Origin of the sequence: Pseudomonas sp. MYb193, assembly GCF_002966775.1 — a bacterium.
GTDB lineage: Bacteria > Pseudomonadota > Gammaproteobacteria > Pseudomonadales > Pseudomonadaceae > Aquipseudomonas > Aquipseudomonas paracarnis.
Genome location: NZ_CP023269.1, coordinates 1,608,601 through 1,666,271, shown reverse-complemented (window position 1 = coordinate 1,666,271; position 57,671 = coordinate 1,608,601). Strand labels below are relative to the sequence as shown.

Annotated in this window: 51 protein-coding genes (1 of these 51 running past the window's edge); 21 read left to right on the top strand and 30 right to left on the bottom strand. The window is 60.6% G+C overall.

Features of this window, described 5'->3' with window-relative positions; all coding sequences use genetic code 11:
- Nucleotides 1-58, top strand: the 3' portion of a protein-coding gene (locus tag CLM72_RS07775; RefSeq protein WP_105226092.1) for a DMT family transporter. It extends 419 nt beyond the left edge of the window; only the last 58 of its 477 coding nucleotides appear in the window; the start codon falls outside the window, past its left edge; the stop codon is at nt 56-58.
- Here CLM72_RS07775 and CLM72_RS07770 read toward each other — a convergent pair.
- Together CLM72_RS07770 and yiaY are read right to left on the bottom strand one after the other, a co-directional pair.
- The gene (locus CLM72_RS07770) at nt 30-704 is read right to left on the bottom strand and encodes an epimerase (protein WP_105226091.1); all 675 of its coding nucleotides are present in this window, start codon (nt 702-704) and stop codon (nt 30-32) included. The genes CLM72_RS07775 and CLM72_RS07770 overlap by 29 nt on opposite strands.
- Before the next feature lie 86 nt (nt 705-790).
- Complete coding sequence (gene yiaY, locus CLM72_RS07765) at nt 791-1,939, bottom strand: L-threonine dehydrogenase (protein WP_014717338.1); 1,149 nt, start codon at nt 1,937-1,939, stop codon at nt 791-793.
- A 123-nt stretch (nt 1,940-2,062) separates the two neighbouring features.
- Between yiaY and CLM72_RS07760 the strand changes: the two genes are divergently transcribed.
- Nucleotides 2,063-3,079 (top strand): DUF4917 family protein, encoded by a 1,017-nt coding sequence (locus tag CLM72_RS07760; protein WP_105226090.1) that lies wholly within the window; start codon nt 2,063-2,065, stop codon nt 3,077-3,079.
- Between the two features lie 122 nt (nt 3,080-3,201).
- Here CLM72_RS07760 and CLM72_RS07755 read toward each other — a convergent pair whose 3' ends face one another.
- Nucleotides 3,202-3,729 (bottom strand): helix-turn-helix domain-containing protein, encoded by a 528-nt coding sequence (locus CLM72_RS07755; RefSeq protein WP_032893083.1) that lies wholly within the window; start codon nt 3,727-3,729, stop codon nt 3,202-3,204.
- A gap of 160 nt (nt 3,730-3,889) precedes the next feature.
- On the opposite strand from CLM72_RS07755, the gene CLM72_RS07750 reads away from it, so the two are divergent.
- Nucleotides 3,890-4,672 carry an aldolase gene (locus CLM72_RS07750; RefSeq protein WP_073521601.1) on the top strand — a complete coding sequence of 261 codons (783 nt, stop codon included), beginning with the start codon at nt 3,890-3,892 and terminating at the stop codon, nt 4,670-4,672.
- Between the two features lie 30 nt (nt 4,673-4,702).
- Nucleotides 4,703-5,581, top strand: a complete 879-nt coding sequence (locus tag CLM72_RS07745; RefSeq protein ID WP_105226089.1) for a dihydrodipicolinate synthase family protein — start codon at nt 4,703-4,705, stop codon at nt 5,579-5,581.
- 50 nt (nt 5,582-5,631) lie between these two features.
- Here the strand turns inward: CLM72_RS07745 and CLM72_RS07740 are convergent, their stop codons facing one another.
- Nucleotides 5,632-5,964, bottom strand: a complete 333-nt coding sequence (locus CLM72_RS07740) for a YegP family protein (RefSeq protein WP_105226088.1) — start codon at nt 5,962-5,964, stop codon at nt 5,632-5,634.
- A gap of 168 nt (nt 5,965-6,132) precedes the next feature.
- On the opposite strand from CLM72_RS07740, the gene CLM72_RS07735 reads away from it, so the two are divergent.
- From CLM72_RS07735 to CLM72_RS07725, 3 genes are all read left to right on the top strand, one after another.
- Entirely contained in the window at nt 6,133-6,672 is a 540-nt protein-coding gene (locus CLM72_RS07735) for an RNA polymerase sigma factor (RefSeq protein WP_105226087.1), read from the top strand.
- A complete protein-coding gene (locus CLM72_RS07730) occupies nt 6,669-7,637 on the top strand; it encodes a FecR domain-containing protein (RefSeq protein ID WP_105226086.1) in 969 nt (322 codons plus the stop codon). Before CLM72_RS07735 ends, CLM72_RS07730 begins: the two co-directional genes overlap by 4 nt.
- 127 nt (nt 7,638-7,764) lie before the next feature.
- Nucleotides 7,765-10,323 (top strand): TonB-dependent receptor, encoded by a 2,559-nt coding sequence (locus tag CLM72_RS07725; RefSeq protein WP_105226085.1) that lies wholly within the window; start codon nt 7,765-7,767, stop codon nt 10,321-10,323.
- Nucleotides 10,324-10,862: 539 nt separating this feature from the next.
- Here the strand turns inward: CLM72_RS07725 and CLM72_RS07720 are convergent.
- From CLM72_RS07720 to CLM72_RS07700, 4 genes are all read right to left on the bottom strand, one after another.
- Nucleotides 10,863-12,080, bottom strand: coding sequence for an SAM-dependent methyltransferase (locus CLM72_RS07720; protein WP_105226084.1), 1,218 nt, complete (start codon nt 12,078-12,080; stop codon nt 10,863-10,865).
- A 223-nt stretch (nt 12,081-12,303) separates the two neighbouring features.
- Nucleotides 12,304-12,921, bottom strand: a complete 618-nt coding sequence (locus CLM72_RS07710; RefSeq protein WP_034126537.1) for a TPM domain-containing protein — start codon at nt 12,919-12,921, stop codon at nt 12,304-12,306.
- 31 nt (nt 12,922-12,952) lie between these two features.
- Nucleotides 12,953-13,681, bottom strand: coding sequence for a YgcG family protein (locus CLM72_RS29445; protein ID WP_105226082.1), 729 nt, complete (start codon nt 13,679-13,681; stop codon nt 12,953-12,955).
- A gap of 18 nt (nt 13,682-13,699) precedes the next feature.
- Nucleotides 13,700-14,311, bottom strand: a complete 612-nt coding sequence (locus CLM72_RS07700) for a LemA family protein (RefSeq protein ID WP_014717327.1) — start codon at nt 14,309-14,311, stop codon at nt 13,700-13,702.
- A gap of 241 nt (nt 14,312-14,552) precedes the next feature.
- Between CLM72_RS07700 and bglX the strand changes: the two genes are divergently transcribed.
- Nucleotides 14,553-16,844, top strand: coding sequence for a beta-glucosidase BglX (bglX, locus tag CLM72_RS07695; RefSeq protein WP_105226081.1), 2,292 nt, complete (start codon nt 14,553-14,555; stop codon nt 16,842-16,844).
- A 146-nt stretch (nt 16,845-16,990) separates the two neighbouring features.
- On the opposite strand, the gene CLM72_RS07690 is transcribed toward bglX, so the two are convergent.
- The 8 genes from CLM72_RS07690 to CLM72_RS07650 all read right to left on the bottom strand — a co-directional run bounded on the left by CLM72_RS07690 (nt 16,991) and on the right by CLM72_RS07650 (nt 25,390).
- On the bottom strand, nt 16,991-18,148 hold the full coding sequence (locus tag CLM72_RS07690) for a phosphatidylserine/phosphatidylglycerophosphate/cardiolipin synthase family protein (RefSeq protein WP_105226080.1): 1,158 nt from the start codon (nt 18,146-18,148) through the stop codon (nt 16,991-16,993).
- A gap of 1 nt (nt 18,149) precedes the next feature.
- Nucleotides 18,150-18,731 (bottom strand): YceI family protein, encoded by a 582-nt coding sequence (locus tag CLM72_RS07685; RefSeq protein WP_105226079.1) that lies wholly within the window; start codon nt 18,729-18,731, stop codon nt 18,150-18,152.
- 212 nt (nt 18,732-18,943) lie between these two features.
- Nucleotides 18,944-19,702, bottom strand: coding sequence for a helix-turn-helix domain-containing protein (locus CLM72_RS07680; RefSeq protein WP_105226078.1), 759 nt, complete (start codon nt 19,700-19,702; stop codon nt 18,944-18,946).
- Between the two features lie 64 nt (nt 19,703-19,766).
- Nucleotides 19,767-21,209: an amidase gene (locus CLM72_RS07675; protein ID WP_105226077.1), complete on the bottom strand. Its 1,443-nt coding sequence runs from the start codon at nt 21,207-21,209 to the stop codon at nt 19,767-19,769.
- Nucleotides 21,206-22,516, bottom strand: coding sequence for a citrate-proton symporter (locus CLM72_RS07670; protein ID WP_105226076.1), 1,311 nt, complete (start codon nt 22,514-22,516; stop codon nt 21,206-21,208). Before CLM72_RS07670 ends, CLM72_RS07675 begins: the two co-directional genes overlap by 4 nt.
- A 61-nt stretch (nt 22,517-22,577) precedes the next feature.
- On the bottom strand, nt 22,578-23,753 hold the full coding sequence (locus tag CLM72_RS07665; protein WP_105226075.1) for a M20 aminoacylase family protein: 1,176 nt from the start codon (nt 23,751-23,753) through the stop codon (nt 22,578-22,580).
- Nucleotides 23,754-24,005: 252 nt separating this feature from the next.
- Nucleotides 24,006-24,320: a hypothetical protein gene (locus CLM72_RS07655; protein WP_057975645.1), complete on the bottom strand. Its 315-nt coding sequence runs from the start codon at nt 24,318-24,320 to the stop codon at nt 24,006-24,008.
- Nucleotides 24,317-25,390, bottom strand: a complete 1,074-nt coding sequence (locus CLM72_RS07650; RefSeq protein WP_105226074.1) for a serine hydrolase — start codon at nt 25,388-25,390, stop codon at nt 24,317-24,319. Before CLM72_RS07650 ends, CLM72_RS07655 begins: the two co-directional genes overlap by 4 nt.
- A gap of 184 nt (nt 25,391-25,574) precedes the next feature.
- Here CLM72_RS07650 and olsB point away from each other — a divergent pair, with 184 nt between their 5' ends.
- Entirely contained in the window at nt 25,575-26,330 is a 756-nt protein-coding gene (gene olsB / locus CLM72_RS07645; protein WP_054921975.1) for an L-ornithine N(alpha)-acyltransferase, read from the top strand.
- Nucleotides 26,330-27,121, top strand: coding sequence for a 1-acyl-sn-glycerol-3-phosphate acyltransferase (locus CLM72_RS07640; protein WP_105226073.1), 792 nt, complete (start codon nt 26,330-26,332; stop codon nt 27,119-27,121). The genes olsB and CLM72_RS07640 overlap by 1 nt, the downstream gene beginning before the upstream one ends.
- A gap of 58 nt (nt 27,122-27,179) precedes the next feature.
- Here CLM72_RS07640 and CLM72_RS07635 read toward each other — a convergent pair whose 3' ends face one another.
- On the bottom strand, nt 27,180-27,758 hold the full coding sequence (locus tag CLM72_RS07635; protein ID WP_105226072.1) for an ACP phosphodiesterase: 579 nt from the start codon (nt 27,756-27,758) through the stop codon (nt 27,180-27,182).
- Nucleotides 27,759-27,913: 155 nt separating this feature from the next.
- Here CLM72_RS07635 and CLM72_RS07630 point away from each other — a divergent pair, with 155 nt between their 5' ends.
- From CLM72_RS07630 to CLM72_RS07620, 3 genes are read left to right on the top strand one after another with little or no spacing between them, the layout of a single operon-like run.
- On the top strand, nt 27,914-28,225 hold the full coding sequence (locus tag CLM72_RS07630) for a helix-turn-helix transcriptional regulator (protein WP_003189349.1): 312 nt from the start codon (nt 27,914-27,916) through the stop codon (nt 28,223-28,225).
- Nucleotides 28,226-28,242: 17 nt separating this feature from the next.
- Nucleotides 28,243-29,409 carry an MFS transporter gene (locus CLM72_RS07625; protein ID WP_105226071.1) on the top strand — a complete coding sequence of 389 codons (1,167 nt, stop codon included), beginning with the start codon at nt 28,243-28,245 and terminating at the stop codon, nt 29,407-29,409.
- A 28-nt stretch (nt 29,410-29,437) separates the two neighbouring features.
- The gene (locus CLM72_RS07620) at nt 29,438-30,493 is read left to right on the top strand and encodes an alkene reductase (protein WP_054921969.1); all 1,056 of its coding nucleotides are present in this window, start codon (nt 29,438-29,440) and stop codon (nt 30,491-30,493) included.
- A 361-nt stretch (nt 30,494-30,854) separates the two neighbouring features.
- Here the strand turns inward: CLM72_RS07620 and CLM72_RS07615 are convergent, their stop codons facing one another.
- Nucleotides 30,855-31,487 carry a TetR family transcriptional regulator gene (locus CLM72_RS07615; protein ID WP_034125975.1) on the bottom strand — a complete coding sequence of 211 codons (633 nt, stop codon included), beginning with the start codon at nt 31,485-31,487 and terminating at the stop codon, nt 30,855-30,857.
- Nucleotides 31,488-31,752: 265 nt separating this feature from the next.
- On the opposite strand from CLM72_RS07615, the gene CLM72_RS07610 reads away from it, so the two are divergent.
- From CLM72_RS07610 to CLM72_RS07585, 6 genes are all read left to right on the top strand, one after another.
- Nucleotides 31,753-32,901 carry an efflux RND transporter periplasmic adaptor subunit gene (locus CLM72_RS07610; protein WP_034125974.1) on the top strand — a complete coding sequence of 383 codons (1,149 nt, stop codon included), beginning with the start codon at nt 31,753-31,755 and terminating at the stop codon, nt 32,899-32,901.
- A 3-nt stretch (nt 32,902-32,904) separates the two neighbouring features.
- Nucleotides 32,905-36,066 carry an efflux RND transporter permease subunit gene (locus CLM72_RS07605; protein WP_105226070.1) on the top strand — a complete coding sequence of 1,054 codons (3,162 nt, stop codon included), beginning with the start codon at nt 32,905-32,907 and terminating at the stop codon, nt 36,064-36,066.
- Nucleotides 36,063-37,520, top strand: coding sequence for an AdeC/AdeK/OprM family multidrug efflux complex outer membrane factor (adeC, locus tag CLM72_RS07600; RefSeq protein ID WP_034134942.1), 1,458 nt, complete (start codon nt 36,063-36,065; stop codon nt 37,518-37,520). Before CLM72_RS07605 ends, adeC begins: the two co-directional genes overlap by 4 nt.
- Before the next feature lie 181 nt (nt 37,521-37,701).
- On the top strand, nt 37,702-38,952 hold the full coding sequence (locus CLM72_RS07595) for an OprD family porin (RefSeq protein ID WP_105226069.1): 1,251 nt from the start codon (nt 37,702-37,704) through the stop codon (nt 38,950-38,952).
- An 82-nt stretch (nt 38,953-39,034) separates the two neighbouring features.
- Complete coding sequence (locus tag CLM72_RS07590; RefSeq protein ID WP_105226068.1) at nt 39,035-39,934, top strand: polysaccharide deacetylase family protein; 900 nt, start codon at nt 39,035-39,037, stop codon at nt 39,932-39,934.
- Nucleotides 39,935-40,405: 471 nt separating this feature from the next.
- Nucleotides 40,406-42,067, top strand: a complete 1,662-nt coding sequence (locus tag CLM72_RS07585; RefSeq protein ID WP_105226067.1) for a M91 family zinc metallopeptidase — start codon at nt 40,406-40,408, stop codon at nt 42,065-42,067.
- 18 nt (nt 42,068-42,085) lie between these two features.
- Here the strand turns inward: CLM72_RS07585 and pcaC are convergent, their stop codons facing one another.
- The 11 genes from pcaC to pcaR form a co-directional block, all read right to left on the bottom strand.
- Complete coding sequence (gene pcaC, locus CLM72_RS07580; RefSeq protein ID WP_034125971.1) at nt 42,086-42,484, bottom strand: 4-carboxymuconolactone decarboxylase; 399 nt, start codon at nt 42,482-42,484, stop codon at nt 42,086-42,088.
- A 10-nt stretch (nt 42,485-42,494) separates the two neighbouring features.
- Complete coding sequence (pcaD, locus tag CLM72_RS07575; protein WP_105226066.1) at nt 42,495-43,286, bottom strand: 3-oxoadipate enol-lactonase; 792 nt, start codon at nt 43,284-43,286, stop codon at nt 42,495-42,497.
- Nucleotides 43,287-43,296: 10 nt separating this feature from the next.
- A complete protein-coding gene (locus tag CLM72_RS07570; RefSeq protein WP_105226065.1) occupies nt 43,297-44,661 on the bottom strand; it encodes a 3-carboxy-cis,cis-muconate cycloisomerase in 1,365 nt (454 codons plus the stop codon).
- Between the two features lie 10 nt (nt 44,662-44,671).
- A complete protein-coding gene (locus CLM72_RS07565) occupies nt 44,672-45,967 on the bottom strand; it encodes an MFS family transporter (protein ID WP_032893116.1) in 1,296 nt (431 codons plus the stop codon).
- Between the two features lie 189 nt (nt 45,968-46,156).
- On the bottom strand, nt 46,157-46,723 hold the full coding sequence (pcaG, locus tag CLM72_RS07560; protein ID WP_073522586.1) for a protocatechuate 3,4-dioxygenase subunit alpha: 567 nt from the start codon (nt 46,721-46,723) through the stop codon (nt 46,157-46,159).
- Nucleotide 46,724: 1 nt separating this feature from the next.
- Nucleotides 46,725-47,429, bottom strand: coding sequence for a protocatechuate 3,4-dioxygenase subunit beta (gene pcaH, locus CLM72_RS07555; protein ID WP_105226064.1), 705 nt, complete (start codon nt 47,427-47,429; stop codon nt 46,725-46,727).
- Nucleotides 47,430-47,450: 21 nt separating this feature from the next.
- Entirely contained in the window at nt 47,451-48,653 is a 1,203-nt protein-coding gene (gene pcaF, locus CLM72_RS07550; protein ID WP_177430949.1) for a 3-oxoadipyl-CoA thiolase, read from the bottom strand.
- On the bottom strand, nt 48,650-49,429 hold the full coding sequence (locus CLM72_RS07545; RefSeq protein ID WP_034125965.1) for a CoA-transferase subunit beta: 780 nt from the start codon (nt 49,427-49,429) through the stop codon (nt 48,650-48,652). Before CLM72_RS07545 ends, pcaF begins: the two co-directional genes overlap by 4 nt.
- Entirely contained in the window at nt 49,429-50,286 is an 858-nt protein-coding gene (locus tag CLM72_RS07540) for a CoA transferase subunit A (protein ID WP_105226062.1), read from the bottom strand. The genes CLM72_RS07545 and CLM72_RS07540 overlap by 1 nt, the downstream gene beginning before the upstream one ends.
- A 798-nt stretch (nt 50,287-51,084) precedes the next feature.
- Nucleotides 51,085-52,425, bottom strand: coding sequence for an MFS transporter (locus tag CLM72_RS07525; protein WP_034125964.1), 1,341 nt, complete (start codon nt 52,423-52,425; stop codon nt 51,085-51,087).
- 145 nt (nt 52,426-52,570) lie between these two features.
- Nucleotides 52,571-53,413, bottom strand: coding sequence for a pca regulon transcriptional regulator PcaR (gene pcaR / locus CLM72_RS07520; RefSeq protein ID WP_003189296.1), 843 nt, complete (start codon nt 53,411-53,413; stop codon nt 52,571-52,573).
- Nucleotides 53,414-53,974: 561 nt separating this feature from the next.
- Between pcaR and CLM72_RS07515 the strand changes: the two genes are divergently transcribed.
- Together CLM72_RS07515 and CLM72_RS07510 are read left to right on the top strand one after the other, a co-directional pair.
- Complete coding sequence (locus CLM72_RS07515; protein WP_003189295.1) at nt 53,975-54,175, top strand: hypothetical protein; 201 nt, start codon at nt 53,975-53,977, stop codon at nt 54,173-54,175.
- A gap of 315 nt (nt 54,176-54,490) precedes the next feature.
- A complete protein-coding gene (locus CLM72_RS07510; protein ID WP_003189291.1) occupies nt 54,491-55,966 on the top strand; it encodes an inorganic phosphate transporter in 1,476 nt (491 codons plus the stop codon).
- A 285-nt stretch (nt 55,967-56,251) separates the two neighbouring features.
- On the opposite strand, the gene ltrA is transcribed toward CLM72_RS07510, so the two are convergent.
- Nucleotides 56,252-57,568 carry a group II intron reverse transcriptase/maturase gene (gene ltrA, locus CLM72_RS07505; RefSeq protein WP_218275509.1) on the bottom strand — a complete coding sequence of 439 codons (1,317 nt, stop codon included), beginning with the start codon at nt 57,566-57,568 and terminating at the stop codon, nt 56,252-56,254.
- Between the last annotated feature and the right edge of the window lie 103 nt (nt 57,569-57,671).

Genomic DNA, 57,671 nt, shown 5'->3' with positions numbered 1-57,671 from the left:
GCTGATCAGCGGCGTTGTGCTGATTCAATTCAGCGGCGCTCAGCCGCAAGGCGATTGATCTGGGCCTGCTCCACCACGGGCTGCGGCGCGCCTTGGCTGACCGCCTGCAACATCGCACGGCCGACGGTCTCGGTGCTCACCACCCAATCCGGTTTTAGTCGCCGCACAAACGAAAGCACCGGCCCAAGCATGCTATAGAAAGATTGATACAACGGCGTCTTCGAACGCACACCGTGCAACGGCTGGATGATCCCGGGGCGGAACAGATACACCGCCTTGAAAGGCAAGCGCAGCAAGGCATTTTCGGTCTTGCCCTTGACCCGCGCCCACATCGACTTGCCGGCTTCGGAACTGTCCGTGCCAGCGCCGGACACATAGATAAAGGTCATCTGCGGATTGAGCCGCGCCAGGGTGCTGGCCGCCACGAGGGTCAGGTCATAGGTGAGGTGGGTATAGCGCGCCTCCTTCATGCCCGCCGACGAAACGCCGAGGCAAAAGAAACATGCATCAAAACCCTGCAGCAGGTTTTCCAGGGGGTGGAAATCCAGCATGTCGTTGTGCAACACCTGATGCAGCTTGCCGTGTTCCTGGATCAAGGGCGTGCGGCCGACGGCCACCACTTCCTGCACATCGGCCGCCAGCAGGCACTCGCGCAGCACACCTTGGCCCACCATGCCGGTGGCGCCGAATAACAGAACTCTCATGAAGGGACCTCAGCGGCACGCCGCACGCGTGATGCTTGAATGCATTGAGCGTGTAGCTTACCGCGTGCTGCCAAAGGCTGCCCCCATCAAAAAGCGCTACGAAAGATCTCCTCAATCTGACGCTGGTCCGCCCGCCGTGGGTTGGTCAGCCCGCAGGCATCCTTCAGCGCATTGCTGGCCAGCAATGGAATGTCCTGCAACTTAGCGCCAAGCTCACGCAAGCCCGCAGGGATTTCCACGTCCTGGGACAACCGACGAATCGCCGCGATGGCAGCCTGGGCGCCCTCCTCGGCGGTGATGCCCTTGATATCTGCGCCAAGGGCCCGGCCCACGTCGCTCAGGCGTTTGGCACAGACGCTGGCATTGAAGCTTTGTACATGGGGCAATAGCACCGCGTTGCACACGCCGTGGGGCAGGTCGTACAAGCCGCCCAATTGGTGGGCCATGGCATGCACGAACCCCAGGGACGCATTATTGAAGGCCATGCCGGCGAGGAATTGCGCGTAGGCCATGTTTTCCCGTGCGGCCTTGTCAGTGCCGTCGCGGACCGCCAGGCGCAGGTTGGCGCTGATCAATTCGATGGCCTTGATCGCGCAGGCGTCGGTGATCGGTGTTGCCGCGGTGGACACGTAGGCTTCGATGGCGTGGGTCAGCGCATCCATGCCCGTGGCGGCGGTGAGGCCCTTGGGCATGCCGACCATCAGCGCCGGGTCGTTGACCGACAGCAACGGCGTGACATTGCGGTCGACGATGGCCATTTTTACGTGGCGGCTTTCGTCGGTGATGATGCAAAAACGCGTCATCTCGCTGGCCGTGCCAGCGGTGGTATTGATGGCTACCAGCGGCAGTTGCGGCTTGCTCGATCGGTCCACGCCTTCATAGTCGCCGATACGCCCACCGTTGGTGGCGCACAGGGCAATGCCCTTGGCGCAGTCATGGGGCGAACCGCCGCCCAGGGACACGACGAAATCGCAGGCACTCTGTTGCAGTAACGCCAGGCCTTTTTCGACGTTTTCCACGCTGGGGTTGGGCTTGGCGCCGTCGTAGATCACCGAGTCGATATCCTGCATTGCCAGCTTCTCGGCGATCATGCCGGCCACACCGGCTTTGGCCAGGCCGACGTCGGTGACGATCAACGCCTTGTCAAAGCCGTAGTTGCGGATGGCGGTCATCGCTTCGTCGAGGCAATCGATGCCCATGATGTTGACGGCTGGGATGAAGAACGTGCTGCTCATGATCAATCCTCAAAGGCTTTATACCGACAGAATCAACCTGTACCGCGTGGCGCATCTTGATCAGGATCAATGCCGGCTCGTGATAAAGTCACCCCCCAGCCGATTTCGAGTAGACCCGCCGCAATGAAGGATTTCCAGGATATTGACGCCCACCTTGAAGACTGGAGTGCCCTGCGCGCTGCCGTCGACTTCAGCGGGATACTGATCGGTAACGGCGCCAGCCGTACGATCTGGGAAGACTTTGCCTACGACTCGCTGTTCGAAAACGCCCGTACCGTCGAAGAAAAACCCCTGAGCCCATCCGAGCTCAGCGTGTTCGACGCCTTGCAAACCCGCAGTTTCGAGCAAGCCCTGGGCGCCTTGAAAACCACCAGCCGGGTCAACAAGGCCCTGGCGGTCAGCTCGGCGGCGCCGCGTAACCGTTACTACGCGATCAAGGAAGCACTGATCAACACCATCCATGCCGTGCACATTCCCTGGCGCCTGGTGCAACCGTCGACGCTGGCGACGATCAACGCGGAGCTGGCCACCTACGCCACCGTCTTCACCAGTAACTACGATTTGCTCAACTACTGGGCGACCCTGCACGCACCGGGTATCGACGACCTGTTTCGCAGCGCCGACTCAAGCTTCGACCTGCGCAATACGCGCACCGACATCACCCGCATCCTGTACCTGCACGGCGGCCTGCACCTGGTGCGCAACCTTGACGGCACGGCGCGTAAATTGCCGTCCACCGACAGCACCCTGCTCAGCAGTTTTGCCATCAACAACACGATCAAGACCCTCGACGATGTGCCGCTGTTTGTCAGTGAAGGCAAGGTGCAGGAGAAACTCAAAAGTATCCGCAGTTCGGATTATCTGTCGTTCTGTTATGAACAGCTGTTGAGCCATGAAGGCGCGCTGTGCATCTTCGGCCATGACTTGGGGCCGCAGGATAAACACCTTGTAGATGCTATCGGCCAGGCCAGCATCAGCACCCTGGCGATCTCGGTGTCGGGGCGCAGTGATGGGTTTATTCGTCAGCAGAAGCGGCGGTATCTGGAGTTGTTCGAGGGCTCTGCTGTGGAATTGAGGTTCTTTACAGCGCGTACACACCCACTGGGCAATCCGGCATTATCCGTCCCTGTGGAACACTGAGCAAAATGTGGGAGCTGGCTTGCCTGCGATGGCGGTGGGTCAGCGACAGATCGGGCACCGATAAACCGCTATCGCAGGCAAGCCAGCTCCCACATTGACTGCATTTCAAGTCGGGATCTGCCTCATTCCTCAGCGCTGTGCACCACCACCAGCAACTGCGCCTGCACCTCTCCCACCGAGCGAATCCGGTGGGGTTTCTGCGCGTTGAAATGCAGCGCATCGCCGCGCTCCAGCAGCACGCGCTCGTTCATGAAATCCACTTCCACCTGGCCTTCATGCACGAATAAAAACTCCTCCCCCAGGTGCTCCTTGAAGGTCTTGTCGGTGAACTCCGCCGGCGGATAAATGATGAACGGCAACAGGCTGCGCTCGCTGACTTGATGGGCAAGCACCGCATAACCCGGCGAGGTGTCGGGCCGCTCGTGGCTACGCACCAGGCTGTAGCTGTCGAGGCTGACGTTGTCTTCGCTGAACAGTTCTTCGACCTTCACGTTCAACGCCTTGGCGAGTTTCAACGCCGCAGCGATGGATGGCGTATTAAGCCCGCGTTCGACTTTCGACAGGTAACTCTTGGTCATCCCGGATTTTTCGGCCAAGGCCTCCAGGGTCACGCCAAGTTTTTTTCTTAATATTTTCAAGCGGATAGACATTTGCTGCGGTTAATCCCTGCAGAAAGCGATGAGACAGGCTTGCCAATGACACAATGTGTCATATAGCATCTTTAGTGTCATTTGCATTCACCCAACGACCTTGCGAGCAGCGGGCGACCAGCAAATCCGACGTCCATTGAACCACCCAAAGGACACCGATATGGCCAAGACATTAGCACTCCCAAAAGACCAACTGGTCAAGCAAGCACTGAGCCAGATGCAAAACAGCCTGGCAGATAATACGTGGACCGACCGGCAAAAGCTGGCGCTGACCTGCCGAATCCTGTTCGAGTACGGCCACGACTCCGGCCTGGCCGGGCAGATCACCGCCCGTGGGCCGACGCCCGGCACCTACTACACCCAGCAACTGGGCCTGGGTTTTGATGAAATTACCGCCAGCAACCTGCTGCTGGTCAACGAAGACCTCGAAGTACTGGAAGGCCATGGCATTCCCAACCCCGCCAACCGTTTTCACACCTGGGTGTACCGCGGCCGCCCGGATGTAAACTGCATCATCCACACACACCCCACGCACATTGCCGCGCTGTCGATGCTAGAAGTGCCGTTGCAGGTGTCGCACATGGACCTTTGCCCGCTGTACGAAGATTGCGCGTTCCTGGAGGCCTGGCCCGGCGTGCCGGTGGGCAACGAAGAAGGGGAAATCATCACCACGGCCCTGGGCGACAAGCGCGCCATCCTGCTCTCGCACCACGGGCAGTTATCCACCGGGGCCAGCATCGAAGAAGCCTGCGTGATTGCGCAGTTGATCGAACGGGCTGCCAAGTTGCAGTTGCTGGCGATGTCTGCAGGTACCGTCAAACCGATCCTGCCGGAGCTGGGGCGCGAGGCCCATGACTGGATCTCCAAGCCCAAACGCCACGGCGCCGCGTTCAACTACTACGCTCGGCAAAACCTGCGCAAGCACGCCGATTGCCTGAACTGATTGCCCCCCTTTTCGACCGGAGTTTTCCCCATGTCCAACCCAACCATTCACGGCATCATCGGCTACACCATCACCCCCTTCAGCGCCGACGGCCAGCGCGTTGACCTCGACGCCCTCGGGCACTCCATCGACCGCTTGATCAACAGCGGCGTCCACGCCATTGCGCCTTTGGGCAGCACGGGCGAAGGCGCTTACCTGAGCGATGCCGAGTGGGATGAAGTCAGTGCCTACAGCATCAAGAAAGTCGCCAAGCGCGTGCCGACCATTGTCAGCGTGTCCGACCTGACCACCGCCAAGGCCGTGCGCCGCGCCCGCTACGCCGAAGAGCACGGTGCCGATGTGGTCATGGTGTTGCCGGCCTCGTACTGGAAACTCAGTGAAGCGGAAATTCTCGCTCACTACGCCGCGATCGGCGACAGCATCGGCGTGCCGATCATGCTTTACAACAACCCGGCCACCAGCGGCACCGACATGTCGGTGGAGCTGATCCTGCGTATCCTCAAGCAGGTCGAGAACGTGACCATGGTCAAGGAGAGCACTGGCGACATCCAGCGCATGCACCAGTTGAAACTGCAGAGTGACGTGCCGTTCTACAACGGTTGCAACCCGCTGGCGCTGGAAGCCTTCGCGGCAGGTGCCAAAGGCTGGTGCACCGCGGCGCCGAACCTGATCCCGCAACTGAACCTGAGCTTGTATCAGGCCGTACTGGCCGATGATTTGAGCAAGGCGCGGGAGCTGTTCTACCGACAGTTGCCATTGCTGCAGTTCATCCTCAAAGGCGGGCTGCCGGCGACGATCAAGGCCGGGTTGCGCTTGACCGGGTTGGAGGTGGGTAATCCGCGCTTGCCGGTGTTCCCATTGGGTGAGGCAGGGATCGGACAGCTCAAAGCGTTGCTGTCATCGGTGTAAAAAACGCCCCGGCTCTCGCGAGCCGGGGCGCAGGTCTTCTTGCACGACTGTCAGGTCTTGTCCTTGATAGTGACACTGGGACCATTGGTCTTGACGCTGGCAATGCCATTGTCTCGTGCGGCTGTAGAGGTGTACTGCTCGCTGCTGCCGATCACTTGATGATTGGCCGCCTTGAGGTTGAAGAACGGTTGGCCGTTGCTGGCCACTTTTTTCTCATAACGTTCATCATGTGGGCTGTTGGCCTGCACTGAAGCAATGCCGGTTTCAGCAGCACCGCGGGTGGTGTACAGCTCGCTGGTCAATATGGTTTCTGCGTTCGCCGCCTTAAGCACAAAACGAAACTGCCCGTTACTGCTTTTACTCAACTCATACCATCCAGCCATGACTTTCTCCTTTGAGTGGGATATCGCTCCCAAACTTGTAGGATTAAAGGCCATGCCCCAATTTTTTCCAGCCAAACACGGGAGATCTATTTAGCTGGAGACAAATAACAATAATTCTCGATATCATTCGCGACTTTTCCACGTCGTACTTCGTCAAGAAGGGTATCCATGTCTCGTCCCCAGCCCGACCCGTCGGCGGCCGATGCCTGTCGCGGGTTTTATGCAGACATTCTGTATTTCCTGCGTAAACGCACGGACAACGCCAGCGACGCGGCGGACATGGCCCAGGATGTGTTTACCCAATGGCTGGGCTACCGCGACCGTGCCAAGGTCGAGCAGCCACGGGCGTTTCTGTTCCAGATGGCGCGCAACCTGCTGCGCGATCACTGGCGCAAACAGAAGGTACGGCAAACCGTCCACCCTGATCACGCCGAAATGGATGCCGAGCCGGTCACCGACGAGCACAACGACCCCATGGCCGCCGCCCTTCGCCTGCAACGCCTGGAACAGTTGAAAGAAGTCCTTGCCGAACTCTCGCCGCGCCGACGAGAAGCCCTTATGCTGCACCGCTTCGAAGGCTTGAGCCAGGCGCAGATAGCAACGCGCATGGGCATCTCCATCAGCATGGTGGAAAAGCACATCGCCTTTGCCCTGCTGCACTGCAAGCGACGTCTTCAACCCGACACCGGCACGGAGCAGCCAGAATGAACCGCCCGAGCGACACAGACGCGCTGGACAGCCAAGCGAGCGATTGCATCGACGCCCAAGCCGCCAGTTGGTTTGCACGCAACCGCAACGAAGCAAGCCGCGCCGACCGTAAAGCCTTTGCCGACTGGCAGGCGGTGCCCGCGCATGCGCGCGCCTATGCCGAATTCGAACAGCTGTGGGCCGATCTCGCCCAGTTGCAACAACTGAACAAACCGTTGGCAATGCCCAAGCGCAAGCCCAGCCTTTGGCGCCCTGCCCTGGCGATGGCCGCCGCCCTACTCTGCGCCTTGCTGGCGACCTCTATCGGCGCACCGCGCGAGCTGTATCACAACCAGGTTGCCACCCATGCCAAGGGCATGCGCACGCTGAATCTGCCAGATGGCAGTACCTTGTATGTGAATGCCAACACCCATATCCGCGTGGACTTCAGCGCCCATCAACGGGTGCTGCACCTGGACAAAGGCCAGTTGTACATCGAAGTGGCCGCCGACAAGGAACGCCCTCTCTACGTGCAGGCCGGCGAGTCGAGCGTACGGGTGGTGGGCACGGCTTTCGATGTGCGCCGTGGGCAGCAGCAATTGGTGGTCAGCGTTGCCCATGGCCAGGTCGCTTTCGCGCCAAATGGCAATAGCCCCGTCACCCTGCTCGGCGCCCAGCAACGGGCCTCATACAACTACGCCAAAGGCACCGTGCAGCCGCAAAGCCTCAGCGCCGAAGAGGTCGCCGATTGGCGCAGCGGGCATTTGTCGTTTCGCAATCGAGAGCTGGCCAGCCTGATCGACGAACTGAGCCTCTACCGCCCACAGGCGCCGTTGCAGGTCAGCAAGGCCGTGGCGCAACTCAAGCTATCGGGCAACCTTGATGTGAGCGACCCGGACGCCCTGCTCAACGCCTTGCCCGTGCTGTTGCCAGTAAAAACCGTGCTCTCGGCGGATGGCATCATGAGAATCGAGCCGAGCAAATAAACGGCAAACACCACACATGAGAATATTTTGCATTCGCATGTGTGGTTTTTTTTGCCTGCCCCGTCTTCCTCCTGTCTGTGTTTGATACGCACACCTTTTTGGCTATTTAGCCGCTCCGGGGGATTTCATGTTTCGCGCGCCTTGCCACGCTTCGCACCTGTTTCTTCGACCGACACTCATGGCTACGTGCCTGGCCTTGAGCCTCAGCGCCGAAGCCGAGTCGTTCAAGCTGCACCTGCCGGCCCAGTCGCTGGCCACGTCCCTGAGCCAGGTGGCCCAGCAAGCGAAAATCCAGCTGCTGTTCGATGAAACCCTGCTCAAGAACGTGCAGGCCCCGGCGCTTGACGGTGACTACACCCCGGAAGTAGCCATCCGCTCCCTACTCATAAAAGGTGAGCTCCACCTGATCAAGGTCGGCAGTACCTATGTGGTGCGCCCAGACGAGGGCAAAACCACCACCGGTGGCGCGATCCAGTTGGACACCCTGAGCGTGATCGGCACCGGCAATGAGGTAAACGCCAGCACCGTCAACCGCTCCACCCTGACCCAGGCCGACATCGACCGTTACCAGTCCAATAACATTCCCAGCCTGTTGCAGACCTTGCCCGGTGTCAGCCAGGGCGGCTCGCTGAAGCCCGGCGGCCAGACCATCAACATCCGTGGTTTCGGCGATGCCGAAGACGTGCCGCTGACCGTTGACGGTGCCACCAAGACAGGCTTTGAGCGTTACCAGCAAGGCACGGTGTTTATCGAGCCCGAGCTGATCAAGCGCATCGAAGTGGAAAAAGGCCCCAACTCGCCGTTCACCGGTAATGGGGGCTTCGGCGGCACGGTCAACATGGTCACCAAGGACGCCCCGGACCTGCTCAAGGACGGCCGCAACAGCGGTGCGATGCTCAAATATGGCTACTCCAGCAACGACCATGAACAGGTCTACAGCAGTGCCGTCTATGGCCGTACCGACGACGGCCGTTTCGATGCGCTGGCCTACCTGACCCAACGCGACGGCGGCGATATGAAGGTGGCCGCCAAATTGCCCAACGACAACAATGAGTACCCGATCAACCCCCAGCGCTTGCCCAACAGCGCCCAGGATGTGGACGGCAAGCTGTTCAAGGTCAACGCGCACTTTACCGATGAGCACAGTGTCGGGCTGTCATACTCGCGCTCCCACAGCAACCGCTGGACCCCGTTTTCCGCCGCCAGCTACCCCACGCCGCCGACCCAGTTCAACATCGACCGCTACGGCTACGAAGGCGCGTTGAAGCGCTTCCTCGCCCACCGTGACACGGTCGACACCACCTGGTCGGGCAAGTATGAATACCAGCCGCTGGACAACCCGCTGGTGGACTTGACCATCAAGTACTCCCAGTCCAACACCGAGCAGACCGATGAGCGTGACGCCACGGCGTTTTTCCAGTTGGCCACCGGCGGGCGCAAGATGGACACCGCCTACACCGACAAGCTCCTGGATATCCGTAACGTCAGCCTGTTTGACACCGGCCCCTTGCAGCATGCCGTGACGGTCGGCGGGCAAATCCGCAAGCACACCCGCGAAACCGAGATGTGGATGCCCGGCGCCACCTACAACACGCCGCGCTACAACTACGGGCACTTCCAGCCGGGCTTCATGCCCCACGGCAAAGTCGATACCAACAGCTTCTTTATCCAGGACGCGGTGACGTTGGGCGACGTGACGATCACGCCGTCGCTGCGCTATGACCATGTGCGCAACCGCGGCGAAGGCAACGATGCGCCCTACTACAACAACCCCAACCCGGCAGTGGGTCACGACTACAGCGACCGCACCTACACTGGCTGGTCACCACGCCTGGCGCTGTTCTGGACCGTGACGCCGAATGTGGGGCTGTTCGCCAACTGGAGCCAGACCTGGCGCGCGCCGGTGATCGACGAACAATACGAAGTGCAGGGCCTGGGCAGTCGCACCGCCACCAGCGTCGACCTGGACCCGGAGCGCATCACCTCGATCACCCTGGGCAACATCACCAGCTTCGATAACCTGATCGCCCAGGACGATAACCTGCAACTGCGCACTACCCTGTTCCACAACAAAGTCGAAGACGAGATCTTCAAGGCCACCGGCGTGGGCTGCCAGAACCAGGCTGTCAATGGCGGCAGCATCGCTTCAGCTTGCCCGCCTGGGCCGATGTCCAACTACCGCAATATCGGCAGCCTGACCATCAAGGGCGTTGAGCTCGAATCGATCTACAACTCCACCTACCTGTTTGGCTCGGTGTCGTTCGCCTATGCCAAGGGCCAGCACCAAGGCGCCTACACCAATCCCTGGGGCCCGGACGTAGCCGCGCGGGATATTCCGCCGACCAAATGGGTGCTGGTACTGGGTACCCACATCCCGGCCTGGGATGCACAGGTGGGCTGGATGGGCCAATTCATCGGCGCCACCGACCGCCTGCCCAGCGACAAATACTCTGGCGGCCCGGGCTCCAGCATCGGCGACGTGTTCTACGACCAGTACGGCAACAAGCGCTACAACACCCAGGGCCTGTTCGCCAAATGGACACCGCAGCAGGCATATCTCAAAGGCACCGAGGTGAACTTCACGGTGGACAACCTGTTCAACAAAAACTTCCGCCCAGCCTTGAGCGGCGACCGGGCCTACACGAAAGGGCGTGATGCGAAGATCAGCGTGACGCGGTTCTTCTAAGCACACACACATTCCAAATGTGGGAGCTGGCTTGCCTGCGATAGCCATAAGTATCTACACAACGCTGTAACGGTCGACGGTAACCACGATGCGAAGCGAGTCGCTTTTGATCTTGATCTGCTTTTGATCTTAGGCGCCCCGTTAAACCACGCTGGCCGGAATTCGCCAGTGATTTGGGGGGTAAACCGGCAGGGATGCCGGTTTAGCCGCCCCGCGCCATGGATGGCGCGTGGCGGCGGCCCCCCAAATCACTGGCGGATTACGGGTACACCGAGCCTAGGCGAGGTGCCGAGTGGTGGGGCAAGAGCCCTTTTGGTTACTTTTGGGGCTCTTTTCCAAAAGTGACCCGCTGTCAGAGCGGAACCCTAAGTGGCCGTTACCGCAGGAATAGATATGCACTCGGTATAACAGCGTAGGCTTTCCAGGCCGCCATCGCAGGCAAGCCAGCTCCCACAATTTGATCGCGGGGCGTCAGGTAGATATGCGCTGGCCGCCAGGGCCGTCACGGGAGCAAGCTCCCATAGGGAACCGCGCCCATTTCAGGCCAGGTAGCCATCCCCGCGCAAAAGGGTTTCCAGGCAGTGTTCGGTGATGTGATAAAACGCCTTGAGCTCCTGGATTTTTGCCAATAACTGCGCGTTGTCCACAGGCTCGGCACGTTTGACCGCCAGGATCATCTTGTTCTTGTTGGTGTGTTCCAGCGAGATGAACTCGAACACCTTGGTCTCATAGCCACAGGCTTCAAGGAACAATGCGCGCAGGCTGTCGGTGACCATTTCCGCCTGCTGGCCCAGGTGCAGGCCGTATTGCAGCATCGGCTTGAGCAGCACCGGGCTCTGGATCTGCAGACGGATCTGTTTGTGGCAGCACGGCGAGCACATGATGATCGACGCACCGGAACGGATGCCGGTGTGGATCGCGTAGTCGGTGGCGATGTCGCAGGCATGCAAGGCAATCATCACGTCCAGCTCACTGGGCGCCACGCTGCGCACATCGCCGCATTTGAACACCAGCCCCGGGTGCTCCAGGCGTGCGGCGGCGCTGTTGCAGAGGGTGACCATGTCTTCACGCAACTCGACACCGGTGACCTCGCCCTCGGCCTTGAGGGTATTGCGCAGGTAATCGTGAATGGCGAAGGTCAGGTAGCCCTTGCCCGAGCCGAAATCGGCGACACGCACCGGGCGGTCGAGCTGCAACGGCGACGACGTCAGCGCATGACTGAACACTTCGATGAACTTGTTGATCTGCTTCCACTTGCGCGACATCGAGGGGATCAGCGCCTGCTTGGCGTCGGTCACGCCCAGGTCGGCGAGAAACGGCCGGCTCAGGTCGAGGAAGCGATTTTTTTCACGGTTATGCTCGGCCGAAGGCGCTTCGCGCAGTTGCTGCGGTTTGCTTTTGAACAGCGAACTTTTGTTCTTCTTGCTGTATTCCAACTGGGCTTCGTCGGTCAGCGCCAGCAAGTGCGCGTTCTTGAACGAGCTGGGCAACAGCTCGCCGATCGCCGCCACGCCGTCGGCCAAGGGGAAGTTCTTGGTGATGTCGCGGGTCTTGTAGCGATAGACGAACGACAGGCATGGCTGGTCCTTGACCACCACCGGCTTGATGATCAGCCGCTGCAACTCGGCTTCCTCACCAACGTACTTGGCCATCACCAGCTTGATAAAAGCGTTCTGGGCCAAGCTTGCGCTCAACAGTTCGATGAACTGGGCATGATGATCCGGCGCAGGGCGGGCAGGTTGAGCGGTGACGGACATGAACAAAAACGCCTCGGGTAAAGAATGCCGGGCATTTTAGGCGGGATGGGGGTTCAGGGCACGGGGTTATTTGATCAACGGTAATTGAATTGGACAACCTCGAACACCCTGTGGGAGCGGGCTTGCTCGCGAAGGCGGTGTATCAGTCAAATACAACGGGGACTGAAACACCGCCTTCGCGAGCAAGCCCGCTCCCACAATTTTTCGGTTTAGGGTGTTCCAGTTATTCGAGTACGACCAGGCGATTGGGCAGTTCGTTGCGGGTTTGGGTAACGGGCACATGCACCTTGAGCAACTCGCCACAAGCTTCAACGCAGGCGATGAACCCAGCCAGCGTCTGCCCCTGTTTAACTTGCTGGGTAAACGCCTGGACAATAGCGTCCCAATTGCTGTCATCCAAGCGCTTGGAAATCCCGTCATCCACCAGGATCTCCACATAACGCTCGGCCTCGCTGACAAAAATCAGCACCCCGGTGCTGCCCACCGTGTGGTGCAGGTTCTGCTCCAGAAACTGCCGCCGCGCCAGGTTGGAGGCACGCCAGTGGCGTACCGAACGCGGAATCAGCCGGGTAGTGACCTTAGGCAAACGGAACACCAGGCACAGCACAATGAACGTCGCCCACTGCGCCACCAGCAAGGTGTACATGGTCAGGTAGCCCGACAGGTAATGCACCACGCCCGGCACCACCAACGCGATCAAGCTCGCCCACAGCAACGGAATATAGGCGTAGTCGTCGGCGCGCGCCGCCAGCACAGTGACCAACTCCGCGTCGGTGGTTTTCTCGACCCGGGCGATCGCTTCGGCGACTTGGCGCTGCTCGTGTTCCGTCAGTAATGCCATGGTTGTAGATACTCTATTCTCGTTATTGTCATTACCAACTGCCCGAAGCCCCGCCACCGCCAAAACCACCACCGCCGCCGCGGAAACCACCGCCACCGCCGCCCCCACCGCCGCCGCGCCCGCTGCTGTTGAGAATCGCCAGCAGGATAGCGCCCACCGGCAAGCCCATGCGATTGCACAGCCACAGCACGCCGATCAGCAGAATAAACAGGCCGATGGAAAACCCGGGATTATCCATGGCGAAGTTCGCATCCGCCACATGGGCCGGCACCGCCAAGGGCTCACCGCCCACCACCTGGATCATCGCGGCCACGCCGTCGCTGATGCCCTGGCTGAAATTGCCGGCCTTGAACTTGGGCAGGATCACCTGGTTGATGATCACCCAGGATTGCGCATCCGTCAGCACGTCTTCCAGGCCATACCCGACTTCGATGCGCAATTGGCGGTCATCACGGGAGACGATCAACAGCGCGCCGTTGTCCTTGCCCTTCTGGCCAATGCCCCACTGGCGGCCCAATTGATAACCGTAGTCCTCAATAGGCACGCCTTGCAGGTCGGGCACGGTGACCACCACCAACTGGTCGCCCGAGGTTTGCTCCAGCGTCTGCAATTGCTGGGTCAGTTGCTCGCGCACCGCCGGGTCGATCATCTGCGCGCTGTCCACCACCCGCCCGGTCAGCGCCGGGAAGGTCAGCGCCGCCTGGGCAACGCCCACGCAGGCCAACAGCCACAGCGCCAGGCCTATCCGTAATAAACGCATCGACACCTCAGTGCAGCCTTATTTGAACTTCACTTGCGGCGCTTTATCGGCATCGGCGCTGGTGGCTTCAAACGTGGCGCGGATCGGCAAGTCGCTGTACATCACGCTGTGCCACAGGCGGCCCGGGAAGGTGCGGATCTCAGTGTTGTAAGCCTGTACGGCCTGGATAAAGTCACGGCGAGACACAGCGATACGGTTCTCGGTGCCTTCAAGTTGCGATTGCAAGGCCAGGAAGTTCTGGTTGGCCTTCAGGTCCGGGTAACGCTCGGACACCACCATCAAACGGCTGAGTGCGCCGCTCAGGCCATCCTGGGCTTGCTGGAACTGCTTGAGTTTTTCGGGGTTGTCCAGGGTGCTGGCATCCACCTGGATCGAGGTGGCCTTGGCCCGCGCTTCAATCACCGCGGTAAGGGTTTCCTGTTCGTGGGCGGCATACGCCTTCACCGTTTCCACCAGGTTGGGGATCAGATCGGCACGGCGCTGGTACTGGTTCTGCACCTGGCCCCAGGCGGCCTTGGCCTGTTCGTCCAGGGTCGGGATGTTGTTGATGCCGCAACCGCTCAGCACGCTGCTGATCAGTAACAGCGCCGCAGCCTTGAAGCCCCAGCGATAAGTGTGTGCTGCTTGCATAGTGTTTCTCCTGCCCGATCTGATGGAATTTGACGACTAACCCTATAAACCACGCGCTTGGGGCATAATCCGCCACCACTGGAATGCTTCGAGCCAATCAGCTACAAAGATGCCCAGCGCGAAAAAGAGTTCAGAGTGTGCTGCATTTATCTGAACAACACCCGAACAACAATAGACGTTCCCCACATTTTGGCCGACAGCATCTCTTTGAATGCTGCGCAGTCGCCGAAAAAGGATATTCATGAAAAAGCTGTGTTTGCTCGGCCTTGTTGCCACTCTGGCCAGCCACCCCGTATGGGCAGAAACAAAGCCTGCTGCGCTTAACGACAAGGACGCCTTCGTCAGCGACCTGCTCAAGCAAATGACCCTGGATGAGAAGATCGGCCAATTGCGCCTGATCAGTATCGGCCCGGAAATGCCCCGCGAGATGATCCGCAAGGAAATCGCCGCCGGCCGCATCGGTGGCACGTTCAACTCCATCACCCGCCCGGAAAACCGTCCGATGCAGGACGCGGCCATGCGCAGCCGCTTGAAGATCCCGATGTTCTTCGCCTATGACGTGATCCACGGCCACCGCACCATTTTCCCGATCAGCCTGGCCCTGGCCTCCAGCTGGGACATGGACGCCATTGGCCGCTCCGGGCGCATCGCCGCCCAGGAAGCCGCCGCCGACAGCCTCGACATCACGTTTGCACCAATGGTCGATATCTCCCGCGACCCGCGCTGGGGCCGCACTTCCGAAGGTTTCGGTGAAGACACCTACCTGGTGTCACGCATTGCCGAAGTGATGGTCAAGGCGTTCCAGGGCACCAGCCCCGCGAATGCCGACAGCCTCATGGCCAGCGTCAAGCACTTCGCCCTCTATGGTGCGGTGGAAGGCGGGCGCGACTACAACGTGGTCGACATGAGCCCGGTCAAGATGTACCAGGACTACCTGCCGCCTTACCACGCGGCGATCAAGGCCGGCTCCGGCGGCGTGATGGTCGCACTCAACTCGATCAACGGCGTGCCTGCCACGGCCAACACCTGGCTGATGAACGACCTGCTGCGCAAGGACTGGGGCTTCAAGGGCCTGACCGTCAGCGACCACGGTGCGATCTTCGAGCTGATCAAGCACGGCGTGGCCAAGGACGGGCGTGAAGCCGCCAAGCTGGCGATCAAGGCCGGCATCGACATGAGCATGAACGACTCGCTGTACGGCAAGGAATTGCCGGGGCTGCTCAAGTCCGGCGAAATCCAGCAGAGCGACATCGACAACGCCGTGCGCGAAGTGCTCGGCGCCAAGTACGACATGGGCCTGTTCAAGGACCCGTACCTGCGCATCGGCAAGGCCGAGGATGACCCGGCCGACACCTACGCCGACAGCCGCCTGCACCGTGCCGAGGCCCGCGACATTGCGCGCCGCAGCCTGGTGTTGCTGAAAAACCACAACGACACCCTGCCGCTGAAAAAATCCGCGACTATTGCCCTGGTCGGCCCGCTGGCCAAGGCACCCATCGACATGATGGGCAGTTGGGCTGCTGCCGGCCGGCCTGCGCAATCGGTGACCCTGCTCGACGGCATGAACGCCGTGATCGGTGAAAAAGGCAAAGTGATCTATGCCCGTGGCGCCAACATCACCGGCGACAAAGCGGTGCTCGACTACCTCAACTTCCTCAACTTCGATGCCCCGGAAGTGGTGGATGACCCGCGCCCTGCCCAGGTGCTGATTGATGAAGCGGTGAAGGCGGCGAACAACGCCGACGTTATCGTCGCGGCGGTGGGCGAGTCCCGTGGCATGTCCCACGAATCGTCGAGCCGTACCGATCTGAACATCCCGCAAAGCCAGCGCGACTTGATCAAGGCCCTCAAAGCCACCGGCAAACCGCTGGTGCTGGTGTTGATGAACGGCCGTCCGCTGTCGATTCTCGAAGAGAACCAACAGGCCGACGCGATCCTGGAAACCTGGTTCGCAGGTACCGAAGGCGGCAACGCCATCGCCGACGTGCTGTTCGGTGACTACAACCCATCGGGCAAGCTGCCGATCACCTTCCCTCGTTCGGTGGGGCAGATTCCGACCTACTACAACCACCTGACCATCGGCCGGCCATTCACCCCAGGCAAGCCGGGCAACTACACCTCGCAGTACTTCGATGACACCACCGGCCCCCTGTTTCCGTTTGGCTATGGCCTGAGCTACACCACGTTCAGCCTGTCGGACATGGCACTGTCGTCCACCACGCTGAACAAGACCGGCAAGCTCGATGCCAGCGTCACCGTGAAGAACACTGGCAAGGTCGATGGCGAAACGGTTGTGCAGTTGTATATCCAGGACGTGGCCGGTTCGATGATCCGCCCGATCAAGGAGCTGAAGAACTTCCAGAAGATCATGCTCAAGGCTGGCGAAGCGCGCACGTTGCACTTCACCATCACCGAGGACGACCTGAAGTTCTACAACGCCCAGCTCAAGTTCGCGGCGGAACCGGGCGAGTTCAATGTGCAGATCGGGTTGGATTCCCAGGATGTGCAGCAGCAGACGTTTGAACTGCTCTGATCTGAAGCTGTAAACACGGTCTGGGTGGGAGCTGGCTTTTGTGGGAGCTGGCTTGCCTGCGATACAGGCACCTCGGTTTGTCAGGTGTACCGAGGTGATGCTATCGCAGGCAAGCCAGCTCCCACATTGGACTTGAGGTGGCCCGACTAGCCGCGCCGATCCAGCAGATTGACCACCAACCGATCAATCCAGCCCCACACCCGCTGCTTCACCCGCCGCCACAATGGCCGCGCCTTCCATGCCTCCAGACTCACCGCCTGGCTTTGGGCAAAGTCCGCTTCGAAACTGCCCACCACCGCTGCCGTCAACTGCGGGTCCAGCGCTTCCAGGTTGGCTTCCAGGTTGAAGCGCAGATTCCAGTGGTCGAAATTGCACGAGCCAATGCTCACCCAATCATCCACCAGCACCATCTTCAGGTGCAGGAAACACGGCTGGTATTCGAAGATCTGCACGCCTGAGCGCAGCAGGCGCGGGTAATAACGGTGCCCGGCGTAACGCACCGACGGGTGATCGGTGCGCGGGCCGGTGAGCAGCAAACGTACGTCCACACCGCGCCCTGCCGCCCGGCGCAAGGCGCGGCGCACGCTCCAGGTTGGCAGGAAGTACGGGGTCGCCAGCCAGATACGCCCCTTGCTGCTGTTCAAAGCACGAATCAACGATTGCAGGATGTCACGGTGCTGACGCGCATCGGCATACGCCACGCGGCCCAGCCCCGGCCCGGTGGCGGGCACCTTGGGCAAACGAGGCAAACCAAAGTGGGTAGCCGGTTTCCATTCACGGCGCGCGGCGTTAGCATGCCATTGCCGATCGAACAGGGCCTGCCAGTCCAGCACCAGCGGGCCGCTGATCTGCACCATCACTTCATGCCAGTCGGCGGTGTCTTGCCCCGGCGTCCAGAACTCGTCGGTGACACCGGTGCCGCCGACCACCGCAATGCGCTGGTCGATCAGCAGTAGCTTTCGATGGTCGCGATACAGGTTGCGCATCCAGCGCCGCCAATTCAGGCGGTTGTAAAAGCGCAGCGCCACGCCGGCATCGGTCAAGCGCTTGCGCAGCCCCAGGGTAAACGCCAGGCTGCCGTAATCGTCGAACAGGCAACGCACCTGCACGCCGCGTTCGGCGGCCAGCACCAGGGCCTGCACCATGGCCTCGGCGCAGGCCCCTGCTTCGACCAGGTATAACTCAAGGTCAACCTGCTGCTCGGCCCGGGCGATACCTACCAGCATCTCGGGGAAGAAGTTCGGCCCGTCGATCAGCAATTCGAATTGATTGGCGCTGCGCCACGGGAACACCGCGCCGCTCATGTCAGCGCGCCGTGAAGATCAGCACCGCACCCACCGGCACCGACAAACTGATCGACTTGAGCCCTGCCGCCTTGCGCAAGGTCGCCACACCGGGCGCCAGGTCGAAATCTTCGGCATGCAGCACCACGGGCTCCAGGGTTACCACCTGGAAACGCCGCTCATCCAGGCGCGTGGCCAGCAGTTCGGCGCTGTAGGTCTGGGTCTTGCCGTGCAGCGTAACGCTCAAGGGCAAGCGCAATTCCAACTGCGCGCCGGACGCCAGGTCATTGATGGGCTGCAGATTGATCTGTGCGCTGATCTGCGCTTCGGGGAAGGTCTTGATCTCGAACAGCTCTTTACGCATGCGCTCGTCGCGCAGCGGAATACCGCTGTTGATTGAGTCCAGCTCCACTTCCAGCCGAGCCGCGCCTTTGGCGTCGACTTTGCCGTGCAGCACCAGGAAGCGCTGGACTTCGGCAATCTCGGTGTTTTTGGTGGTGACGAAAGACAGGCGCGAGGATTCGTTATCCAGGTACCAATCGGCGTGGGCGGGCACTGCTGCGCAGGTCAGCAGCGTGAAGACCAGAGGTTTGACATTGAACATAAAGACTCATGGGGCAAAAAACCTGGGCGAACCTTAAGCGCAATCTCACAACCGGCGCAAATTCAATGTGGGAGCTGGCTTGCTGTGGCGAGGGAGCTTGCTCCCGTTCGACAGCGCAGCTGGAGCCGGCTTTTTGGGGGCGCTACGCACCCCAGCGGGAGCAAGCTCCCTCGCCACAAAAGCCAGCTGCCACAGGTTTTTTGCTGCGTTTTTCAAACCAGCGTTCGCTGCACTTCGCAGATCGTTTCTTCAAGGCTGCCCATATGCAAATTCAACACCCGCTCCACCGGCGCCTGATGCATCGGCCAATGCAGCGCCATGCTCCCCACCAATCGGCCATTGGCGCGCACCGGCAAGGCCACCGCCCGGATCAGGAACGGCAAACGCACCGGGTATTCCCAGTAGCCCTCGGTACGCTGTCCGAAGCCCTGGTGCTGGGTTTGCTCGCATGCGCGATAGTGCTCGTCTGCCGCCACATGATTGCGGCCTGCCAGGCGCTGTACTTCGTCAGCCGGCAATTGCGTCAGGCAAGCTTTGCCCATCGCCGAGTGGAACAGGCTGGCGTACTGGCCGACGATCTGGCAGTTGTTCGGGTACAGCTTGCGTAACACGCTGGGAATCGCACTCTCCATGACCTCCAGGCGCTCGCCATCGAAGCACGACAAGTCCACCACCAGCCCGGTGCGCTCGCTGAGCTCCAGCAACCAAGGGGCGGAGCTCTCCACCACCTGGCGCTTGAAGCGTTGCTGGGTATCGCCGAACAAACGCCGGGCACGCAGGCGGTAACGCCGATCGCTCAGGCCGCGGTAGACCCACCCCTGTTCCTGCAAGGTCAGCAACATGCGCGACACCGTGGCCTTGGGCAGCTGCGTGAGGTAGTGCAGTTCTTCCAGCCCCAGGGCCTGGTGCTCGCCCAGCAACTCGACGATTGCCAGAGCGCGCTCAACCGAGCGTACGGTGCCTGTCTCCATGTTCGATCTCCCTGTTGCCGGTGGATGATCTTTTTTCACAGCAAGATACAGGCCCGGTCAGCGCTCAACGGGGCGTTGCAAGGCACGCCGGCGGCTGGCGTTGCACCCATTGGGTCAGCTGTTCATGGGCGTAGGCCAATTGCAGCACGGCGCTGTCGGCCTGGGCCGGGCCAATGATTTGCAGGCCCATGGGCAAACCCTGGGGGTTGAAGCCCACCGGGATGCTCATGCTCGGCAAACCGGCGAGGGTCGGGCCGATCACCACCTCCATCCAGCGGTGATAAGTGTCCATTTCGCGCCCGCCAACGAGGCGTGGCCAAGGCTGTTGTGCATCGAAAGGGAACACCTGGGCGGTGGGCAACAGCAGGAAATCGTAACGTTCGAACAGCTTGCCCAAAGCGCGGTACCACTCACTGCGGTCCACCGACGCCTGGTAAACCTGCTGGGCACTCAAGCCCTGGCCGCCCTCCACTTCCCATTGCGCTTCGGGCTTGAGCAGCGCGCGTTTTTGCGGGTTGGCGTAGGCCGCGCCGAGGTTGCCGTGCACCAGCCAATGGCGGTGTACCAACCAGCAGCGCCACAGGCGCGCCATGGAAAAGTCCGGTTGGCAGCTGTGCACTTCACAGCCCAACCTGGCGAAATCATCCAGCGCCGCTTCGCACAGGCTCATCACGCCATCATCCATCGGCAGATAACCGTTGTAGTCCCCCAGCCAACCGAGGCGTGCGCCGTTGAAGTCGCGTTGCAACGGCTGGCCCAGCACAGCGGGATCGTCCCTGGATGACAACGGCGCCCGGGGATCGTAACCGGACTGAATGCTCAGCAACCGCGCCACATCCATTACGCTGCGCCCCATCGGGCCTTCGGTGCCCAATTGCTGCACGAACAGTTCCGGCATCGGCCCGTGAGGCACCCGCCCCTGGGAGGGGCGCAAGCCGAACACGTTGTTGAACGCCGCCGGGTTGCGCAGCGAGCCCATCATGTCGCTGCCGTCGGCCACCGGCAGCATGCGTAGCGCCAGGGCCACCGCCGCTCCGCCACTGCTACCGCCCGCCGCCAGGCGTGGGTCATAGGCATTGCCGGTGGTGCCAAACAGCGTGTTGTAGGTGTGAGAGCCCAGGCCGAACTCCGGCACGTTGGTCTTGCCAATGATGATCGCACCACTGGCCCGCACCCGCGCCACGCTGATGGCGTCTTCGTTCGGTACATGCTCGGCGAACAGCGGTGAGCCCAGGGTGGTGCGCAAACCCTGGGTGGCCGCCAGGTCCTTGATGGCCTGGGGCATGCCATGCATCCAGCCACGGGAATGGCTCCGGTCCAACTCACGATCACAGGCTCTCGCCTCGGCCAGCACGGCCTCGCTTTCGCGCAACGACACCAGCGCATTCACGCCAGGGTTAAAGCGCTGGATCTGCGCCAGGTACGCCTGCATCACCTCTTCGCACGACACCTGCCGCCCATGAATGGCCCGCGACAGCTCAGTGGCATCCCAATCAACAATACTCAAGGCTTCACCTCTCTGGAAAACGGCAGCGGCTTGCTCGCCCGGGGTGCCTCGCGCATGCAGTAAGTGCCCAGCAGCGTCAGCACGCACGCAAACAATACATAGAACGAGGGCGCCACCGGCGTGCCCAGCACCTTGCTCAGCCAGGTCACGATCAACGGCGCGAAACCACCGAACACCATTACCGCCACGTTATAGGCCACCGACACGCCGGTCGAGCGCACCTCGATAGGGAACTGTTCGGCCAATGCCGTCGGCGCGGGCCCGAAGAACCCGCCAATCGCCGTGCACAACATCACCTGCATCACCAGCAGGCGCTCGATGGACGGCGCAGCGGCTACCCACACATACAACGGGTAGACCATCACGAAGAACGCCAGGGTGAAGGCCATCAACACCGGTCGCCGTCCCAACCGATCCGAGAGCAGGCCGGACAAGGGGATCACCACGGTCATCAGCGCCACCGCAAACATCTGCACCATCAGCACCTGGTCCAGCGGCAGGCCGAGGTTCTTGTGGGCGAAGGTCGGCATGTTCACCAGCACCACGTAGAACGAGACCGTCGCCCCGCAGGCCAGGCCCATGGACACCAGGATGCTGCGCCGATGGTCACGCAGCACTTGCATGAGGCTCGGCGCCGGGCCGGTGGCGTTTTTACGCGCCTGGATAAACTCTTCCGGGTCTTCCATGTGCCGACGAATCCATAACCCCACCGGGCCGATCAGCAAGCCCAGCACAAACGGCAGGCGCCAGCCCCACAGGTCGAGGGTTTCAGGCGAAAAGAAATGCGTGACCAACGCCACCATCGCCGCCCCGCCGAACACCGCCAGGCACTGCCCCACCAATTGCCAGGAGCCATACAAGCCCTTGCGATGGGCAGGTGCGCTCTCCACCAGAAATGCCGTGGCGCTGGCATATTCACCGCCGGTGGCAAACCCCTGAAGCATCCGCGCCACCACAATCAGCAACGGCGCACCCATGCCGATGGCGGCGTAGTTCGGCGCGAAGGCGATCAGCGCAATGGACACGGTCATTAGCCGGATAATCAACTGCATCGCGGCTTTGCGGCCTTTGCGATCGGCATAGATGCCCAACAGGATGCCGCCCACCGGACGCATGAAAAAGCCCACGCCAAAGGTGGCCAGGGCCATCAGTAGCGACGCGTATTCGTCTTCCGAGGGGAAGAACTGCCGGGCGATGATGCTGGCGAGAAAGCCGTAGACGATAAAGTCATACCATTCCAGCGCGTTGCCGATCACGGCCGCCACCACTTGGCGGGTGCGGGAAACGCCAGGCTTTGAAGTCTGCATGAGGAACACTCCATTCAACCGATATAGGGAAAGGGTCCAGCGGCAGAAAAAGATGAGGTCGTCAGGCAGGCTTGAGCCAGCTCTCGGCCAGCGCGCCCCAGTAGGCTGCGCCGGTCAGCAGGATGTCGTCGTTGAAGTCATAGGCGGGGTTGTGCACCATCGGTCGCGACACGCCGTTGCCGATAAACAGGTAACTGCCGGGGCAGCGTTGCAGCATCCAGGCGAAGTCTTCGCTGCCCATCAGCGTGCGGGTGTTGCCATCCACAGCGTCGGCACCGAGCAAGGCCACACCGACCTGGCGGGCGAATTCGGTTTCTTCGGCGTGGTTGACCAGCACCGGGTAGGCCGGCCGGTGTTCGATCTGCACGGTGCAGCCGAAGCTGGCGGCCTGGGTCTGGATGATCGCGTTGACCCGTTCCAGCATTTGTTCACGCACCTTGGGGTTGAGTGCGCGCAGGCTCAGGCGCAACAGGGCTTGCTGGGGAATCACATTGGCGGCTTGCCCTGCTTGAAGGGCGCCGACCGTGACCACGGCAGCTTCCTGGGTGTCGATATTGCGCGCTACCACCGTTTGCAAGGCCATGACCATGCTCGCCGCCGCCACTAGCGGGTCCACGGTCAAATGCGGCATCGAGCCGTGACCACCTACGCCTTCGAGCGTCACGGTGAGCAGGTCCTGGGAGGCCATCATCGGCCCCACCCTCAAGCCCAGATGTCCAGCCGGCAAGCCTGGCATATTGTGCATCCCGAACAACCCGTCGCAGGGGAAGCGCTCCAGCAGTCCGTCCGCCAGCATCGCCTCGGCGCCGCCCTGGCCTTCTTCGGCGGGTTGGAAAATCAGGTTCAAAGTGCCGTCGAATTGCCGCGTCGCCGCCAAGTAACGCGCGGCGCCGAGCAACATGGTGGTGTGGCCGTCATGGCCGCAGGCGTGCATGCAGCCGGCATGTTGGCTGGTGTAGGCCGCGCCGGTGTTTTCGATGATGGGCAAGGCGTCCATGTCGGCGCGAATCCCCAACGTGCGCGAGCTGTTGCCGTTACGCAGCACGCCGACCACACCGGTCTTGCCGATACCGGTGTGCACCTCGTAGCCCCACTCCCTGAGTGACTGTGCGACCAGCGCTGAGGTGCGGTTCTCTTCAAAGCCGAGTTCGGGATGGGCGTGGATATCGTGACGCACAGCGTGCAAGTCGCTGGCAACGTCGCTGAGCCAATCCAGGATGTGCTGGTGCGGACGCATGGTGATTCTCCTCACAGGCGGGTGGTCCCGTTCTTGTTGGCGACACATCGACAGCTAAGCGCGATGTGCGCGTGAGGACAATCAAAGGTGGTTCCACTCTGTGGAACCTCAGGGCCGGTTCCGAGAACCCACGCAGATAATCTAAATGTGGGAGCTGGCTTGCCTGCGATGGCGGCGGCACAGGCACCAGTGATGTTGGCTGACCTGGCGCTATCGCAGGCAAGCCAGCTCCCACAGGGGAATTTGGGTGTGTCAGGGGTTGAGGCGGCAGCCTTGACGGTCGCCCAACCACCGCGCCGTGTGCGTACGCCCTAAACCGCTTGCCGTGACTTCACTGCGTTCCGGAGAGTCAGTGAACGCACTGGTTGGCACGTACTGCTTCACATACCCCAGGCAATACTGCGCCGGGTTGTTGGCCACATACCGGCACGAGCAGTACTCCTTGGCGGTGTACGCCGCGATGATGTCGGGGAAGGCTTGCAGGTTGACGCGCTCATGCCAAACCCAGCCGAACAATGCGAAAAGCAACACCAGTAAAACGCTGATGAACGGATGGCGTCGAATCATGAGCGCACCGCCGCCAGCACGCGTTTGAGCAGTTCGTTATGTCGGTAACTGCCATCCCGATCATCGCCGTAACGCACGATCACCAGGTGTTCGTCGGGCAGCACAAACAGCGCCTGGCCCCAGTGCCCCAGCGCGGCGAAGGTAGTGGCCGGTGCGTCGGGCCAGGGTTGGGGGGCGCCGGTGTTGAGCCACCAATGGCCGCCCGGCACGGCTTCATCCTGGCCGGCTTTGTAGCGGTCGAAGGGCCGGCGGTTGAAGGCGACCCAGTCCTTGGGCAGCAGTTGCCGCTCCTGCCAGCGTCCATCCCGCGCCATCAGTAGCCCTACTCGTGCCAGATCCCGGGCCGTGAGGTAGGCATAGGACGACGCGACAAACGTCTCATCGGCGTCGGTTTCCCAGGTTGCGTCGCGAATGCCCAAGGGCTGGAACAGCGCGTCCCACGGGTAGGTCATGTAGGCCTTGAGGCCGAGCATGCCCTTGAGCGCGGCGGACAGGATAGTGCTGTCGCCACTGGAATAACGGAAAGCCTGGCCAGGGACGGCGACCGCCTCGGTATCCGCTGCGAATTGCGCCATGTCGGTGTGGCCACGGGTGTAGAGCATCGCCACCACCGAAGATTTCAACGGGGCGTACTCGTAGTCTTCCTGCCAGTCCAACCCGGAGGCCCAGTGCAGCAGGTCGGCCATGCTCACTGTGGGGTGCTGCTTCATCGGCGGGTAGAAACGTGCGGCGGGGTCGTTGAGTTTGAAGCGGCCTTGCCCATAGGCCACGCCCAACACGGTAGCCATCAGGCTTTTGCTCACCGACCAGGTCAGGTGCGGTGTGCTGGCAGTGGTGGGCGCGGCGTAGCGTTCATAGATGATTTCGCCATCCCGAATGACCAGCAACGCATCGGTGCGAATACCGTTGCGGGTGGCATCGTCACGGGGTGGGAAAGCGTATGCGTCCAGGGCATCGACAGCGGGACCGGTGAGGGCTGTGCCCACGACCCACTCCTTTTCAGGCCAGATTTCAGCGCGAGCATTCACGGCGACAAACAGCAGGGCAACGCACAACAGGCCTCGGACCATGGACGCAAACTCAAGGGGGCATTCAAGCCCGCGAGCCTAGCTCACGCCAGTGACAGATTTGCGACAAGGGGTCTGTCATCCAACCGTCACCGTAACTTCATGGAGCTGACACCGAGGCTACATAGCCTGACTTTGGACAACAAAGTCGACTGGCCGCAACCTGGCCGGCACCCGGAGACTCGCTATGACTCAGATCGCCCGCATCAGCGACAAAGGCAATGAACGCCGTCTGCAAGCCGAACGCCTGGTAGGCACACAGGCATTGCAGGAAGCCCAGGCCCTGCGGTTCAACGTGTTCAGCGGCGAGTTCAACGCCAAGCTGAAAGGCGCGGAACTGGGTCTGGACATGGATGACTATGATGTTCACTGCAGCCATATCGGCGTGCGGGATTTGAACAGCGGTCGACTCGTCGCGACTACCCGTCTGCTCGACCACCAGGCCGCCAGCACCCTGGGCCGGTTCTACAGTGAAGAAGAATTCAGCCTGCATGGCCTGCTGCACTTGCAGGGCCCGATCCTGGAGATTGGCCGCACCTGCGTCGACCCGGCCTATCGCAATGGCGGCACCATCGCGGTGTTATGGGGCGAGTTGGCCGAAGTGCTCAACCAGGGCGGCTACAGCTACCTGATGGGCTGCGCGAGCATCCCGATGCACGATGGCGGCATCCAGGCCCACGCGATCATGCAGCGCTTGCGCGAGCGCTACCTGTGCAACGAACACCTGCGCGCCGAACCGAAAAAACCACTGCCGGCCCTGGACCTGCCGTCCAACGTCATCGCCGAAATGCCGCCGCTGCTCAAGGCCTACATGCGCCTGGGCGCGAAGATCTGCGGCGAGCCGTGCTGGGATGAAGACTTCCAGGTAGCAGACGTGTTTATCCTGCTCAAGCGCGACGAGTTGTGCCCGCGTTACGCGCGCCACTTCAAGGCGGCCATGTGATGAACCGCCTGCGCATTTACGGGCGCATCGCCCGCGTGCTGTTGGTGGTGGGGCTGGGGTTGAGCATGGCCAGTGTGTTTGGCCTGTTCGAGCGCCTGGGCGTGGCTAACTCGATGGTGCGGCGCCAGCGTTGGTCGCGCTTCTTTATGGCGCGACTGACCAACGCCCTGCCCTTTCGCGTGACGGTGCATGGCGAGTTGCCGCAAACGCCGATGCTGTGGGTGAGCAATCATGTGTCGTGGACGGATATTCCGTTGCTGGGCATGGTGGCGCCGATGTCGTTTTTGTCCAAGGCCGAGGTGCGCACCTGGCCGGTGGCCGGCTGGCTGGCGGCCAAGGCTGGCAGCCTGTTTATTCGTCGCGGATCAGGTGACAGCCAACTGATCCGCAAGCAAATGACCCGTCATCTGGAGCAACAGCACCCCTTGCTGATGTTCCCCGAAGGCACCACCACCGACGGGCGCGGCCTGCGCACATTCCACGGGCGCTTGCTGGCCAGCGCGATCGATGCGGATGTGTCACTGCAGCCAGTAGCGATTCGGTATCTGCGCGACGGCCAAGTCGACCCGCTGGCGCCCTTCATTGGCGATGATGATTTGCTCTCGCACCTGATGCGCTTGTTTTCCAATGATCAGGGCGATGTAGAGATTCATGTGCTCAAACCGATTGCCTGCGCCGGTCAGGAACGTGCGGCATTGGCGTATCAGGCGCAGCAGGCGGTGCAGAAGGCGCTATTCGGCCCGGTGCCGGAAACTGAGCAAGTGGCCGCTCGGCCTGCATTCGCAGCCTGAAGCAATGTGAACTCAATCCAAATGTGGGGGCAGGCAAGCCAGCTCCCACATTCAGATCTCATGTAGTCAGTTGAGATTGTGCAAATTTCTGCAACTCTGGGTAGAACAGTCGAAAGTCCTCACTCAACGGCTCATACAAAACCCGCAACTCCTGCATCGCATACCCCAGTTCCTCGGGCTGTGTCAGCCGCCGCGAAATCCCGCGCAGCACCTGCTCCATCACCGCAAACTCGCGGTACGAGCCCAACCAATCATCCGCCGCCATGTACGGCGCGATCTGCGCCAGCCGCCCCGGCAACGCGGGTTCAGCCGCCAACACCCGATACACCTGCGACGTGAAACGCTCCAGAGACTGGTCGGCATACAGCGCCCAATCCCGCGCCAGACAATGGTCGAAAAACACATCGAGGACGATCCCGGCATAGCGCCTGCGGGTCAGACTGAAGCGCGACAACGCCTCGCCCACCAGCGGATGGCTATCGGTAAAGCGGTCGATGGAGCGATGCAACTGGATCGCCGCTTCGATTTGCGGGCTGAACTGGCCCTGCAGGCGGCCTTTGACGAAGTCACCATAAAGGCTACCCAGCAATTGCGCAGGAAGTTGGCCGCCCAGGTGCAGATGTGCGAGATAATTCATGCCGCGCAGTCTACCACTGCCACCCGCATATCGTTATAACCCGATATACCGATTCGACCTGGCCTCAGATCAAAATCATATTGGTATATCGGGATATTACGATCTAAAGTTCGCCTTATCGCGATATAACGCTTTACGACACCGAGCAACCTGCCATGTCCATCGACCTCGACGAAATAATAAAAGCCCTGGCGCACCCAGTACGACGAGACATCCTCACCTGGCTCAAAGACCCGAAAGTGCAGTTCCCCGAGCAATTGCACAACCACGAATACGGCATCTGCGCCGGGCAGATCGACCAGCGCTGCGGCTTGTCCCAGTCGACCGTGTCGGCGCACCTGGCCACCTTGCAACGGGCGGGGTTGATCAGCAGCCAGAAGGCCGGGCAGTGGCACTTTTTCAAGCGCAACGAGGAAGTGATCCAAGCCTTTCTCACTGCGCTCATTACCGAACTCAGCGCACCGTAATCATCAAGGACACGCCCATGCCCCTCTCGCTACTCATACTGGCCCTGAGCGCCTTCGCCATCGGCACCACCGAGTTCGTCATCATGGGCTTGCTGCCCGATGTGGCGACGGACCTGGGTGTGTCGATTCCCGGCGCCGGCTGGCTGGTCACCGGCTACGCCCTGGGCGTGGCCATCGGCGCACCGTTCATGGCACTGGCCACAGCCAGGCTGCCACGCAAGGCGGCGCTGGTAGCGTTGATGGGTATTTTCATTATCGGCAATCTGCTCTGTGCCCTGGCAAGCGACTACAACGTGCTGATGTTTGCCCGTGTGGTGACAGCGTTGTGCCACGGTGCCTTCTTCGGTATTGGCTCGGTGGTGGCGGCCAACCTGGTGCCGGCCAACAAACGTGCGTCGGCCGTGGCGCTGATGTTTACTGGGTTGACCCTGGCGAACGTGCTGGGCGTGCCCCTGGGTACGGCGCTGGGCCAGGAAGCCGGCTGGCGCTCCACCTTCTGGGCCGTGACCGTGATTGGCGTGATTGCCTTGATCGGCCTCATTCGCTTCCTGCCCGCCAAGCGTGACGAAGAAAAACTCGACATGCGCGCCGAACTGGCCGCCCTCAAGGGTGCCGGTATCTGGCTGTCGCTGAGCATGACCGCGCTGTTTGCCGCGTCCATGTTCACCCTCTTTACCTACGTCGCGCCGCTGCTGGGCGATGTGACCGGCGTGTCGCCCAAGGGCGTGACCTGGACACTGCTGCTGATCGGCCTGGGGCTCACGGTGGGCAACATCATCGGCGGCAAACTGGCGGACAAGCGCCTGGCGGCCACCTTGATCGGCGTGTTCATCAGCATGGCGGTGGTTTCCACGGTGCTGAGCTGGACCAGCGTTGCGGTGATACCGACTGAAATCACCCTGTTCCTGTGGGCCACCGCCTCGTTCGCCGCCGTGCCGGCGCTGCAAATCAACGTGGTGACCTTCGGCAAGGCCGCGCCGAACCTGGTATCCACCCTGAACATCGGTGCCTTCAACATTGGCAACGCCCTCGGCGCCTGGGTCGGCGGCAGCGTGATTGCACACGGCTTCGGCCTGACCAGCGTGCCCCTGGCCGCTGCAGCACTGGCGATTCTCGCGCTGCTGGTGACCCTCATCACTTTCCGTCAGGGCGGCAACGCCGGCCTGGCCCCCGCGACCAACTGATCAACTTGAAAGAGAAGGTGTTTTTTCCATGACGACTATTTTCGATCCGATCACACTGGGCGACGTGCAACTGTCGAACCGCATCATCATGGCGCCGCTGACCCGCTGCCGCGCAGACGCCGGGCGGGTGCCCAACGCGCTGATGGCCGAGTACTACGTGCAACGCGCCTCCGCCGGGCTGATCCTCAGCGAAGCCACTTCCGTGACACCGATGGGCGTGGGCTACCCGGACACCCCCGGCATCTGGTCCAACGACCAGGTGCGCGGCTGGGCCAACATTACCAAGGCCGTGCACGGCGCGGGCGGCAAGATCTTTCTGCAGTTGTGGCACGTCGGCCGGATTTCCCACGAGTCCTACCTGAACGGCGAAACTCCGGTGGCCCCGAGTGCAGTCCAGGCTAAAGGCCACGTCAGCCTGGTTCGCCCGCTGGCCGACTACCCTACCCCGCGCGCCCTGGAAACCGCTGAAATCGCCGACATCGTCGACGCTTACCGCACCGGCGCCGAGAACGCCAAGGCCGCCGGTTTCGACGGCGTGGAAATCCACGGCGCCAACGGCTACCTGCTCGACCAGTTCCTGCAAAGCAGCACCAACCAGCGCACCGACCAGTACGGCGGCTCTTTGGAAAACCGTGCGCGCCTGTTGCTGGAAGTCACCGACGCCGCCATCGAAGTGTGGGGCGCCGGCCGCGTGGGCGTGCACCTGGCACCGCGTGCTGATGCTCATGACATGGGCGACGACAACCTCGCCGAGACCTTCACCTACGTCGCCAGCGAACTGGGCAAACGCGGCATCGCCTTCATCTGCTCCCGCGAAAAAGAAGGTGCGGATAGCCTCGGCCCACAGCTGAAAAAAGCCTTCGGCGGCGTATACATCGCCAACGAACGCTTCACCAAAGACAGCGCCAATGCCTGGCTGGCGGCGGGCAAGGCGGATGCAGTGGCCTTTGGTATTCCTTTTATCGCCAACCCGGACCTGCCGGCGCGACTGAAGGCCGATGCGCCGTTGAACGAGCCGCACCCTGAGACTTTCTATGGCAAAGGCCCGGTGGGTTACATCGACTACCCGACGCTGCCGATCTAACGTACCCCGCAAACCCAATGCTGTAGGAGCGAGCTTGCTCGCGAGAAACTAACAGGCGCCGCGTTCACTCAGGAAGCACGCGTTATCGTTGACGTTTTTCGCGAGCAAGCTCGCTCCTACAGTGTCAGGAGCAAGTCCCCTCCCACATTTGTGCCTGTCTGTAGCCCCCCTGGAAACATCGCTTCACAGAACGGCAACAATATCGCTACAAAATACTTAGCCGGCTACCTATCAACCGCCCGCCAGGCCGTATATAAAGTCACCCCACAAATCAGCCAGAAGGACGATTGACCGTCCTTAGGCTTTACTGTTGACACAACGGGTTGCAATTACGCATTTTGTTTCAATTACGCATTTTGTTTCAATTGCGCAGGCTGGGGCTCAGGCGCAGCATGTCCAGCCCTATATCAGCCCAGCGCTCGGCGTCCTGGTGCAGTTCAAAGCTATCGGGGACCAGCAGCCACTGGCCGATCAAACCGTGGATAAAGGCATGAATGCAGACAGCCCCACGAGTGGTGTCGAGATTTTCAGGCAGTTGCCCGCGATGAACCGCGTTACGCAACGTCAGGCTGATACGCAGGTTGCATTCCAGGCTGTGGGTCTGGCGTTGGCGGCGCATGTCACACATTTCATCGGTGAACTCGCACTTATGAAACAGAATCTCGTTGATGCGCCGGGTTTTCGGGTCCAGGGCCACTTCATGGTAGAGATGAATCAGCAGCTTGCGCATACAGCCCAGCGGGTCGACTTCATCCTCGCTTTCACTCGCCCGGGCCAATTCGTCCAGGGGTTCGTGCAGCGTGTCGAGCAAGGCCTGGAGCAAATCGGACTTATTGCTGAAATGCCAATAGATAGCCCCACGCGTCACGCCCGCCAGAGCGGCGATGTCCGCCAGGGTGGTACGCGCTACGCCACGCTCATAAAAGGCTTGCTCGGCGGCTTGGAGAATCTGGCTGCGCGTTTCCTGAGCTTCCTCTTTGGTGCGACGAACCATGGCAGTAAAACCTCAATCGGGACACTGTGGACGGTACTTGACCGTCATCTGAATAATTGTGGGACGACGCCGTCATGGGCGCCGAACGTACTAGAATCGAGGCTTGCGGCGGTGCTTTGTCAACATTGCGCGAAGCCTGTCAAGAGTTTACAAACAACCATGAACGTAAGTATATTGCGTAGCAAGCTACTTATCCACTCACGGCTTGTTTTTTACCCTTCCACACTTCTTGTGCGCACTCTGCGCGCCTGACCCGAGGATCTTCATGCAACTTAAGCCAGCTGTTACCGCTCTGGTCACTGCCGTCGCCCTGGCATCGCTGCTCAGCGGATGTAAAAAGGAAGAAGCGGCACCGCCCGCTCAAACCCCTCAGGTCGGCGTGGTCACCATTCAACCGCAAGCCTATACCCTGACCACCGAGCTGCCAGGCCGCACCACGGCCTTTCGCATCGCGGAAGTCCGGCCTCAGGTCAACGGCATCATTCTCAAGCGCCTGTTCAAGGAAGGCGCCGACGTGAAGGAAGGGCAACAGCTCTACCAGATCGACCCGTCGGTGTATGAAGCCACGCTCAAAAGCGCACAAGCGAGCCTGACCCAGACCAAATCCATCACCGATCGCTACAAGCAATTGGTCGATGAACAAGCCGTCAGCCGTCAGGAATACGACACCGCCGTTGCCAACCGCATGACTGCCGAGGCAAACGTTCAAACCGCCCAGATCAACGTGCGCTATACCAAGGTGTACGCGCCGATCTCCGGGCGTATTGGCCGTTCTTCGGTCACCGAAGGCGCACTGGTCAGCAATGGCCAGGCCGACGCCATGGCGGTGATCCAGCAACTGGACCCGATCTACGTCGACGTCACGCAATCTTCAGCTGAAATGCTCAAGCTGCGTCGCGACCTGGCCAGCGGCCAACTGGAAAAAGCCGGCGACAACGCTGCCAAGGTCAAGCTGACCCTGGAAGACGGCACGGCCTACGCCCAGGACGGCAAGCTGGAGTTCTCCGAAGTGTCGGTCGACCAGACCACCGGTTCCGTGACCCTGCGTGCCGTGTTCCCCAACCCTGACCACGTGCTGCTGCCGGGCATGTTCGTACACGCCCAGTTGCTGGCCGGTGTGAACAGCAAGGCCATCCTGGCTCCGCAACAAGGCGTGACCCGTGACCTGCGTGGCATTCCGACAGCGCTGATCGTGAACAAGGACAACAAGGTCGAGCAACGCGAACTGGTTGCCAACCGTACCGCCGGGGCCTACTGGCTGGTGGAAAAAGGCCTCAATGCCGGTGACCGCGTCATCACCGAAGGCTTGCAGTACGTCAAGCCAGGCGCCGAGGTGAAGGTCACGGAAGCCTCCAACGCTAAACCCGCCGGTACTGCCGCAGCGCCTGCTGCCGCTGCTGGTCAAGGGGAGTAATCCATGTCGAAATTTTTTATCGACCGTCCCATTTTCGCCTGGGTAATTGCCCTGGTGATCATGCTGGTCGGGGCACTCTCGATCCTGAAGTTGCCCATCAACCAATACCCGGCCATTGCGCCAACGGCCATTGATATCCAGGTGACCTACCCAGGCGCGTCCGCACAAACCGTGCAGGACACCGTGGTGCAGGTCATCGAGCAACAGCTCAACGGTATCGACAACCTGCGTTATGTCTCCTCGGACAGTAACTCCGACGGCAGCATGACCATCACCGTGACGTTCAACCAGGGTACCAACCCGGATATCGCTCAGGTCCAGGTACAGAACAAGCTCAACCTGGCCACCCCACTGCTGCCGCAAGAAGTGCAGCAACAGGGTATCCGCGTGACCAAGTCGGTGAAGAACTTCCTGATGGTGATCGGTCTGGTGTCGGAAGACGGCAGCATGACCAAGGACGACCTCTCCAACTACATCGTGTCCAACATCCAGGACCCGATCTCCCGTACCGCGGGGGTGGGTGACTTCCAGGTGTTCGGTTCGCAGTACGCCATGCGTATCTGGCTCGACCCGGCCAAACTGAACAATTACCAGCTCACGCCAGTGGACGTCAGCAATGCCATCAAGGCCCAGAACGTGCAGGTGGCCACCGGCCAACTGGGCGGCCTGCCTGCCCTGCCCGGCACCCAGCTGAACGCCACGATCATCGGCAAGACGCGCCTGCAAAGCACCGAAGAATTCGCCAAGATTCTGATGAAGGTGAACACCGACGGCTCGCAGGTTCGCCTGGGTGACGTCGCGCGCATCGAACTGGGCGGCCAGAACTACAGCATCAGTGCACAGTTCAACGGCAAGCCGGCCTCGGGTATGGCGATCAAGCTGGCGGCCGGTGCCAACGCACTGGACACTGGCAAGGCCATCCGCGAAACAGTGAAGTCCCTGGAGCCGTTCTTCCCGCCTGGCATGAAGGCGGTGGTGCCCTATGACACCACCCCGGTCGTGACCGAATCGATCTCCGGTGTGGTTCACACTCTGGTCGAAGCGATCGTGCTGGTGTTCCTGGTGATGTTCCTGTTCCTGCAGAACTTCCGTGCCACCATCATCACCACCATGACCGTACCGGTGGTATTGCTGGGTACCTTCGGGATCCTGGCGGCGTGCGGCTTCACCATCAACACCTTGACCATGTTCGGCATGATCCTGGCCATCGGCTTGCTGGTGGACGATGCCATCGTTGTGGTGGAAAACGTCGAACGGGTAATGGCCGAGGAGCACCTGTCGCCCAAGGAAGCAACGATCAAGTCCATGGGCCAGATCCAGGGCGCCCTGGTGGGTATTGCCCTGGTACTGTCGGCGGTACTGCTGCCGATGGCATTCTTCGGTGGTTCTACCGGTGTGATCTACCGGCAGTTCTCCATCACCATCGTTTCGGCGATGGCGTTGTCGGTGCTGGTTGCCCTGATCTTCACCCCGGCTTTGTGCGCCACCATGCTCAAGCCGATTGATCCGGAAAAACACGGCCAGCCCAAGCGCGGCTTCTTCGGCTGGTTCAACCGCACCTTCGACCGTGGCGTACTCAAGTACGAGCGCGGCGTGGGCGGCATGATCAAGCACAAGATCCCGGCATTCCTGGTGTATGCGCTGATCCTGGCCGGCATGATCTGGATGTTCACCCGTATTCCAAGCGCGTTCCTGCCTGAGGAAGACCAGGGTGTGATCTTCGCCCAGGTACAGACACCGGTCGGTGCTTCGGCTGAGCGCACGCAGAAAGTCGTCGACGACATGCGCGCCTTCCTGCTGAACGACAAGGAAGGCGAGCCAGGCGAAGGCAAGGCGGTGAAGTCGGTGTTTACCGTGAACGGCTTCAACTTCGCCGGTCGTGGCCAGAGCTCCGGGCTTGCGTTCGTGATGCTCAAGCCGTGGGATGAGCGTGATTCGAGCCAGTCGGTGTTCGAAGTGGCCAAGCGTGCCCAGGGTTACTTCTTCGGGGCCTTCAAGGACGCCATGGTTTTCGCCATCGTGCCGCCTTCGGTGCTGGAGTTGGGTAACGCCACTGGTTTCGACGTGTTCCTGCAAGACCAGGGTGGCGTCGGCCATGACAAGCTGATGGCTGCACGTAACCAGTTCCTGGGTGCGGCGGCACAAAGCAAGGTGCTGGCCGGCGTGCGTCCTAACGGCGTGAACGACGAGCCGCAGTACGAGCTGACCGTTGACGACGAGAAAGCCAGTGCCCAAGGCATCAGCCTGGCGGATATCCAGCAGACCCTGGCCATTGCCTTGGGTGGTAGCTACATCAACGACTTCATCGACCGTGGTCGCGTGAAGAAGGTGTATGTACAAGGCGACGCCGCCAGCCGGATGTCGCCCGAAGACCTGGACAAATGGTACGTGCGCAGCAACGACGGGAAAATGGTGCCGCTGTCGGCCATCTCGTCGGGCCAGTGGATCTACGGTTCGCCCAAGCTTTCGCGATACAACGGTGTAGCGGCGATGGAAATCCTCGGTACCCCGGCACCGGGCTACAGTACCGGTGACGCGATGGCCGAAGTCGAACGCATTGCCAAAGAACTGCCGGCCGGTATCGGTTATGCCTGGACAGGCCTGTCGTATGAAGAACGCCTTTCCGGTTCCCAGGCGCCAGCGCTGTACGCACTGTCTCTGCTGGTTGTGTTCCTGTGCCTGGCAGCGCTGTACGAAAGCTGGTCGATTCCGATCGCGGTGATTCTGGTTGTACCTTTGGGTGTGATCGGTGCGTTGATCGCCACCAGCATGCGCGGCTTGTCCAACGACGTGTTCTTCCAGGTGGGCCTGTTGGTGACGGTGGGCCTGGCGGCGAAAAACGCCATCCTCATCGTTGAGTTCGCCAAGGAACTGCACGAGCAAGGCAAAGGCATCGTCGAGGCGGCTATCGAAGCGTCCCGCATGCGTCTGCGCCCGATCATCATGACCTCGTTGGCGTTCATGCTCGGCGTATTGCCGCTGGCGATCTCCACGGGCGCCGGCTCAGGCAGCCAGCATGCGATCGGTACCGGCGTGATCGGCGGTATGATCACGGCCACAGTTCTGGCGATCTTCTGGGTACCGCTGTTCTACGCAACGGTATCCGCCGCTGGCGAACGCAAAAAGAAAGACACTACTGAAACTCCTAAAGAGGCTGGCCAATGAGCAAGTCGCTACTTTCCCTAGCCGTCACCGCATTCGTGCTCAGTGGCTGCTCGCTGATACCTGACTATCAGCGTCCCGATGCGCCGGTGGCCGCGCAGTTCCCGCAGGGGCCGGCGTATTCGTCGGCCCAGGCGCCGAGCCAGGCCGCTGCCGAGCAAGGCTGGAAGCAGTTTTTCCATGACCCTGCCCTGCAACAGCTGATCCAGACCGCGTTGGTGAACAACCGTGACCTGCGTGTCGCGGCGCTGAACATCGACGCCTATGCAGCGCAATATCAAATCCAGCGTGCCGACCTGTTCCCGGCCGTGTCGGCCACCGGTAACGGCAGCCGTTCGCGCACCCCGGCCAAGCTGTCGCAGACCGGCGAATCGACCATCGCCAGCCAGTACTCGGCAGGCCTTGGGATCAGCTCTTATGAGCTGGACCTGTTCGGTCGCGTGCGCAGCCTCAGTGAAGAAGCGCTGCAGAAGTACTTCGCCACTGAAGAAGCACGTCGCAGCACCCAAATCAGCCTGGTGGCCAGCGTAGCCAATGCCTACCTGACCTGGCAGGCCGACAAGGAGCTGCTCAAGCTGACCCAGGACACCCTGGCGGCCTTCGAGCAGAGCTACAAGCTCACCTCGCGCAGCAATGAAGTCGGCGTGGCCTCGGCCCTCGACCTCAGCCAGGCACGCACCTCGGTGGAAAACGCCCGCGTGCAACTGGCCCGCTACACCCGCCAGGTGGCCCAGGACGAAAACAGCCTGACCCTGCTGCTGGGCACCGGCCTGCCGGCGAATATCGCCAGCAAGCCGCTGTCCGATGACCTGCTCAGCGAAGTGCCGGCCGGGTTGCCATCGGACCTGCTGCAACGTCGTCCCGACATTGTGCAGGCCGAGTACAACCTCAAGGCGGCCAACGCCAACATCGGCGCGGCCCGTGCGGCATTCTTCCCGAGCATCAGCCTGACCGCCAGCGCCGGCACTGCCAGCCCTACCCTGGGTGGCCTGTTCAAAGGCGGTTCGGGGACCTGGGCGTTTGCCCCGCAGATCAACATCCCGATCTTCAACGCCGGTAGCCTGCGCGCAAGCCTGGACTACTCGAAGATCCAGAAAGAGATCAACGTGGCCAACTATGAGAAGGCCATCCAGACCGGCTTCCAGGAAGTCTCCGACGGCTTGGCCGCGCGTGCGACCTACAAGCAGCAACTGGATGCCCAACGCGGCTTCGTCGAGGCTAACCAGGATTACTACCGGCTGGCCGAGCGTCGCTACCGCATTGGTGTCGACAGCAACCTGACCTTCCTCGACGCCCAGCGCCAACTGTTCAGTGCCCAGCAATCGCTGATCACCGACCGCCTGGCGCAGCTCACCAGCGAGGTCAACCTGTACAAGGCCCTCGGCGGTGGCTGGAACGAGCAGACTGCGAAGAACGAGCCGTTGAAAGAACAAGCACCACCGTTGAAGTTGTTCTGATAGCGCAGATGTGAAAAACCGCTTCCCTCACCGGAAGCGGTTTTTTTATGCCTGCATTTTTACCTTTACAACTTGCGTTCGATCATCGCCCACAACCCGCCCACCCCCACTTTCATCGCCCCCGCACCGCCGCGCACCATGGCCGCCACCTGCATAAACCCAATAACAACAGGTTCACACCATGAGCACTTTCCAACCGCGCCAGCTGTTGCTGGCGGCTGCTGTCGCCAGTTCTGCCCTGCCCGTTCTCGCCCAGGATCACGGCTTTCTCGAAGACGCCAGCGCCAACCTCAACCTGCGTAACTTCTTCTTCAACCGCAACTTCACCAACCCGACCAAGGCCCAAGGCGGGGCGCAGGAGTGGACGCAAAGTTTCATTCTCGACGCCAAGTCCGGGTTCACCCAAGGCACAGTCGGTTTTGGTGTGGATGTGCTGGGTTTGTACTCGCTCAAGCTCGATGGCGGGCGTGGCACGGGCGGCACGCAGTTGCTGCCGCTGGACCATGACGGTCGGCCAGCCGATGAGTTTGGCCGGCTGGGCGTGGCATTCAAGGCGCGCTTTTCCAAGACCGAGCTGAAGGTGGGCGAATGGATGCCGGTGCTGCCGATCCTGCGTTCCGACGATGGCCGCTCCCTGCCACAGACCCTGCGTGGCGGGCAGATCACCTCGAAGGAAATCGACGGCCTGACCCTCTATGGCGGCCAATTCCGCGCCAATAGCCCGCGGGACGACGGCAGCATGAGCGACATGTCGATGTTCGGCAAAACCGCCTTCACCTCCGACCGTTTCAACTTCCAGGGCGCCGAATACGCGTTCAACGACAAACGCACCCAAGTCGGCGTGTGGAATGCCCAGCTCAAGGACATCTACAGCCAGCAGTTCGTCAATCTGATCCACAGCCAGCCTGTGGGCGACTGGACCCTGGGCGCCAACCTGGGCTTCTTCTACGGCAAGGACGACGGCAGCGCACGCGCCGGCGACCTGGACAACAAAACCTGGTCCGGCTTGTTCTCGGCCAGGTACGGCGGCAACACCTTCTACGTCGGCCTGCAAAAACTCACCGGCGACAGTGCCTGGATGCGCGTCAACGGCACCAGCGGCGGCACCCTGGCCAACGACAGCTACAACTCCAGCTACGACAACGCGCAGGAGAAATCCTGGCAGGTTCGCCACGACTACAACTTCGCTGCCCTCGGCATACCGGGCCTGACCCTCATGAACCGCTATATCAGCGGCAGCAACGTGCACACCGGCACCATCACCGACGGCAAGGAGTGGGGCCGCGAGACCGAAGTAGGCTATACGGTGCAGAGCGGCACGCTGAAAAACCTCAACGTGCGCTGGCGCAATTCGAGCATGCGCAGGGACTACAGCAACAACGAGTTCGATGAAAATCGGTTGATCGTCAGCTATCCGATCAGTCTGCTGTAAACCGGCATAGCACTTACTGTATGGTGCGCGCCTGCCGCTGCTGATCCCCCCAGCAGCGGCCTTTACTCGGGCCCTGCACGGCATGAAATCCTTCGCTACAGCAATCGCACTGTTTGCCCTGGCTTTGAGCCTGGGGGGCTGCATCAGCGCCCCCATCGCCTTGACGCCACAGACCGAACAACGCCTGCTGGCCCAGGCGCCGATCCGCTTTTTGCTGACCTTCGATGACGGCCCAAGCGCCTCGGGCTACAACAATCCGAGCCGTTCGGTAGTGGCGGACCTGGCCAACAACCCGGTGCTGCCGGGGATCAAGGCGGTGTTCTTCCTGCAGACCGAAGCCGCTCGCTCCGGCGGCAGTGCCCGGGGGCGCAAGACCATGGAACGCGAATTCGCCGCCGGCCATGTCCTGGCCTTTCACACCGCCACGGCGTTTCACACCAATCATCGCTGGCTGAACGACGCCACCCTGGAACACACCCTTACCGAAGGGGCTGCCGACATTGCCGCCATCACGGGCGCGCGCCCCGTGCTGGTACGCCCCCCCTTCTGGAACTACGACAAGCGCACCTTCGCCGCCTACCAACGCCACGGCATGCACGTACTGCTGACGGACTTGAGTGCCAATGACGGCAAGATCTGGGGCTTCAACGCCAGCCCGCGTCGGCGGGCCAACCTGTATCGGCAACTGTCGGTGGTGCGCGAACGCATCGCCTTGGGTGAACTACCGACAGTGGAGGGCGTGATTCCGGTAGTGGTGACCTTCCATGACATCAATCGCTACACCGCTAGGCATATGCAGGAGTACTTGCAGATCCTGATGGACAGCGCGCGGGTCAACGGATTGAAGACCGCTGCCCAGCCGTTCTATGCCGACCACGCCGCGCTGGAACGCGCAGCGCTGGCCCGGACGGTCAAGGCTGTGAACGAGCCGGTGCATCTGCCGGGGGTGTGGAATTGGGTGTGGGATGCAGATACTCACTAAGAGGGAAAGTCGCACCGACCTATATATCTATTTGCAAAAATGATCATTCTAAAAACACTATAAAACTGTCATTTATATCAGCGCCCCCGCCAATACCGAGCTCATAGAGTTGTCGACGATCGTTGTCGTCAGCAGGCATTGGACGCCGCCGTCAATGCCATCGAACATCGGCTCATGTTGCGGGAGGGTGTGTACTTGGACATCAAGCGATGGGACGCCGCCAACACGGCTCGAGCACCTCCTTGATCTCGCTACGGGTCACACCCAACTGCAACGCGCAACCCTCGCCCGCTCGGTGAAAATTGCAAACGAAGCGGTACTTCTGCCGGGGGCTATGGCACTGGCTGTGGGGCGCCGACGCAAACTAAGCGTTCCGCAACAATTGGACTTATCGGTAGATACAGACATAAGGAACCAACCCTCAAAGCTCGCCAATAAAGAGGCACATAATCCTTCATCTACAGGTAACCCATGATCACTCAGTCCTCCTTCACCCAAATACCAACGGCTGCCCCGATACTTTCGTCGCCCTCACTTGCCTCTGGGCCTTCCAGCATTGCAACGGCGACTATTATTGACATTCCTGGTTTCAGCGACCCTCGCTACGACAAGTACCGTCGCCACAGGTTAAACGCATTCTCACGTCTTACACCAGACCAACTCGCAGACAAAGAAAAATACATCAACTCTGAAACATTACGACACGACAAGAATGTAAAAATAACTCATGAGGTAACCATCAATAGCCCGGATCGAAAGCCTGCCACTATCGCAGACAGCCACTTGGTAATTGAAACAGGTAACACCCATGACCGCATCAGAATAAAAAAAGGACCCGGCGAAAGTTTAACTGTACTCATCAATGAAATACCCTACCAACTAAATAACATGGCGTTCATAAATACCCCAATCTTCTGCTTGCGGATCAAAACAAACGGGGGCGACGACTGTGTGCTTGTCGACTCGGATGTTGAATTCCCTGTCGATATCGACTTAGGGGAAGGCAATGATTACGCCCGGGCGGGTTCAGGATACACCCTCATGCGCGGAGGGTCAGGCAACGACACGCTTAAACTCGGCAGAGGCGATGGTAAAGCATTCGGAGGGGACGGCGACGATCTGATGATCGCCGGTACCGGTCATGGCATGCTCAGAGGCAATAATGGCAATGACCGCATGCAAGCTGGCGAGGGCGTTGAAGGACGAGTTTTGTACATGGACGGGGGGGAGGGTCACGACTTTATGATTGTCACAAAAAACACCCTTGATAACCCGACTATTTTGCACGGAGGTAAAGGCGAAAACCTCATCGTCACTCACGGCAAGGCGACCGTATATACCGGTCGCGATAAAAACATTGTTCGCACGCACAGTGACGACACCGTAATCTACGCCAAACCAACGGATGAAGTTCATCGTACGTCGGGCTCGACATTGACTCACACCGCCTACAAGGAACTGGGACACAGCGGGTATCTTGTTGACGGCTCTCAAGATTTCGTACAAAACGTAAACGACGATATTGACCTATTACGCCTCTCGCCGGTAGGCAAGCAGATGTTAGCTGAGGGTGACTCGGCAGCAAAACGTAATGATGCCCCTACGCTAATTAAAGAAACCGCCGACGAAAACGCTTATTACTACTACAACAATTCAAAACTAAAAAAACACTTTTCCACAAACAGGCCTAAGGACTTAGAATCTAAAGACCATTCGAGAGGGCAAGACTTCGGGGGCATTTTAATAACAGACGACTTAGTAGGATTAACACCGTCCGACTACGGAAAAATTATTTCCAACCAACCCGGGGACGTCGCGAACGCAGGCGAAATACATTACAACCCCTCCTTTTCCATGTTTGATGGAAGTGGTCCCATTGTGGCTCTGTACCATGAGATGGCTCATGCGTATAACGGAGCCAACGGCACCGTGCTACCCGGGAGAACAAATCGGGAGCATAAGCCCCTCGGGGAACGCGATGAAGAACACCAAGCGGTTGGATTACCCACCGACGCACGGCCGTTCAACTTCATCAACAGTCCATTTGCGAAACCCACCACAACCAACCCGAAGCCGTTCACTGAAAATACACTCAGAGAAGAATTCCAACTGCCACTCAGAGAGGATTATTAGAAAAAGGGCCAGCGCCTATCAGGCTGAACCTCGGGACTCAACCCCCAACTCATCCCACACTGACTCAGCCAAATGAAACGTCGCATTCGCCGCCGGGATCCCACAGTAAATCGCACTCTGCATCAGCACTTCCTTGATCTCGGCGCGGGTCACGCCGTTGCTGGCGGCGGCACGCAGGTGCAGCTTCAGTTCTTCACTGCGGTTCATGCCGATCAGCATCGCGATGGTGATCAGGCTGCGGGTATGCCGAGGCAGGCCGGGGCGGGTCCAGATGTCACCCCAGGCGTGGCGGGTGATCATTTCCTGGAACTCGCTGTTGAACTCAGTCAGGGCATTGAGGCTGCGGTCGACATGGGCATCGCCCAGTACTTCGCGGCGCACCTGCAGACCCTCGGCGTAACGTTGTTTTTCGTCCACAAATAGCTCCTCAGCGGGCCAGCAGAAATTCGATCACCCGGTCGCTGAAAGCAGCACCGGCCTGCACGTTGGACAGGTGCGCCGCATAGAACTCGGCATACTCGGCACCCTGCACATGGTTCTGGATAAAGTGGCCGCCGGCTGGCGGCGTCACTGCGTCTTCGGTGCCGGCAATCACCAGGGTCGGCACCTTGATCGAGGACAATTGCTCACGAAAATCCGCATCGCGCACAGCGCCGCAGTTGGCGGCATACCCCTCGGGCGACGTAGCTGCGAGCATGTCGGTGATCTGCTTGGCCTGGTGCGGGTTGGCGGCGGCGAAATCCGCGGTGAACCAGCGCGCAATCGACGCATCGCGCAGCGCCACCATCGCGGCTGCGCCATCACGCAGGACCATTTCGATACGCGGGTTCCACACCTCGGGCGTGCCGATATTGGCCGCGGTATTACACACCACCAGGCGTTGCAGGCGCTCGCCGGCATGAATGCCCAGCCATTGGCCGATCAAGCCGCCCATGGACAGTCCGCAAAAATGCGCCTTCTGGATATCCAGCGCATCCAGCAGCGCGATCACGTCTCGGCCCAGTTGCTCGATGCTGTAGGGCCCCTCGGTCACCAGGGATTGGCCGTGGCCACGGGTGTCGAATCGCAGCACACGAAAATGCTCGGTAAAAGCCGGTATCTGGATGTCCCACATATGCAGGTCGGTACCCAAGGAATTGGACAGCACCAATACCGGTGCGTCGGCGGGCCCCTCGAGTTGGTAATGCAGTTCGCCCTCGGCGAGTTGTACAAAAGCCACAGCGTTCTCCTCAGGCAGTCAAAGCAAAATGTTCGGTCACCGCACGCGTGACCCAGGTAGACGCCTGGCCCAGGTAGTGGACAGGGTCGAGCAGGCGATCCAGTTCAGCCGCCGACAGCTCGGCGGTGACGTGCGGCTCATCCGCCAGTACCGCGCGCAAATGGCGCTGCTCGGCGACCGCACGTTTGCAGCACTGTTCCAGCAGATGGTGCGCGGTGTCACGGCCCAAGCGTTGGGCGAGCACGATACTCACCGCTTCGGCCAGTACCAGGCCTTGGGTCAGGTCGAGGTTCTGTGCCATGCGTTCGGCATTCACCTCCAGCCCTTCACTGACCAGAATTGCCTGATGCAAGGCACCGGATACCAGGCGGCAAATTTCCGGCAAGGTTTCCCATTCGGCATGCCACAAGCCCAGGCTGCGTTCGTGCTCCTGGGGCATGACGCTGAACATTGTCGCCACCAGGCCGGGTACGCGGGTGGCTGCGCCGATCAGCACCGCGGCGCCCACCGGGTTACGCTTGTGCGGCATGGTGGAAGAACCGCCCTTGCCCGGCGCCGAAGGCTCGAACACCTCCGCCGCTTCGGTCTGCATCAACAGGCTGATATCGCGGCCCAACTTGCCGAGGCTACCGGCGATCAGACCGAGCAGGCTGGCAAACTCCACCAGGCGGTCACGCTGGGTGTGCCAGGGTTGCTCCGGCAAGCCCAGTTGCAACTCGGCGGCCAAGGCCTCGGCCACAGGCATGGCGTGTTCGCCGAGGGCCGCCAAAGTGCCCGACGCGCCGCCAAATTGCAGCACCAACAAGCGTGGTTTCAATTCGGCCAAGCGCTGGCGACTGCGCGTCACCGCGCCCAGCCAACCGGCGATTTTCATCCCCAGGGTGACCGGCGTCGCGTGCTGCAACCAGGTACGCCCGGCCAACGGCACGGTGGCGTAACGCTGAGCCTGGGCGGCCAACACCTCCCCCAGGCGAGCCAGGTCGGCCTCGATCAACTCCACCCCACGGCGCAGTTGCAGCACCAGGCCGGTGTCCATCACATCCTGACTGGTTGCGCCCAGGTGTACATAACGCTCGGCGTCGGCGTCCTCACTGGCGATCAACTTGCCCAACGCCTTCACCAGTGGAATCGCAGAGTTGCCCGCCGTGGCAATCGCGCTGCCAAGGGCATCCACGTCATACAGCGACGCCAGGCACGCCTGGGCAATCGGTGCGACGGCGGCCTGGGGAATCAACCCTACGCGGGCCTGCGCCCGAGCCAGCGCGGCTTCGAAATCCAGCATGCCCTGCAAGCGCCCCTGGTCACAGAACACCTCGGCCATGCTGTCAGCAGTGAAATAAGCGTCGAACAGTTGATTGCTCGTGCGCAACGTCATAACTCATCCCTTACAGATCGTGATGCAGGTACGCCGCCTGTTTCGGCAGGCGCAAGCTGAACAGGAAGGCCACCGCCATCATCGCGGTGACGTACCAATAAAAGGTGTTTTCCATGCCGATGGATTTGAGGCTCAGCGCAACCACTTCTGCCGAACCGCCAAACACCGCGTTAGCCACCGCATACGCCAGGCCCACGCCCAAGGCACGCACCTGGGGCGGGAACATCTCCGCTTTGACCAGGCCGCTGATGGAGGTGTAGAAGCTGACAATCGCCAAGGCCAGGGTGATCAGCACAAATGCCAAAAACGGGCTGGTCACGGTTTTCAAAGTCAGCAGGATCGGCACTGTGAACAACGTGCCAAGGCCGGCAAACCAGAGCATCGAATTACGCCGGCCGATCTTGTCGGCCAACATACCGAACAACGGCTGCATGCACATGTACAGAAACAGCGCGCCGGTCATGATGTAGCTCGAGGTCTTGGCGTGCATGCCGACGGTGTTCACCAGGTACTTCTGCATGTAGGTGGTGAAGGTATAGAAAATCAGCGAGCCGCCGGCGGTGTAGCCCAGCACCGTAATGAAGGCTTTGCCGTGGTCGCGAAACAGCGCGACGATACTGCCGGCGTCCTTGTCTTCGCGCATTTCCTTGCTGGTGGTTTCTTTCAGGGTGCGACGCAGCAGCAGGGAGATCACGGCGGCTATGGCGCCGATCACAAACGGGATGCGCCAGCCCCAGGCACGCAATTCTTCTTCGGTGAGGATCTGTTGCAGGATCACCACCACCAGCACCGCCAGCAACTGGCCGCCGATCAGGGTCACGTACTGGAACGAAGCAAAGAAGCCACGCTGGCCCTTGAGCGCGACTTCACTCATGTAGGTGGCCGTGGTGCCGTATTCGCCGCCCACCGACAAGCCCTGGAACAGTCGTGCCACTAACAGCAGCGCCGGGGCCCAGGCACCGATGTCGTTATAAGTGGGCAGGAAGGCGATGACCAGGGAGCCGCCGCACATCATCAGCACCGAGATCATCATCGAGTTCTTGCGCCCGTGCTTGTCGGCCACCCGGCCAAACAACCAGCCGCCGATCGGTCGCATCAGGAACCCCGCGGCAAACACACCGGCGGTGTTGAGCAACTGCACCGTGGGGTCGTCCGAGGGGAAAAACGCCGGGGCAAAATAAATCGCGCAGAAGGCATAGACGTAGAAGTCGAACCATTCGACCAGGTTGCCGGAGGACGCACCGACAATCGCAAAGATCCGTTTGCTGCGTTCTTCTCCGGTGTAGTGGCTGGTTTTTGTTGTCATGTTTTTTTCTCAGTGGGAACGGTTATAGCCTAGACATACTTTGCAACAACCCTGTTCCGCAAGCAGACTTTTGGATAGGTGGAGCCTGAGAGGGCCTCATCGCGGGCAAGCCCGGGTCCCACATTTTGTGTTGTGAACACATTCAAAGGTGGGAGCTGGCTTGCCTGCGATGGGGCCCCTACCGCCAACTCAATAGTCGAAGAACACCGTTTCCTTATCTGTGCCCTGCAAAATCACATTCCACTGATATACCCCTGCCGCATCCGCCTGGGCAATCAAGGTGCCACGACGTTCTGCCGGCACACACGCCAGCAACGGGTCATCGCCGTTCAAGGCCTCACCGTCAAAATAAATCCGCGTCAGCAAGTGCTTCACCAACCCACGGGCAAACACCAGCACCACCAAATGCGGCGCCTGGGTGGTGCCCTTGAGCCCCGGCACACTGCCCGGCTTGATGGTGGTAAAACGAAAACGCCCTTCGGCATCCACCGGCACGCGGCCGAAACCTTCGAAGTTCGGGTCTAGCGCTTTGTCCTGCTCGTCTTCGGGGTGAGCATATTTGCCGGCGGCGTTGGCCTGCCAGACTTCCAGCATGGCGTCGTTGACGACATCACCGTTGCCGTCCACCACTTGCCCGCTGATCGCCACGCGTTCGCCAAGGGTGGCGGTGACGGTCAGGTCTTCACGGTTCAGCCAGGTCAGGCCAATGTGGTAATACGGCCCGACGGTGTGGGACGTGGTCGCGTTGAGTGTCATCTCATTTCTCCATCGGCGTGGCGTCGCGGCCGCGCAGGACGATGTCCCAGCGGTAGCCGAGGGCATAGGAAGGAATGGTTTTTTCCAGGTCGAAGCTAGCGATCAAGCGTTGCTTGGCGCGGGTATCCGGCACGCAGTTGTAGATCGGGTCGTACTCCAGCAACGGGTCACCCGGGAAATACATTTGCGTCACCAGGCGCGTCAGCACGCTGGGGCCAAACAGCGAAAAGTGGATATGCGCCGGGCGCCAGGCGTTGTGATGGTTGCCCCACGGGTAGGCGCCGGGCTTGATGGTCTGGAACTGGTACCAGCCATCGGCGTCGGTGACGGTGCGCCCGGTGCCGGTGAAGTTCGGGTCCAGGGGTGCATCGTGCAGGTCGCGCTTATGGTTGTAGCGGCCGGCGGCATTGGCCTGCCAGATCTCCACGAGGATGCCCGGCACTGGCCGGCCGTTTTCGTCCAGCACACGGCCATGAATAATGATGCGCTCGCCTTGCGGCTCGCCCTCATGCTGGGCTGTCAGGTCGTTGTCCTTCTCATTGATACGTTCGGCGCCGATGGTCGGGCCGGTGATTTCCGACAAGGAATGGGGCAGGAACACCAAAGGCTGGGACGGCGAACGCAGGTTCGTCGACTGGTAGGCCGGGTGCAGGTAATCAGGTTGAGTGCCCGCTTGCGGGCGCCGGTAACCGGGCTTGTCACTCATGGAGCAATCCTCTTTTATTGATCAGACGCGTTCAATCGCCAGGGCCAAGCCTTGGCCGACGCCCACGCACATGGTCGCCAGACCTTTGCTGCCGCCGGTTTTTTCCAATTGGTGCAGGGCCGTCAGTACCAACCGCGCACCACTCATCCCCAAGGGGTGGCCGAGGGCAATGGCGCCGCCGTTGGGGTTGACCTGGGGCGCATCGTCCGCAATACCCAGCTCGCGCAGCACCGCCAGGCCTTGGCTGGCGAAGGCTTCGTTGAGTTCGATCACATCAAAGTCGGTGACCGCCAACCCCAGGCGCTCCACCAGTTTGCGCACCGCCGGCACCGGGCCGATGCCCATCACGCGCGGGGCGACACCGGCACTGGCCATGCCCAGCACACGGGCGCGGGCGGTGAGGCCGTGTTGCTTGACGGCCTCGGCGCTGGCGAGGATCAGCGCGGCGGCGCCATCGTTGACGCCCGAGGCATTGCCAGCGGTGACGGTCTTGTCCGCGCCGTTGACCGGCTTGAGCTTGGCCAGGGCTTCCAACGTGGTGTCCCGTGGGTGTTCATCGTGTTCCACCAGGGTTTCGCCTTTTTTATGGGCGACCCGCACCGGAACGATTTCCTCGGCAAAGAACCCGGCGGCCTGGGCAGCGGCGGTGCGTTGCTGGCTGCGCAGGGCGAAAGCGTCCTGGTCGGCGCGGGAAACCTGATAGTCATCGGCCACGTTATCGGCGGTCTGCGGCATGGCATCCACGCCGTACTGGGCCTTCATCAGCGGGTTGATAAAGCGCCAGCCAATGGTGGTGTCTTCCAACTTCATGTTGCGCGAGAACGCCGCGTCGGCCTTGCCCATCACAAACGGAGCGCGGGACATCGATTCGACGCCACCGGCAATCGCCAGCTCCATTTCACCACTGGCAATCGCACGAAAAGCGGTGCCGATAGCATCCATGCCCGAGGCGCACAGGCGGTTGAGGGTCACTCCAGGAATACTTTCCGGCAGCCCCGCCAGCAGCAACGCCATGCGTGCCACGTTGCGGTTATCTTCACCTGCCTGGTTGGCGCAGCCGAGGAAGACTTCGTCTACGGCGCTCCAGTCCACCGACGGGTTGCGCTCGATCAGCGCCTTGATCGGCAGCGCCGCCAGGTCGTCGGCACGCACCGTGGACAGGCCACCGCCGAAACGGCCGATAGGTGTGCGAATGGCATCACAGATAAAAACCTCGCGCATCAGGCTTCTCCCGGTGCTTGGCCGTGGGCAGCCGCGGTGCGCGCTTCGAGGTCACGCAGGGCGGTCAGTTCGGTCTCGGTGGGTTCAGCGGTAGTGCTCACCTGGTCGGCAAAGCGAATCGCCCAGCCGGTGGCGGCGATCACTTGCTCGCGGGTCACGCCCGGATGCAGCGCAGTGACCACGAACTCATGGCTGCCCTCTTCCGGCTCCATGATGCACAGGTCGGTAATGATGCCCACCGGGCCGGCGCCGGGCAGGCCCAGACGCTTGCGTGAGTCGCCACCTTCGCCATGACCGACGGAGGTGATGAAATCCAGTTTGTCGACGAACGAACGCGACGACTGTTTCAAGATGATCAGCACGCTCTTGGCCGAACCTGCGATTTCCGGCGCGCCGCCGGCACCCGGCAAACGCACTTTGGGCTGGTGATAATCACCGACCACGGTGGTGTTGATATTGCCGAAACGGTCGACTTGGGCCGCACCGAGAAAGCCGACATCAATGCGCCCGCCCTGCAACCAGTAGCGAAAGATCTCACCGGTGGGCACCACGGTGTCGGCGGTCTCCGCCAACTCGCCATCACCGATGGACAGCGGCAACACGCTGGGCTTGGCCCCAATCGGGCCCGACTCGTAGATCAGCACGACATCCGGCGAAGACGTCAGGCGCGCCAGGTTGGCCGCCTTGGATGGCAGGCCGATGCCAACGAAGCACACCGAGCCGTTCTTGAGGCGGCGTGCGGCGGCGACGGTCATCATTTCATTGGTGGAATAAGCCATTACTTAGCCTCCTGCGCGGCGGCCAGCTTGGCCTGGAATTCACTGAAGTCGGCAGTGCCGTGGATATATTCGTCGATCCAGGCGGTAAAGGTGCCGCGGTCGCGGGCAATCGGGTCCCACGCCTGGTAGAAACGGTTATCCCGCTCGTTGTAGCCGTGCGCGTAGGACGGATGGGCACCACCGGGTACGTGACACACCGCCGTCAGCGCCCAGGTCGGCAGCACGCAGCTGTTCATCGGCGCATTCAGGTCGTCGACGATTTCCTCGACGGTGACGATGCAGCGCTTGGCCGCCAGGGCCGCTTCCTTCTGCACCCCGAGAATGCCCCAGAGCAGCACGTTGCCTTTGCGGTCGGCTTTCTGCGCATGAATCACGGTAATGTCCGGACGCACCGACGGCACCGCCGCCAGCACTTCGCCGGTGAAGGGGCAGGTGACGGTCTTGATCAGCGGGTTGACCTTAGGCAAGTCGGAACCGGCGTAGGCACGCAACACCGCGAACGGCAGGCCGGAGGCACCGGCAACGTAGGCATTGGCCAGGTCGGCGTGGCTGTGTTCTTCGATCTCCAGCGCTTGCGGCCATTGTTTCTCTACCGCGTCGCGCAGCCGATGCAGGGAACCCACGCCCGGGTTGCCGCCCCAGGAAAAAATCAACTTGCGCGCACAGCCGGCACCGATCAACTGGTCGTAGATCAGGTCAGGCGTCATGCGCACCAGCGTCAGGTCTTTCTTGCCCTGACGAATGATTTCATGGCCCGCGGCCGTAGGGATCAGGTGGGTGAAGCCTTCGAGGGCGACGGTATCGCCGTCGTTCACGAAGCACTTGACCGCATCACGCAGGGTGAGGATTTCAGCCATGGGGTTGGGCTCCCGGTGTTGATCGAAAAAGGCGCTGAGGTGGCGCCGAAGTGCTTGAAGATTAAGCCGGGGAAATGGGCCGAACAATCCGATAATCGACTGAGTGTTCGATTATCGAACCGATTGTTGCTTAACTAACCATCATAAGGAACAGGGTCAATGTGGGAGCTGGCTTGCCTGCGATGGCGCGAGTGGATTCAGCACCGCTATCGCAGCATAGGTATCTACACAACTTCGGTACGACGCTAAACCTGTGGCGAGGGAGCTTGCTCCCGCTACGGCCTGGCAGCCGACGCTGATCTAACTGACGCACCGCGATCCAACTGTGGGAGCTGGCTTGCCTGCGAAGACGGCTTGACAGTCAACACAGTTGGACCGTGCACATATCCATTCCTGCGGTAACGGCCACTTAGGGTTCCGCCCTGACGGCGGCTCACTTTCGAAAAGCGCGAAAGTAAGCAAAGCGCTCTTGCCCCACCACTCGGCACCTCGCTTAGGCTCGGTGTGCCCGTAATCCGCCAGTGATTTGGGGGGCCGCCGCCACGCGCCATCCATGGCGCGGGGCGGCTAAACCGGCATCCCTGCCGGTTTACCCCCCAAATTCCTGTCGAATTCCGGCCAGCGTGGTTTAACGGGGCGCCTAAGATCAAAAGCAGATCAAGATCAAGAGCGGCTCGCTTCGCATCGTGGTTACCGTTGAGCTAACAGAGTTATGTAGATACCTATGCTGCGATGGCGCGAGTGGATTCAGCACCGCTATCGCAGGCAAGCCAGCTTCCACAGGGGTAGTGATCGGTTTCAGGTGGCATCGGCATGGCTGACCATGCCCTTGATCACCACCGCTGCCGTGGCCAATGCCGCCGGAATCACCAGTGCTGTAAGCACCTGCTCGAAGTTCCAGCCCAGGCCCAGCAAAGTAGCGCCCATCCACGCCCCCAGGATCGCGCCGAAGCGGCCGATGCCGAGCATCCACGACACCCCGGTGGCACGGCCTTGGGTGGGGTAGAAACGCGCCGCCAGCGACGGCATTGCCGATTGCGCACCGTTGACGCACATCCCGGCGACCAGCACCAGGGTGGCCAACAACGTGATGTTGCCCAGACTCTGCCCTACCGCGTAGGCAAACACCCCGGCCAGCAAATAGAAAGTGCCGATCACTTTGTGCGGGTTGAACCGGTCCATCGCCCAGCCCACGCCCACCGCGCTCAATACCCCACCAAACTGGAACAGCGCGCCGATAAACGCGGCCTGCTCCATGCTCGCGCCGCTGTCACGCATCAAAGTGGGGAGCCAACTGGTCAGCAGGTAAACAATCACCAGGCCCATGAAGTACGTGAGCCACAACAGCAACGTGCCAGCGCTGTAGGTGCCCGAGAAAATCACTGCGAACACATTGCGGGCCTTGACGGTTTTTTGTTCCGGTACGCTGAAGTGAGTGGCCTGGGCAACGATGTTTGGCTCGATGGGGGCAAGGGTCTTGCGTACCTTGTCGGTGCCGCGATTGCGTACCACCAGGTAGCGGGCAGACTCCGGCAGCCACACCAACAGCACCACCGCCAGGATCAACGGCAAGATGCCGCCTATCAGCAACAGGCTGTGCCAGCCGAACGCGGGAATCAGCTTGGCCGAAATAAACCCACCACCGGCCATGCCGAGGTTGAAGCCACAGAACATGCTGGTCACCAACAAGGATTTATGCCGCTCGGGTGTGTATTCAGACAACAAGGTGGTGGCATTCGGCATGCCGGCGCCCAGGCCCAGGCCGGTGAGAAAGCGCAGCACCAGCAACTGGTCGACATTGGTGCTGTAGGCCGACGCCAGGCTGAACGCACCAAACACCAACACCGCGCCGACCAGCACGACTTTGCGGCCAAAGCGGTCGGCCAGAGGGCCGGAACCGAGTGCGCCAAACACCATGCCGATCAACGCGGCGCTCATCACCGGGCCGAGGCTGGCGCGGTCGATGCCCCAGTCCTGGGACAGTGCCGGCGCGATAAAGCCCATGGCGGCTGTATCGAGGCCGTCGAGAAAGACAATCAGGAAACACAGGATCACCACGCGCCACTGATAGCGCGAAAGTGGCTGGGTGTTGATAAAGGACTGTACGTCCAGGGTGGTACCGACAGAAGGCTGATTCATTATTTTTATTCCACACCGATGGCGGGCTGACGACCTGGGGCCGTCATTCTTATTGGGCAGCTCCTCAGAGCGCTGCCGCACATTAATAAGCCAAGGGAAACACCGTCAATCGAGCCAGCCGGGATCTGTGCGGTCACCGAACAGCTTAGGCAAACAGTTGCGCACTCAGCTCACGGCTGGCGCTGAGCATGCTCGGTAGAAAGCGCTGCTCCAACTCACTGCGGCTGACCCGCCCGGCGTGGGTGCTGACATTCAGCGCGGCCAATACCTGGCCGGACGCGTCATACACCGGCACCGCGATGGAGCGCAGGCCCTGCTCCAGTTCCTGGTCGACAATGCACCAGCCCTGCTGACGCACCTGTTGCAGGCATTCGAATAACGCTTGCGGTGTTGTCAGGGTGCGGCTGGTCTTGGTTTGCAGGTCGGCATGGTCGAGATAATCCTGCAGCGAGGCATCGTCGAGGGCGGCCAGCAGAATGCGACCCATGGACGTGCAATACGCAGGCAGGCGCCCGCCCACCGACAGGTCAACCGAGATCAGGCGCTGGGTGGTGGCGGAACGAGCGATATAGAGGATGTCATCGCCTTCCAGGGTAGCCATGTTGCAGGCTTCATGGAGCTGCTCGCTCATGCGGTCCAGGTAAGGCTGTGCCGAAACGGCCAGCGGTGTGGACGACAGATAGGCGTGACCGAGGGTCAGCACCTTGGGCAACAGAGAGTAGGTGCGCCCATCCGTGGTGGCGTAGCCGAGCTTGATCAAGGTGTGCAGGCAACGGCGCACGGCGGCGCGGGGAATTTCGGTGCGGTGACTGATCTGGGCGATGGTCAGGTGACGCTTGCGTTCCTGGAACGCCTGCACCACGGCCAGGCCACGGGCCAGGGACGTCATGAAATCCGGATCACCGGTGAATGCCTGGATGCGCTTGGCCGGTGAAGCCACGATCGGCGGCGCCACTGATGCAAAGGAGTTGCGCAATTGATCGTTCATTTCAACGGGCCTTCTCTTGTTATCACCACGGGAGGGTTGGCGGCTATTACAAGCCGTGCCGGCCGCCCTGCACAAGTCAACGCCGGTAACATTGGGCGATTATCGGACAACCATGCGATTATCGCAATTTTGCCGGCATGGGTGCAGATCCCGCAGATAACGTTCGAGATTTAGCTGATGTCGCCGAAAAGTGTAGGCATTTACCCTTCTATCAGTATGAATACGGATATGAAGATGACGCTGTTCACAAATACGTCGGCGATATGTAACAAAACCCAAGCACGCCGTTGACGCTTTTTAACTTCATGATGATAGTGTTATTCAAATGCGCCGCTATAATGCAACCTGTGCAGAGGTCAGCCCGGTATCACTATCGGGAGGGGAGCTCACCAGGTATTGCAGGCTGCAGGCAACGCCGGTCACAAGTACTCGCTTAAAAGAACGGCCCTCAGGCCCGCATACCAACTTGAACGGTTCTACTGTTCTATTTGGAATCGCCCCGAGCACGACTTTCAGGCATGACACTGCGCAATCAATAACTCAACTCAATTAGGTAATACTGTGACGAAAGATGAACTGCGCGCGGAACTTGAGCGCCAGGAGCAACGTTACAAGGACGTCTACGGCGGGGAAGTCACCACCTACGCCGCGCAACCTGAGCCGGAACGCAAACCATGGCGCAAACGAGCCAGCCTGCTGGATCAGGCATTTGCCCAGGAAATCCAAAAAATCGAGCAGGAACTCAAGACCGAGGAGCCCTGAGCACTTCGGTCGAGTTCAGCGCCTTGCAGTCGCTGCCGGTCAAGCACTGGTTCAGCGGCCGCTGGTCAGTAACCTACAGCCATCCACGAAATTTCATACAAATGTTTCAAGCATGGCATTTTCATGACAAAAGTCCGCCTCCTGCGGCCTGCGCTTTATAAATCAAAGACTTGCCAAAGCCCCGAAAACCTTGGGATACGTGTGTCTTGCCGGTTTTTTTTCCAGGAAGATTGTTACCGATGAGCAGCTAATGCATCGATTACTGATGTTTTCTGGCATAATCGCGCCCCCTTACGACCGGGTCAGAAAACCTTCATGATCGATTTATTCAGCGGACTGGATGCTTGGGTTCTCGTGAGCCTGTTGCTCGCCCTGGCCTTTGTCCTCGCCTTCGAGTTCATCAATGGCTTTCATGACACCGCTAACGCGGTGGCCACAGTCATCTATACCAAAGCCATGCCGCCACACCTGGCCGTGTTCTTCTCCGGGGTGTTCAATTTCCTCGGGGTATTGCTCGGTGGTGTCGGTGTCGCCTACGCCATCGTGCACTTGCTGCCGGTGGAGTTGCTGATCAATGTGAATACCGGCCATGGCTTGGCAATGGTCTTCTCGTTGTTGGCGGCGGCGATCACCTGGAACCTGGGCACCTGGTACTTCGGTATCCCCGCCTCCAGCTCCCACACCCTGATCGGCTCGATCCTCGGTGTCGGCCTGGCCAATGCATTGATCAACGACATCCCCCTGGCTGACGGTGTGAACTGGCAGAAGGCCGTGGATATCGGCGCCTCCCTGGTGTTCTCGCCGATGGCGGGCTTCCTGGTCGCCGCCCTGGTGCTGATCGGCCTGAAGTGGTGGCGCCCGCTGTCTAAGATGCACAAGACCCCCGACCAGCGCCGCAAGCTCGACGACAAGAAGCACCCGCCGTTCTGGAACCGCCTGGTCCTGGTGATTTCGGCCATGGCTGTAAGCTTCGTGCACGGCTCCAACGATGGCCAGAAAGGCATCGGCCTGATCATGCTGGTACTGATTGGTATCGTGCCGGCGCAGTTCGTATTGGACCTGGGCAGCACCACTTACCAGATCGAACGTACCCGCGACGCCACCCTGCACTTGAACCAGTTCTACCAGCGCAACCACGAGACCCTCGGTGAGTTCCTGGCCCTGGGCAAAAGCGTGAAGGATGACCTGCCGGGCAAGTTCCGCTGCAACCCGCAGCAGACCGAACCGACGATCAACGCGCTGCTGGGCACCCTCAAGGGCGTCTCGGACTACCACTCGCTGACGGCCGACCACCGCATCGAAGTGCGTCGCTACCTGCTTTGCCTGGATGACACCGCGAAAAAGGTCGGCAAGCTGCCAGGCCTGGACTCCCGTGAGAAGTCAGACCTCGACAAGCTGCGCAAAGACCTGACCGCCACCACCGAGTACGCCCCGTTCTGGGTGATTCTCGCGGTCGCACTGGCCCTGGGCCTGGGCACCATGGTGGGCTGGAAGCGCGTGGTACTGACCATCGGTGAGAAGATCGGCAAGCAAGGCATGACCTATGCCCAGGGCATGTCAGCGCAAATCACCACGGCCACCATGATCGGCTTTGCCAATATCTTCGCCCTGCCAGTGTCCACCACCCACGTCCTGTCTTCTGGCGTGGCGGGCACCATGGTTGCCAACAAAAGCGGCCTGCAAGGTGGCACCGTCAAGACCATCCTGATGGCCTGGGTATTGACCTTGCCAGCGACCGTAGGCCTCTCGGCCGGTTTGTTCTGGTTGGCGTCCAAGGCTTTGGGCAACTGATAGCCAGCCGGCAATAAAAAAGGTGCGATCCGCGAGGGTCGCACCTTTTTTTATTCAAGTTAATTGATGGCAGAAGGTAAAGATGTGGGAGCTGGCTTGCCTGCGATCGCGGTGGGTCAGCTCATATATTTATCAACTTTTACTGCGCTATCGCAGGCAAGCCAGCTCCCACAAGTGGACTGCGGTGCGCTTTGCCAATCGGCATAGGGGGCGGCCTTCATAGGCCGCTCCCCTGCCACACCACCCGGCATGCGGGTCCGCACCGGGCGGTTCGAGAGATTGAGGTCAGGAGAGGCGTGGAAGTCCCAAGCGATCAAACCACGCGAGATTAAGCACCCAATTCAACGCCCATCGACTGTTATCCCACCAGCGACGGGTGTTGCATGCCACTTTCTGGGCGACTTCTTTACTCGCGCCAAGGGCTACTAGCTCTCGAAACACTGTCGTCCCTCGCTTCCATTGCTTGAGTTGGATCGCCCTAAGTCGATGCCGTATCCATTTGTCCAATTCACGCCAGACACCGGGTGTTTGCGACAACTTGAAGTAGGCTTTCCAACCCAACAAATAGGGACGTAGGAAGTCGATGACTTGCTGCAAGCTGCGGCCACATGAACGACGGGTGAGCTGTCGGATACGTTGTTTGAATTGCTTTTGTGCCTTCTGAGATACCGCGTATTTGACTTCGTCACGAGCAAGCCAAAATTCGTAGCCCAGAAACTTACGGCCAAACGCACTCGCCACCGCGCTCTTGCTCTCGTTGACGATCAAGTGCAGCTTTCCATACAGACGTTTCAGCAACGCCATCACTCGGTGCCCAGCCTTCTTACTGCGAACATACACATTCGCGTCGTCGGCATAACGCACAAAACAATGGCCTCGGCGTTCAAGCTCTCGGTCCACTTCGTCCAGCAGCACATTCGCCAACAGTGGCGACAGCGGGCCGTCTTGCGGCGCCCCACAACGGCTTTTCTCGACCACTCCATTGATCTGCGCTCCCGCATCCAGATAAGCCCGGATCAGCCGTAGAACGGCGCGATCAGCAATCCGTTTGCCGAGGCGATCAATCAGAATGTCGTGATCAACCCGGTCGAAGAACTTCTCCAGATCAACATCCACGACTACTTTTCGGCCTGAAGATACGTAGCGCCGAGCCGTCGAAACAGCATCCTGAGCGCATCGTCCTGGCCGAAAACCGTAGCTGTATTCACTGAAAGTTGGATCAATAAGTGGCTGCAGGACTTGCAACAGCGCTTGCTGTATCAGCCGGTCGGTGACCGTCGGGATACCCAGTTCGCGCTCGCCACCGTCAGGCTTGGGAATTACCACACGCTTTACCGGACTGGGCCGGTAGGCGCCTGAAATGAGCTGTTCACGAACCTCAGGCCATTGGCACAGCAAACGTTCGGCAGTCTGGTCAATGCCCAGACCATCCACACCCGCTGCGCCTTTGTTAGCCTTAACCCGCTTCCAGGCCCGTTTCAGGTTCTCTCTCTCAAGGGCCCGTTCCAGCAGCCCTTGCCCTGCGTTATCGGGTTCATCTTGCGGGCGATTGACCTCGTCGCTGACAGGACTTCTCACGGCTTCACCGCTCGTTATCTCCATCCGCCCCGCGTTTGGCAGGCATCTGACTTCCGGTTTCTCGCATCAACATGGCCTATAACGCTCTCTCTCGTTCGGCCCTTCGTCAAAAAAAAAAAGACTACTA

Coding starts and splice junctions, on each gene's coding strand:
- CLM72_RS07770 (WP_105226091.1), bottom strand. CDS start 704: ATGAGAGTTCTGTTATTCGGCGCCACCGGCATGGTGGGCCAAGGTGTG.
- yiaY (WP_014717338.1), bottom strand. CDS start 1,939: ATGAGCAGCACGTTCTTCATCCCAGCCGTCAACATCATGGGCATCGAT.
- CLM72_RS07760 (WP_105226090.1), top strand. CDS start 2,063: ATGAAGGATTTCCAGGATATTGACGCCCACCTTGAAGACTGGAGTGCC.
- CLM72_RS07755 (WP_032893083.1), bottom strand. CDS start 3,729: ATGTCTATCCGCTTGAAAATATTAAGAAAAAAACTTGGCGTGACCCTG.
- CLM72_RS07750 (WP_073521601.1), top strand. CDS start 3,890: ATGGCCAAGACATTAGCACTCCCAAAAGACCAACTGGTCAAGCAAGCA.
- CLM72_RS07745 (WP_105226089.1), top strand. CDS start 4,703: ATGTCCAACCCAACCATTCACGGCATCATCGGCTACACCATCACCCCC.
- CLM72_RS07740 (WP_105226088.1), bottom strand. CDS start 5,964: ATGGCTGGATGGTATGAGTTGAGTAAAAGCAGTAACGGGCAGTTTCGT.
- CLM72_RS07735 (WP_105226087.1), top strand. CDS start 6,133: ATGTCTCGTCCCCAGCCCGACCCGTCGGCGGCCGATGCCTGTCGCGGG.
- CLM72_RS07730 (WP_105226086.1), top strand. CDS start 6,669: ATGAACCGCCCGAGCGACACAGACGCGCTGGACAGCCAAGCGAGCGAT.
- CLM72_RS07725 (WP_105226085.1), top strand. CDS start 7,765: ATGTTTCGCGCGCCTTGCCACGCTTCGCACCTGTTTCTTCGACCGACA.
- CLM72_RS07720 (WP_105226084.1), bottom strand. CDS start 12,080: ATGTCCGTCACCGCTCAACCTGCCCGCCCTGCGCCGGATCATCATGCC.
- CLM72_RS07710 (WP_034126537.1), bottom strand. CDS start 12,921: ATGGCATTACTGACGGAACACGAGCAGCGCCAAGTCGCCGAAGCGATC.
- CLM72_RS29445 (WP_105226082.1), bottom strand. CDS start 13,681: ATGCGTTTATTACGGATAGGCCTGGCGCTGTGGCTGTTGGCCTGCGTG.
- CLM72_RS07700 (WP_014717327.1), bottom strand. CDS start 14,311: ATGCAAGCAGCACACACTTATCGCTGGGGCTTCAAGGCTGCGGCGCTG.
- bglX (WP_105226081.1), top strand. CDS start 14,553: ATGAAAAAGCTGTGTTTGCTCGGCCTTGTTGCCACTCTGGCCAGCCAC.
- CLM72_RS07690 (WP_105226080.1), bottom strand. CDS start 18,148: ATGAGCGGCGCGGTGTTCCCGTGGCGCAGCGCCAATCAATTCGAATTG.
- CLM72_RS07685 (WP_105226079.1), bottom strand. CDS start 18,731: ATGTTCAATGTCAAACCTCTGGTCTTCACGCTGCTGACCTGCGCAGCA.
- CLM72_RS07680 (WP_105226078.1), bottom strand. CDS start 19,702: ATGGAGACAGGCACCGTACGCTCGGTTGAGCGCGCTCTGGCAATCGTC.
- CLM72_RS07670 (WP_105226076.1), bottom strand. CDS start 22,516: ATGCAGACTTCAAAGCCTGGCGTTTCCCGCACCCGCCAAGTGGTGGCG.
- CLM72_RS07665 (WP_105226075.1), bottom strand. CDS start 23,753: ATGCGTCCGCACCAGCACATCCTGGATTGGCTCAGCGACGTTGCCAGC.
- CLM72_RS07655 (WP_057975645.1), bottom strand. CDS start 24,320: ATGATTCGACGCCATCCGTTCATCAGCGTTTTACTGGTGTTGCTTTTC.
- CLM72_RS07650 (WP_105226074.1), bottom strand. CDS start 25,390: ATGGTCCGAGGCCTGTTGTGCGTTGCCCTGCTGTTTGTCGCCGTGAAT.
- olsB (WP_054921975.1), top strand. CDS start 25,575: ATGACTCAGATCGCCCGCATCAGCGACAAAGGCAATGAACGCCGTCTG.
- CLM72_RS07640 (WP_105226073.1), top strand. CDS start 26,330: ATGAACCGCCTGCGCATTTACGGGCGCATCGCCCGCGTGCTGTTGGTG.
- CLM72_RS07635 (WP_105226072.1), bottom strand. CDS start 27,758: ATGAATTATCTCGCACATCTGCACCTGGGCGGCCAACTTCCTGCGCAA.
- CLM72_RS07630 (WP_003189349.1), top strand. CDS start 27,914: ATGTCCATCGACCTCGACGAAATAATAAAAGCCCTGGCGCACCCAGTA.
- CLM72_RS07625 (WP_105226071.1), top strand. CDS start 28,243: ATGCCCCTCTCGCTACTCATACTGGCCCTGAGCGCCTTCGCCATCGGC.
- CLM72_RS07620 (WP_054921969.1), top strand. CDS start 29,438: ATGACGACTATTTTCGATCCGATCACACTGGGCGACGTGCAACTGTCG.
- CLM72_RS07615 (WP_034125975.1), bottom strand. CDS start 31,487: ATGGTTCGTCGCACCAAAGAGGAAGCTCAGGAAACGCGCAGCCAGATT.
- CLM72_RS07610 (WP_034125974.1), top strand. CDS start 31,753: ATGCAACTTAAGCCAGCTGTTACCGCTCTGGTCACTGCCGTCGCCCTG.
- CLM72_RS07605 (WP_105226070.1), top strand. CDS start 32,905: ATGTCGAAATTTTTTATCGACCGTCCCATTTTCGCCTGGGTAATTGCC.
- adeC (WP_034134942.1), top strand. CDS start 36,063: ATGAGCAAGTCGCTACTTTCCCTAGCCGTCACCGCATTCGTGCTCAGT.
- CLM72_RS07595 (WP_105226069.1), top strand. CDS start 37,702: ATGAGCACTTTCCAACCGCGCCAGCTGTTGCTGGCGGCTGCTGTCGCC.
- CLM72_RS07590 (WP_105226068.1), top strand. CDS start 39,035: ATGAAATCCTTCGCTACAGCAATCGCACTGTTTGCCCTGGCTTTGAGC.
- CLM72_RS07585 (WP_105226067.1), top strand. CDS start 40,406: ATGATCACTCAGTCCTCCTTCACCCAAATACCAACGGCTGCCCCGATA.
- CLM72_RS07570 (WP_105226065.1), bottom strand. CDS start 44,661: ATGACGTTGCGCACGAGCAATCAACTGTTCGACGCTTATTTCACTGCT.
- CLM72_RS07565 (WP_032893116.1), bottom strand. CDS start 45,967: ATGACAACAAAAACCAGCCACTACACCGGAGAAGAACGCAGCAAACGG.
- pcaG (WP_073522586.1), bottom strand. CDS start 46,723: ATGACACTCAACGCGACCACGTCCCACACCGTCGGGCCGTATTACCAC.
- pcaH (WP_105226064.1), bottom strand. CDS start 47,429: ATGAGTGACAAGCCCGGTTACCGGCGCCCGCAAGCGGGCACTCAACCT.
- CLM72_RS07545 (WP_034125965.1), bottom strand. CDS start 49,429: ATGGCTTATTCCACCAATGAAATGATGACCGTCGCCGCCGCACGCCGC.
- CLM72_RS07540 (WP_105226062.1), bottom strand. CDS start 50,286: ATGGCTGAAATCCTCACCCTGCGTGATGCGGTCAAGTGCTTCGTGAAC.
- CLM72_RS07525 (WP_034125964.1), bottom strand. CDS start 52,425: ATGAATCAGCCTTCTGTCGGTACCACCCTGGACGTACAGTCCTTTATC.
- pcaR (WP_003189296.1), bottom strand. CDS start 53,413: ATGAACGATCAATTGCGCAACTCCTTTGCATCAGTGGCGCCGCCGATC.
- CLM72_RS07510 (WP_003189291.1), top strand. CDS start 54,491: ATGATCGATTTATTCAGCGGACTGGATGCTTGGGTTCTCGTGAGCCTG.
- ltrA (WP_218275509.1), bottom strand. CDS start 57,568: ATGGAGATAACGAGCGGTGAAGCCGTGAGAAGTCCTGTCAGCGACGAG.